49 protein-coding genes and 2 riboswitches are annotated in these 51,805 nt (G+C 68.6%); of the genes, 5 read left to right on the top strand and 44 right to left on the bottom strand.

What is annotated here, in order from left to right; all coding sequences use genetic code 11:
* Positions 1–27: 27 nt before the first annotated feature.
* The 11 genes from MK181_07465 to MK181_07415 all read right to left on the bottom strand — a co-directional run bounded on the left by MK181_07465 (position 28) and on the right by MK181_07415 (position 10,707).
* Positions 28–258 carry a hypothetical protein gene (locus MK181_07465; protein MCH2419638.1) on the bottom strand — a complete coding sequence of 77 codons (231 nt, stop codon included), beginning with the start codon at positions 256–258 and terminating at the stop codon, positions 28–30.
* Positions 259–261: 3 nt separating this feature from the next.
* Positions 262–681 carry a hypothetical protein gene (locus MK181_07460; protein ID MCH2419637.1) on the bottom strand — a complete coding sequence of 140 codons (420 nt, stop codon included), beginning with the start codon at positions 679–681 and terminating at the stop codon, positions 262–264.
* A 41-nt stretch (positions 682–722) separates the two neighbouring features.
* Positions 723–1,502, bottom strand: coding sequence for a hypothetical protein (locus MK181_07455; protein MCH2419636.1), 780 nt, complete (start codon positions 1,500–1,502; stop codon positions 723–725).
* Between the two features lie 21 nt (positions 1,503–1,523).
* Positions 1,524–2,717 (bottom strand): PLP-dependent aspartate aminotransferase family protein, encoded by a 1,194-nt coding sequence (locus MK181_07450; GenBank protein ID MCH2419635.1) that lies wholly within the window; start codon positions 2,715–2,717, stop codon positions 1,524–1,526.
* Complete coding sequence (locus MK181_07445; protein MCH2419634.1) at positions 2,714–3,943, bottom strand: homoserine O-acetyltransferase; 1,230 nt, start codon at positions 3,941–3,943, stop codon at positions 2,714–2,716. Before MK181_07445 ends, MK181_07450 begins: the two co-directional genes overlap by 4 nt.
* Positions 3,944–4,008: 65 nt before the next feature.
* A riboswitch (SAM-I-IV-variant riboswitch) is annotated at positions 4,009–4,126 on the bottom strand.
* Between the two features lie 104 nt (positions 4,127–4,230).
* A complete protein-coding gene (locus MK181_07440; GenBank protein MCH2419633.1) occupies positions 4,231–5,823 on the bottom strand; it encodes an SAM-dependent methyltransferase in 1,593 nt (530 codons plus the stop codon).
* Positions 5,824–5,851: 28 nt separating this feature from the next.
* The gene (locus tag MK181_07435; GenBank protein ID MCH2419632.1) at positions 5,852–7,021 is read right to left on the bottom strand and encodes a DEAD/DEAH box helicase; all 1,170 of its coding nucleotides are present in this window, start codon (positions 7,019–7,021) and stop codon (positions 5,852–5,854) included.
* Positions 7,022–7,215: 194 nt separating this feature from the next.
* A complete protein-coding gene (locus tag MK181_07430) occupies positions 7,216–7,512 on the bottom strand; it encodes an MGMT family protein (protein ID MCH2419631.1) in 297 nt (98 codons plus the stop codon).
* A 7-nt stretch (positions 7,513–7,519) separates the two neighbouring features.
* Positions 7,520–8,053, bottom strand: a complete 534-nt coding sequence (locus MK181_07425; GenBank protein ID MCH2419630.1) for an adenylate/guanylate cyclase domain-containing protein — start codon at positions 8,051–8,053, stop codon at positions 7,520–7,522.
* Entirely contained in the window at positions 8,050–8,877 is an 828-nt protein-coding gene (gene lgt, locus MK181_07420) for a prolipoprotein diacylglyceryl transferase (protein MCH2419629.1), read from the bottom strand. The genes MK181_07425 and lgt overlap by 4 nt, the downstream gene beginning before the upstream one ends.
* A 27-nt stretch (positions 8,878–8,904) precedes the next feature.
* Complete coding sequence (locus MK181_07415) at positions 8,905–10,707, bottom strand: acyl-CoA dehydrogenase C-terminal domain-containing protein (protein ID MCH2419628.1); 1,803 nt, start codon at positions 10,705–10,707, stop codon at positions 8,905–8,907.
* Between the two features lie 63 nt (positions 10,708–10,770).
* Here MK181_07415 and MK181_07410 point away from each other — a divergent pair, with 63 nt between their 5' ends.
* Positions 10,771–11,223: a nuclear transport factor 2 family protein gene (locus MK181_07410; GenBank protein ID MCH2419627.1), complete on the top strand. Its 453-nt coding sequence runs from the start codon at positions 10,771–10,773 to the stop codon at positions 11,221–11,223.
* Here MK181_07410 and MK181_07405 read toward each other — a convergent pair.
* Both MK181_07405 and MK181_07400 read right to left on the bottom strand, forming a co-directional pair.
* A complete protein-coding gene (locus tag MK181_07405) occupies positions 11,191–11,847 on the bottom strand; it encodes a thymidine kinase (protein MCH2419626.1) in 657 nt (218 codons plus the stop codon). The two genes, MK181_07410 and MK181_07405, sit on opposite strands and share 33 nt — an antisense overlap.
* Positions 11,848–11,875: 28 nt before the next feature.
* Positions 11,876–14,659, bottom strand: coding sequence for a vitamin B12-dependent ribonucleotide reductase (locus tag MK181_07400; GenBank protein ID MCH2419625.1), 2,784 nt, complete (start codon positions 14,657–14,659; stop codon positions 11,876–11,878).
* A 346-nt stretch (positions 14,660–15,005) separates the two neighbouring features.
* On the opposite strand from MK181_07400, the gene MK181_07395 reads away from it, so the two are divergent.
* Positions 15,006–15,767, top strand: coding sequence for a dihydrofolate reductase family protein (locus tag MK181_07395; protein MCH2419624.1), 762 nt, complete (start codon positions 15,006–15,008; stop codon positions 15,765–15,767).
* A 31-nt stretch (positions 15,768–15,798) separates the two neighbouring features.
* Here the strand turns inward: MK181_07395 and MK181_07390 are convergent, their stop codons facing one another.
* Entirely contained in the window at positions 15,799–16,299 is a 501-nt protein-coding gene (locus tag MK181_07390; protein ID MCH2419623.1) for a LysM peptidoglycan-binding domain-containing protein, read from the bottom strand.
* 190 nt (positions 16,300–16,489) lie between these two features.
* Between MK181_07390 and lexA the strand changes: the two genes are divergently transcribed.
* The gene (lexA, locus tag MK181_07385) at positions 16,490–17,122 is read left to right on the top strand and encodes a transcriptional repressor LexA (protein MCH2419622.1); all 633 of its coding nucleotides are present in this window, start codon (positions 16,490–16,492) and stop codon (positions 17,120–17,122) included.
* A 33-nt stretch (positions 17,123–17,155) separates the two neighbouring features.
* Here lexA and dapE read toward each other — a convergent pair whose 3' ends face one another.
* The 8 genes from dapE to recA form a co-directional block, all read right to left on the bottom strand.
* Positions 17,156–18,217, bottom strand: coding sequence for a succinyl-diaminopimelate desuccinylase (dapE, locus tag MK181_07380; GenBank protein ID MCH2419621.1), 1,062 nt, complete (start codon positions 18,215–18,217; stop codon positions 17,156–17,158).
* Between the two features lie 16 nt (positions 18,218–18,233).
* Positions 18,234–19,058 carry a 2,3,4,5-tetrahydropyridine-2,6-dicarboxylate N-succinyltransferase gene (locus tag MK181_07375; protein ID MCH2419620.1) on the bottom strand — a complete coding sequence of 275 codons (825 nt, stop codon included), beginning with the start codon at positions 19,056–19,058 and terminating at the stop codon, positions 18,234–18,236.
* A gap of 62 nt (positions 19,059–19,120) precedes the next feature.
* Positions 19,121–20,179, bottom strand: a complete 1,059-nt coding sequence (locus MK181_07370; protein ID MCH2419619.1) for an aminotransferase class I/II-fold pyridoxal phosphate-dependent enzyme — start codon at positions 20,177–20,179, stop codon at positions 19,121–19,123.
* Between the two features lie 71 nt (positions 20,180–20,250).
* Complete coding sequence (gene hflX, locus MK181_07365; protein ID MCH2419618.1) at positions 20,251–21,645, bottom strand: GTPase HflX; 1,395 nt, start codon at positions 21,643–21,645, stop codon at positions 20,251–20,253.
* Positions 21,638–22,450 (bottom strand): diaminopimelate epimerase, encoded by an 813-nt coding sequence (gene dapF / locus MK181_07360; protein MCH2419617.1) that lies wholly within the window; start codon positions 22,448–22,450, stop codon positions 21,638–21,640. Before dapF ends, hflX begins: the two co-directional genes overlap by 8 nt.
* Before the next feature lie 61 nt (positions 22,451–22,511).
* Positions 22,512–23,438: a tRNA (adenosine(37)-N6)-dimethylallyltransferase MiaA gene (gene miaA, locus MK181_07355; GenBank protein ID MCH2419616.1), complete on the bottom strand. Its 927-nt coding sequence runs from the start codon at positions 23,436–23,438 to the stop codon at positions 22,512–22,514.
* A gap of 5 nt (positions 23,439–23,443) precedes the next feature.
* Positions 23,444–24,907: a MiaB/RimO family radical SAM methylthiotransferase gene (locus MK181_07350; GenBank protein MCH2419615.1), complete on the bottom strand. Its 1,464-nt coding sequence runs from the start codon at positions 24,905–24,907 to the stop codon at positions 23,444–23,446.
* A gap of 88 nt (positions 24,908–24,995) precedes the next feature.
* The gene (gene recA, locus MK181_07345; GenBank protein ID MCH2419614.1) at positions 24,996–26,102 is read right to left on the bottom strand and encodes a recombinase RecA; all 1,107 of its coding nucleotides are present in this window, start codon (positions 26,100–26,102) and stop codon (positions 24,996–24,998) included.
* Between the two features lie 224 nt (positions 26,103–26,326).
* Between recA and msrB the strand changes: the two genes are divergently transcribed.
* Positions 26,327–26,758 (top strand): peptide-methionine (R)-S-oxide reductase MsrB, encoded by a 432-nt coding sequence (gene msrB, locus MK181_07340; GenBank protein ID MCH2419613.1) that lies wholly within the window; start codon positions 26,327–26,329, stop codon positions 26,756–26,758.
* A gap of 9 nt (positions 26,759–26,767) precedes the next feature.
* On the opposite strand, the gene thpR is transcribed toward msrB, so the two are convergent.
* The 14 genes from thpR to rpsO form a co-directional block, all read right to left on the bottom strand.
* Complete coding sequence (gene thpR, locus MK181_07335; GenBank protein ID MCH2419612.1) at positions 26,768–27,262, bottom strand: RNA 2',3'-cyclic phosphodiesterase; 495 nt, start codon at positions 27,260–27,262, stop codon at positions 26,768–26,770.
* A 20-nt stretch (positions 27,263–27,282) separates the two neighbouring features.
* Positions 27,283–28,545, bottom strand: a complete 1,263-nt coding sequence (locus MK181_07330; GenBank protein MCH2419611.1) for a competence/damage-inducible protein A — start codon at positions 28,543–28,545, stop codon at positions 27,283–27,285.
* A gap of 23 nt (positions 28,546–28,568) precedes the next feature.
* The gene (locus MK181_07325; GenBank protein ID MCH2419610.1) at positions 28,569–29,141 is read right to left on the bottom strand and encodes a CDP-alcohol phosphatidyltransferase family protein; all 573 of its coding nucleotides are present in this window, start codon (positions 29,139–29,141) and stop codon (positions 28,569–28,571) included.
* Positions 29,138–30,391, bottom strand: a complete 1,254-nt coding sequence (rimO, locus tag MK181_07320; protein ID MCH2419609.1) for a 30S ribosomal protein S12 methylthiotransferase RimO — start codon at positions 30,389–30,391, stop codon at positions 29,138–29,140. Before rimO ends, MK181_07325 begins: the two co-directional genes overlap by 4 nt.
* A 44-nt stretch (positions 30,392–30,435) precedes the next feature.
* Entirely contained in the window at positions 30,436–31,389 is a 954-nt protein-coding gene (locus tag MK181_07315; GenBank protein MCH2419608.1) for a sodium:calcium antiporter, read from the bottom strand.
* Positions 31,390–31,420: 31 nt separating this feature from the next.
* Positions 31,421–33,871, bottom strand: a complete 2,451-nt coding sequence (locus tag MK181_07310) for a DNA translocase FtsK (GenBank protein MCH2419607.1) — start codon at positions 33,869–33,871, stop codon at positions 31,421–31,423.
* An 84-nt stretch (positions 33,872–33,955) separates the two neighbouring features.
* Complete coding sequence (locus tag MK181_07305) at positions 33,956–35,626, bottom strand: ribonuclease J (protein ID MCH2419606.1); 1,671 nt, start codon at positions 35,624–35,626, stop codon at positions 33,956–33,958.
* Positions 35,627–35,648: 22 nt separating this feature from the next.
* Positions 35,649–36,536 carry a 4-hydroxy-tetrahydrodipicolinate synthase gene (gene dapA, locus MK181_07300; GenBank protein ID MCH2419605.1) on the bottom strand — a complete coding sequence of 296 codons (888 nt, stop codon included), beginning with the start codon at positions 36,534–36,536 and terminating at the stop codon, positions 35,649–35,651.
* 36 nt (positions 36,537–36,572) lie between these two features.
* Complete coding sequence (locus tag MK181_07295) at positions 36,573–37,223, bottom strand: hypothetical protein (protein MCH2419604.1); 651 nt, start codon at positions 37,221–37,223, stop codon at positions 36,573–36,575.
* A 5-nt stretch (positions 37,224–37,228) separates the two neighbouring features.
* Positions 37,229–37,948: an SURF1 family protein gene (locus tag MK181_07290; GenBank protein ID MCH2419603.1), complete on the bottom strand. Its 720-nt coding sequence runs from the start codon at positions 37,946–37,948 to the stop codon at positions 37,229–37,231.
* Positions 37,949–37,985: 37 nt separating this feature from the next.
* Positions 37,986–38,762 (bottom strand): 4-hydroxy-tetrahydrodipicolinate reductase, encoded by a 777-nt coding sequence (gene dapB, locus MK181_07285; protein MCH2419602.1) that lies wholly within the window; start codon positions 38,760–38,762, stop codon positions 37,986–37,988.
* A gap of 42 nt (positions 38,763–38,804) precedes the next feature.
* Positions 38,805–39,986, bottom strand: a complete 1,182-nt coding sequence (locus tag MK181_07280) for an insulinase family protein (protein MCH2419601.1) — start codon at positions 39,984–39,986, stop codon at positions 38,805–38,807.
* A gap of 104 nt (positions 39,987–40,090) precedes the next feature.
* Entirely contained in the window at positions 40,091–42,526 is a 2,436-nt protein-coding gene (locus MK181_07275) for a polyribonucleotide nucleotidyltransferase (protein MCH2419600.1), read from the bottom strand.
* A gap of 183 nt (positions 42,527–42,709) precedes the next feature.
* Positions 42,710–42,979, bottom strand: a complete 270-nt coding sequence (rpsO, locus tag MK181_07270; protein MCH2419599.1) for a 30S ribosomal protein S15 — start codon at positions 42,977–42,979, stop codon at positions 42,710–42,712.
* Positions 42,980–43,189: 210 nt separating this feature from the next.
* Between rpsO and MK181_07265 the strand changes: the two genes are divergently transcribed.
* Positions 43,190–43,606: a VOC family protein gene (locus tag MK181_07265; GenBank protein MCH2419598.1), complete on the top strand. Its 417-nt coding sequence runs from the start codon at positions 43,190–43,192 to the stop codon at positions 43,604–43,606.
* A 9-nt stretch (positions 43,607–43,615) separates the two neighbouring features.
* Here MK181_07265 and ribH read toward each other — a convergent pair whose 3' ends face one another.
* From ribH to infB, 8 genes are all read right to left on the bottom strand, one after another.
* Entirely contained in the window at positions 43,616–44,086 is a 471-nt protein-coding gene (ribH, locus tag MK181_07260) for a 6,7-dimethyl-8-ribityllumazine synthase (GenBank protein ID MCH2419597.1), read from the bottom strand.
* Positions 44,083–45,309, bottom strand: coding sequence for a bifunctional 3,4-dihydroxy-2-butanone-4-phosphate synthase/GTP cyclohydrolase II (locus tag MK181_07255; protein MCH2419596.1), 1,227 nt, complete (start codon positions 45,307–45,309; stop codon positions 44,083–44,085). The genes ribH and MK181_07255 overlap by 4 nt, the downstream gene beginning before the upstream one ends.
* Positions 45,309–45,929, bottom strand: a complete 621-nt coding sequence (locus MK181_07250) for a riboflavin synthase (protein MCH2419595.1) — start codon at positions 45,927–45,929, stop codon at positions 45,309–45,311. Before MK181_07250 ends, MK181_07255 begins: the two co-directional genes overlap by 1 nt.
* 125 nt (positions 45,930–46,054) lie before the next feature.
* Positions 46,055–46,211: riboswitch (FMN riboswitch) on the bottom strand.
* A 55-nt stretch (positions 46,212–46,266) separates the two neighbouring features.
* A complete protein-coding gene (locus MK181_07245; protein ID MCH2419594.1) occupies positions 46,267–47,001 on the bottom strand; it encodes a sulfite exporter TauE/SafE family protein in 735 nt (244 codons plus the stop codon).
* 11 nt (positions 47,002–47,012) lie between these two features.
* Positions 47,013–47,978: a bifunctional riboflavin kinase/FAD synthetase gene (locus tag MK181_07240; protein ID MCH2419593.1), complete on the bottom strand. Its 966-nt coding sequence runs from the start codon at positions 47,976–47,978 to the stop codon at positions 47,013–47,015.
* A gap of 42 nt (positions 47,979–48,020) precedes the next feature.
* Positions 48,021–48,914, bottom strand: a complete 894-nt coding sequence (truB, locus tag MK181_07235) for a tRNA pseudouridine(55) synthase TruB (protein MCH2419592.1) — start codon at positions 48,912–48,914, stop codon at positions 48,021–48,023.
* Between the two features lies 1 nt (position 48,915).
* Positions 48,916–49,305 (bottom strand): 30S ribosome-binding factor RbfA, encoded by a 390-nt coding sequence (gene rbfA / locus MK181_07230; GenBank protein MCH2419591.1) that lies wholly within the window; start codon positions 49,303–49,305, stop codon positions 48,916–48,918.
* 9 nt (positions 49,306–49,314) lie between these two features.
* The gene (infB, locus tag MK181_07225) at positions 49,315–51,138 is read right to left on the bottom strand and encodes a translation initiation factor IF-2 (protein ID MCH2419590.1); all 1,824 of its coding nucleotides are present in this window, start codon (positions 51,136–51,138) and stop codon (positions 49,315–49,317) included.
* Positions 51,139–51,805 lie beyond the last annotated feature (667 nt).

Genomic DNA, 51,805 nt, shown 5'->3' with positions numbered 1-51,805 from the left:
CGTTTAGCGTTCACGGGTCGGCGGGGATCAGCCCTCAGATCCCTCGCTGAGGTCGATGCGGAGGGTCAGGATCCCATCGTCCAGGGTGGCCTCAGCGTCACCGATGATGGCGAAGTCTTGGAAGTCGGCCTGGGCCTGGTCAATGAACCGTTGACGCTCCTCGCCGCCCACCGGTGGCAGGGTCCGAGTCCGCACGGCAGCGGCGCGTTCTCGGAACCGCTGCACCATGGCGTCCAGATCTAGTTCCGGCTTAGACACAGCTCAGCCCTCCTCAAGAGACTCGGACGACGCTACGACCGGTCCGACAGCCGGGAGCAGCGTGACCTCCTCGACCTCGTCCGGGGGTTCGATGGTCGGCATCCGGTCCTCGCGGTCCTCGCCCTCTAGTTCCAGGTCGTCAGCGACAGTCAGGGGCTGACGGTTGACAGGCCTGGTCCGCCACCAGTAGGCGGCGGTCCCCACCAGGACGACACCGGCCAGCACCCGCAGCGTGACCACGATCCGATCGATGCGGTCTCCCGCCGTCCGACCGTCCTCGTCGACCTCCGGCGGAACCGTCTCGACGGTCGTGACCTGGGCGAAAGCCGGCCCGGCTAGACCCACCAGCATCCCGCCGGCCAGCACCACGGCGGCCAGGCCGGCACGTGGCGATCTCGTGGTCGTCCAACGCCTCTGCGTCACGGGCTGCCCCCTACTCCGGGACGTGATGGTAGTTGGGAAGCTCAACCCTGGTGGGCCGGACACCACCATGTCGTTCGTCCGCCGACCGTGGCCCGGCGCAGGCCGGTACCGTCACGTGGGCAGACGCCACCCGGCCTCCGGGCGTCGAACAGGTCCCCGGTGTGGGAGCCGCCCCGCCGGTCCATCTGGTCCAGCACCCGTCGAACTACCCGGCGGAGCCGGCGGACCTCGTCGGTGTCCAGTAATCCCGCTGGCCGGTGAGGTGACAGGTCGGCCCGCCACAGGACCTCGTCGACCAGGAGGTTCCCCAGGCCGGCCAGGCGGGCCTGGTCCAGCAACCGTGCCTTCAACGGCCCCCGCCCACCAGCCAGCGCCTGCTCGAACTCCGCTGTCGTGGCCGTCCAGGCGTCAGGGCCGAGACCTCCCACGTCGGGTTCCAACTCCACGCCACCCAGGCGGCGCGGGTCATCAATCCACAGGCGCCCCCCGCCCCGGAACCGCAGGCCGAACCGCACCCACGACGGATCGGACCGTCGACCTCCCCATTGCAGGTATCGGATGGCTGCCTCGCCGTCGACCAGCAGGCGGCCCGTCATACCGAACCGCAGCCCGAGGGTCGGCCCGCCCGAATCCAGGAGCAGCACCTTGCCGTGCCGACGCGACGCCGTGATTCGGCGGTTCACCAACGCGACAGCCACGGCCTCGGGGGTGGCGCCGCCCTTCACGAACCAGGCATCGGGCGCCTCGACAGCCGAGATGGTCCGTCCGACCACCCTCTCGGCCAAGCGACGGTAGGCCTCGACCTCCAGGATCTCCGGCACGGGGCGGTCGGTGGACGCCAGTCAGCCGGTAGTGGCCTCGAGGCCCCGACTGAAGTCGTCCAGCAGGTCGTCGACGTGCTCCAAACCGCACGACACCCGGACCGTCCCCTCGCCGATTCCCGACGCCGCCAACTCCTCCGGGGTCAGGCCGACATGGGTACTGGTGGCCGAGTGGCAAACCAGCGTCTCCGGACCACCAAGGGAGGTGGCCTGACGGGCGATCGCGGTGGCCTCCACGAACCGCTGTCCGGCGTCGATCCCCCCAGCCAGGTCAAAGGTCAGCAGCCCACCCATGGATCGCATCTGGCGGACGGCCAGGTCGTGCTGGGGATGGGAAGCCAGCCCCGGATAGCGCACCTCGGCGACGGCCCCGTGGCTCTCGAGGAAGTCGGCCAAGCGCTGGGCCGTCTCGGCCTGGGCCCGCAACCGGACGTCTAGCGTCCGCACGCCCCGGTGGGCGTTGTAGGCGTCGTAGGGCGAAGCGTTGGCCCCGTGGAGCACCGCGAACCCCCACAGCCAGGCCAGCAGGTCGTCAGAGCCGGCCACTACGCCCAGAGTGGCGTCGTTGTGGCCGACGATTCCCTTGGTGGCCGAGTGGAGGACCAGGTCCACCCCGTGGGCCAGCGGGGTCTGCCCGAGCGGGGTAGCGAACGTGGAGTCGACCACCGTCAAGGCGTTACCGATAGCTCCCAGGGCGTCGAGGTCCACCAGGTCCAACCGCGGGTTGGCTGGCGTCTCGGCGAACACCAGCATCGTCCTACCGGGAACCACGGCGGCGGCGAACGCCTCCGGATCGGTCCCGTCCACGAAGGTCACGTCGATGCCCAGCCGAGGACAGGCCGTCTGGAAGAACAGTTGGGTCCCGGCGTACAGCTGGCGCTGGGTCACGATGTGGTCGCCGGACGAGCAGACGGCCAGCACCACGGTGCTGATTGCTCCCATGCCCGAGGCGAAAGCCCGGGCGGCCTCCCCGCCCTCTAACTCGGCGATGGTGTCTTCGAAGGCGCGGACCGTGGGGTTCCCGTACCGGCTGTAGAACCGTTCCGGGGCCAGCGCCGTGGCCAGGTCGCGGCCCTGCTCCACCGTGTCGAACTCGAAGGTCGACGTGGGGTACAGGACGGGGGCCAGCGACCGGTCGGCGGCGGCCCGTCCGGCCAGGATGGCCGTCGTCTCGGGCCGGACCTCCGGCCCTTCGTCGTGGCGTGGTTCGGTCATGAGCTCTCCACCTCCTGGAGGAAGTCCGCCAGGTACGACCCGACCTCGCGAGTGGCCAGCAGGAAGCCGTCGTGCCCGTCCGGGCTCTTGATCACGTGGTGGTCGCAGCGACCCCCGGCCGCCCGAATGGCGTCCCGGATGGCCTCCTGCTGTGGAAGTGGGTACAGAACGTCGGAGCTGATGCTCAGGGTCAGCGCCGGCAGCCCGGCCATGCGTTGCACCGCTAACTCCATGCTGCCCCGGTCTCGGGCCAGGTCATGCAGGTCCATGGTGCGGTTGAGCACCAGGTAGCTGTTGGCGTCGAATCGACGTACCAGCTTCTCTCCGTGGTAGTCGAGGTAGGACTCGACCTGGAACCGGTCCCACTGGCCGAACAACGCCCGGGGGTCCACGAGATCGCGGGCGAACCGGTCGTCGAACACCTCGGCGCTGCGGTAGGTGATCTGGGCCACCGACCGGGCAATGGCCAGTCCGGCGAACGGGCCGTCACCCGGTTTGGCGTCGTAGTAGTCGCCGCCCCGGAAACGGGGATCGAGGGCCAGAGCGGTGCGCCCCACGGCGCTCCACGCCACCTGCTGGGCGGTGGCCTCCAGGGTGGTGGCGATGGGGGCGATAGTCCGGACTCGGTGGGGAAACATCACGCCCCACTCCAGGACCTGCATGCCACCCATGGACCCCCCGACGACGGCCAGCCACCGGTCGATGCCCAGGTGGTCGGCCACCGCGGCCTGACATCGGACGATGTCACGGGTCGTCACCGTGGGAAAAGACGAACCGTAGGGGACGCCGGTCGCCGGGTTGATCGAGGACGGTCCGGTGGACCCCTGGCATCCACCCAGCGAGTTCACGCAAACCACGAAGTGACGGTCGGTATCGATTCCACAACCGGGTCCGATGATGCCGTTCCACCAGCCCTCGGTCGCGTGGCCGTCACCGACCTCTCCGTAGGCATGGCTGTCGCCGGTCAGGGCATGGCAGACCAGGATGGCGTTGTCGACCGCTGGCGAGAGCTCCCCCCACGTCTCGAACGCCATGGTGACGTCGGACAGGACGCCACCGCCCTCTAGGACGAAGGGGCGACCGGAGCCCACCGGGGTGAACTGTCGGTTCCCCACCGGATCGCCTGGCAGCCAGGCCCCGGTGACCGGCAGGTCCGACGTGTAGGCGCGCGGATGACGGGGCTGGTCGACGGAGGTCCCGTCACCGCTCACCCGTTCGTGCGTCATGAAGTCGGTCTCCTGACCGGGAGGACTCCAGCGCTCTGCGCCGACAGCGGAACCCGGAGGCCCGCCGGCGGACACTTCGTTGCCCTTCCGGGCCACATCCCCACCGTTGCCGGTGAGCGAGCACCTTGGGTGTCCGTCCCAGGTTGCCGGACCCGGCGAACCGGGCCACTCGTGATGTCTGTCAGAACAGTGTAGGCCCTCGCAGCCACCGTCCGGCAGGGCGAATTTCGGTACCTCATCCGACCAGGAGCGCAACCGCCCCAGATCAGGTGTTCAAACGCCTCGGATCAAGCGTCCCGCCGGGCCGGATGGCGGCCCCACCACCACGAAACGAGGCCCTCGTCGTGCACGCCGTATGCCCGACCCATGGCGTCGCCGAAAGCCAACCAGGCCTCCGCCGGGGCGCCGGCCCCGAGATCGTGCAACCTTTCGGCCATCTGGGCTCCGGTGTCCCACGCTCCCCGGTCCGTCGGGAGCGGCAGGGCCGCTACCTGGCCAGCCGACAGCTTGATCCGGCCAGCGGTCCGGGCAGCCCCGACCGAGCGACGTGCCGCGCGGGCGGCAGTAACCGGAGCGCTGAGGGTCGCCGCCAGGTGCCACAGGTCGTCTACCTCGGGCTCGACGACAATCAGCGGCGTGAGCGGCACCAGGTCGCCTACCGGATCGACCACAACTTCCAGGATGGCGGTCTGGGTGGCTACCAGGAGCTTGGGTCGTCGGCGACGATCCAGCCAGGCGGCCACCTCGGGTGAGCGCGCGGCCACCGCCGCCCGGTCGACCACCGGGGCACACCAGCGGCGCCCATCGAAACGGCACGGGGCGGACGCCCAGCGGCACCGAAGCGGATCCACCGCCGACGTGGTGACCAGCGGCGGCCGGTCATCGTCGGGCCCGGTCCGCTCGTGGACCGCCCCGACTAGCCCGTAGTAGTGCTGACGGAAGCCGGCCGTCACCGCCGCCCGGTCGACGACCGTCTCGGGGCCGGCCCGGGGCACGGCGGGAATGCCGAGCAGGCCGGCCACCAGAGGGCCCCAGGGTCGGCCGGCGACCGGTACCGCCACCGTTCCAGCAGGCTCCACCCTCCGGTCGGCCAGTAGCAGCACCTCAGGGTCAGGCCCGCCGGCCCTGATCCGCCGTTCCACGATCGGCGCACAGACCTCGGTCCGACCGGCAAACACCCTCGAGCGATCCAACCACAGCCCGACGAGTCGACCCTCGGCGGCCAACTGGTCGCGTACCGGTCCGGCGTCCCGGGCAGCCAGCACAGACTGCGGCTGGATGAGCACCAGCCGCCCCCCGGGGGCCAGAAGGTCCAGCCCGACCGACAGAAAGAGCCAGGCCGCATCGGTGTAGGCCCCCATCAAGGATCCGAAGCGCTCCCCCAGAAGGGCACGATCCCGGTCGGTTCGGGCAGTGGAGGACCGCAGTTGGCCCAGGAACGGCGGGTTTCCGACCACGCTGTCGAAGCCGTCGGGCGGCCTGTCCGGCCACACCGACGAACCGTCCCGCAACGGATCTCCGACTACCACGCCGACCACCTCGTCGGGATCGACTCCGGCCCACGCAGCCAGGATCCGGCGGGTGGCGACCACGGAAGCCGAATCCACGTCGGCCCCGAAAAGGCACCGCCGCACCAGGGTTCGACGATCGGCGCAACCGTCCTCGTAGAGGCGTCGGGCGGCAGCCAGCAGGAACACCCCGGCCCCGCAGGCCGGATCGACCACCGTTCCCCCCCCGACCACGTGGCCGACGAGGGCCGCCGCCACGTCGGGGGGCGTGAAGAAGGCTCCACGGCGCCGACGGTCGTCGGCACCCTGTAGGACCGCAGCCGCCTCGGCAGCTAGGCGGTCGGCCTCCCGGTCGTTTCGCCGGTCGGTCACCGCCGGCCGGGTCCCGTCATGGTCGGGGTCAGGCGGCCTCGGCGGCCGGGTCCCAGGCCATCAGGTCGTCGAGCCGCTCGTCGTTGGAGAAGACCTCCACGATGGGCTGCTTCATCCCGAGGCGTCGCAGCAGCTTTCGGACCTCCAACTCCTCGTTCCAGAGCACCAGGCTGACAACCATGCCTGATTCGCCGGCCCGGGCCGTCCGTCCAGAACGGTGGACGTACGTCTTGGCATCGGACGGAGGGTCGTAGTGAATGACCACCTCCACGTCGTCTACGTGGATGCCGCGGGCGGCCACGTCGGTGGCCACTAGGCACTCGATCTTCCCGGCAATGAAATCGGCCAACGCCTTCTCCCGCTGGGCCTGTCGCAGGTCACCGTGGATGGCGGCCGCCTTCACGTTCTCGCCGACAAGCTTGCCGGTCAGCTTGTCGGCCCCCCACTTGGTGCGAGAGAAGATGATGGTCCGATTTGAGGCCCCGATGATCCGGGCCGCCACCCGCACCCGATCCATCTCGTGGACGGCCAGGAACCGGTGTTCCATCTCAGCCACCGTGACCTCCCGGGCCGCCACCTGGTAGGTGACTGGGTCGTTCTGGTAGCGGCTGATCAGAGCACCGACCATCCCGTCCAGCGTGGCCGAGAACAACAGCGTCTGGTGATCCTTTTCGGCATGGCGGAGAATCCACTCAACCTGAGGCATGAAGCCCATGTCGGCCATCCGGTCGGCTTCGTCGATGACGACGCCCTCCAAGTCGGTCACCGAGACCTCGCCTTGCTGGATCAGGTCGATCATCCTGCCGGGAGTGGCCACCACGAAGTCCACGCCCTTAGCCAGGGCGGCGGTCTGCTTCTCAATCGGGGCGCCGCCATAGATGGCCTCGACGGTCAGACCCCGGACGGCAGCCAACGGCGCCAGTTCTTTACAGACCTGGACGGCCAACTCCCGGGTCGGCACGAGGGTAAGGCCGGTGGGACACCGGGGTTTGGCCTTCGGCAGGCGTTGGATCAGGGGGAGGCCGAAGGCCAGTGTCTTCCCCGAGCCGGTCTTGGCCTTGCCGCACACATCGCGGCCGGCCAGCCCGTCGGGGATGGCCAGGGCCTGGATCTCAAACGGGGCGGTGATGCCCCGCTCGGCGAGGGCATCAACCAGGTCCTGGTCGATGCCCAAGTCGGCGAACTGGGTCGTCGTCATCGGACTGCCTGTTTTTCCCGGCGGCCGGGCCGCCGTGTCGTCACCCGCTTGTCGGCAGGTCTCGCCACCGCTCTCCGCTGGGTGACGAATCCAACCCGGTGTCGGCATACCAGCGACCGACGGGACCCGGGAGGGCACCACCCAGCCTACCGGCGCCCCGTCATAGCGGGTGGACTGCTCGGCGCGACAGGAACTCAGACGGGTCGGACCCGACCGTCGGCGGTGGCTACGCCCTCGGCGGCTAAGCGCCGGGCCTGCTCCAGTTCATGGCCCGGAACTAGACGGCCGGTGGAGGTCACCACCCGCCACCAGGGGTGGCCGTCGTGGTCGCGTAGGAAACGACCGACGGCCCGATGGGCCCCCGGATGTCCGGCCTCGGCCGCCACTTCTCCGTAGGTCATCACCTCGCCGGGCGTCAGGTCGGTCAGCACAGCGGCCACCGCTGCCTCAAACGGCGTGAGCCCGGTGCCCCGGTGGGGTTGTTCGGACACCGATCGCTCAGGAGTCGCCCACCGGGGTGAGGCGGACCAGGTCAATGGGTTCGACGAAGCCGGGAATCTCGTGGCAACCCAGGGGGGCCGCCTCGGCGTTCACCATCTCCAGGTTCACCGTTCCCACCTGGGCCAGGATCTCGTGGGGTTTCGCTCGATCACAGAGCCGCGAAGCCAGGATCACCGCCCTGCCGACGTGGTCATCGCCGTCGATGAGGAGCACCGGCCCCCGGGCGATGCCGGCTCGCATGGGTCGGGGCGACTGGGTGTAGTCGACCAGACGCTCGATGTCGATGACCGCTTCGACCAGGTCCTCCGAATGGACCCCGACCATCATCGCTCCGTCGCCCAGCCACTTGGCCATGCGTACCCCCCGCTCTGATGCCACCTGCCGGACGACGTTCCTGAAGTTACGGATCACGTCGTAGGCCGCCGCATCGCCCTCCCTGTCTGTGTAGGCGGTGAAGCCGCTGATGTCGAGGAAGGCGAAGGTCCGCTCGACCCGCTTCAGGTCCCTCCTCGGGAGATCGTCGATGGTCATGTCGTGGCCCCGTCGCTCCCGGCACCCGCTGGCGACTTGGCCGTCCGCCCGGTCCACGTCACCACGGCACCCACTCCGATGGCCGCCAGGGCCATCCACGTGTTGACCCGGACCCCGACGATCAGCGAGGCCTGGTCTACCCGGAGTGCCTCCACCCAGAGGCGTCCCAGCCCGTAGCCGAAGACCCAGAGGCCGACCAGGTATCCGGGTCGCAGGACCCCCCGTCGTTCGATCCGCACCAGGAACACGGCCAGGGCCACGTTCCACAGCCCCTCGTAGAGGAAGGTTGGGTGAAAGGTCGCAGCCTCCGAGTAGCCAGAGGGGCGGTGGGCGGCATCGATCTCCAGTGCCCATGGCAGGTCGGTCGGCCTGCCGAACACCTCTTGATTGAACCAGTTCCCCCACCGGCCGATGGCCTGGGCCACCGGGATGGTCGGCACCATCACGTCCATCGCCCCGGCCATGGACAGACCGCGGCGGCGGGCCACCAGGACGCCGACCGTCACGCCGGCCATCAGTCCTCCCGGGATACCCAGGCCACCCTGCCAGAGTGCCGGCACGTCCTCCCACCGCCCCTGGAAGGACCGCCAGTCGGTGGCCACGTGGTACAGCCGTGATCCGACCAGCCCGGCTGGCACGGCCCACAGGGCAATGGTCGACATGTCCTCCGGGTCTCCACCCCGGGCCGCGTGGCGCCGCCGGCTCCAGGCCACGGCGGTCAGGGCACCCAGGGCGATCATCAAGCCGTAGGCCCGTAATTCCAGCGGTCCGATCGAGAGCGAGTTGGCTGACGGGCTGGGGAGGGCTCCGAACAACCCGGCCATCGACGCCACCACCGTGGGTTGTCCCGATTAGGCCGAGAAGCCGTCGGCGGGCACGGCGTACAGGTCCCCGGCGCCGGCGGTGACCGCCCCGAGCTGGGCGCGGACCACGGGCAGCAACTGTTCTGCGTAGAAGCGGGCGACCACCACTTTGGTAGCCAGGTGGTCGGCATCGCCCTCGCCAGCGTCGAGTCGACGGCGGGCACCCAGGGCGAGGCGAGCCAGGAGCCACCCGCCCGCCAGCTGGCCAAACATCCTCAGGTACGGAGTGGCACCGGCCAGAGCGTCGTTCGGGTCGGCCAGCCCGTGGGCCATCAGCCACGAGGTGGCCTCCTCCATGGCCGACCGGGCATCGGCTAGGCCGCTGCGGATGGTCACGAAATCCTCGCCCGCCGCGGCCAGGTCAGAATCGATGGCTGCCATCTCAACGAGGAGGTCGCCCATGACCCCGCCCTCGCGCATGGGCAACTTGCGACCTACGAGGTCCATGGCCTGAATGCCGTTGGTGCCCTCGTAGATGGGCGAGATCCGGGAGTCCCGGAAATGCTGCGCGGCTCCCGTCTCCTCGATGTAGCCATATCCCCCGTGGACCTGGATGCCCAATGAGGTCATTTCGACGCCCACGTCTGTGCACCAGGCCTTGGAGATGGGGGTCAGCAACTCGGCCCTCTCGGAGGCCTTCTGGCGGACTGTCTCGTCCGGGTGGTGGGTGGCCATGTCGAGGGTCGCCGAGTTCAGGTAGAGAAGGCACCGCATGGCGTCAACGTAGGCCCGCATGGTCAACAGCATCCGTCGGACGTCGGCGTGGTCCACGATGACCGCCTGTTCACCGGCGGGACCACCGATGGCCCGTCCCTGGCGTCGCTCCCCGGCGTAGTCGGCAGCCTGCTGCAGGGCCCTCTCGGTGACGGCCAGGCCCTCCACGCCCACCCCAAGGCGGGCGTTGTTCATCATCTTGAACATGTACCGCATGCCCTGGTGTTCCTCGCCCACCAAGTAGCCCACCGCGCCGTCGCCTGCGTCTCCGTACGAAAGCACGCACGTCGGGCTGGCATGTAGGCCCAGCTTGTGCTCGACCGACACGCAGGTGTAGTCGTTGCGTTCCCCCAGACTCCCGTCGTCGCCGACTAGGTACTTGGGGACCACGAAGAGGGAGATACCCCTTGTGCCGGGGGGGCTGTCCGGGGTCCGGGCCAGGACCAGTTGGATGATGTTCTCCGCGAGCTCGTGCTCGCCGAAGGTGATGAAGATCTTGGTCCCAAAGATTCGGTAGGTGCCGTCGTCTCCGGGTACGGCCCGGGTGGTCAGGGCGCCCACATCGGAACCGGCCTGTGGTTCGGTCAGGTTCATGGTGCCCGACCACTCGCCGGTCACCATCCGCGGCAGGTAGGTCTCCTTCATGCCCTCGTCGGCAAAGGTGTGCAGGGCGTCCAGGGCCCCTACGGTCAACATCGGCCCCATCGACCAGGCTCGCGAGGCGGTGGCCAGCATCTCGGTCATCACTGTCTGAACGGTGCCCGGGAAGCCTCCGCCCCCGTAGTCAGGGTCCTGCGAGATGGCCCCCCACCCGGACTCGACGTACATGTCCCACGCTTTGCCGAACGCGTCGGGAACGGTGACCACACCGTCGGTAACCGAGCAACCCTCCTCATCACCGATCCGGTTGACCGGCGCCACGACCTCAGCCACGAACCGCCCCAGCTCGTCCAGTACGCCGTCGACGATCTCCCGGTCTACGTGTTCGAAGTTGGGCAGCTCGCAGATGGCGGCGATGTCGGCGATCTCGTCCAGGACCAGACGAATGTCGGCTAACGGCGGCCGGTAGTCGGTCATGGGCGCACGCTACCGCCCACTCCCCGGCGGTTCGGGATCGGCGTTCGGGGTTAGGTTCCTGCGGTGACCACCGCCGACACGCTGATCGCCAACCTCCTATACAGGTACGCCGAGTTGATGGACGCCGGCCGCCTCGAGGAGTGCGTTGACCTGTTCGCCCACGCCCGGGTGGTCCTGGACGCTGATGCTGAGCCCCCGGTGGTCGTGGACCGCGACGGGCTGCTGGCCCTCTGGACCTCGCTGATCCGGATCCACGCCGACGGAACCCCACGGACCCGCCACCTGGTCGGCACCCCCATCCTGGAGGTCGACGAAGAGGCGGGAACGGCCGCCTGCCGCAGCACTTACACGGTGTTCCAACAGGTCGACGGCGGGCCGTTGCAACCGGTCATAAGCGGCCGTTACCTCGACCGGTTCGAGATGGTGGGCGGGTCCTGGAGGTTCAGCGAGCGGACCTACCGGGCCGACCTGGTCGGGGACCTGTCAAACCACCTGACGAGCCGGCTCGGTCTCTGACCCGGACCGTTCCGGGGCCTCTCCCTGGCCGGCCACTGGACCAGATTGGCCGGACAGCCAGTGGCGCCGGCAACGCAACTCGTAGGTCACCCGTTCGTCATTCGGGTCGTCGATAACGAACAGTTTGCCGTCGTAGACCTGCACGCCGTCCACCAGACGGGCGTTGTGAGTGGCCCGCGACCCGCACCAGCAGCGGGCCTCAACCTGGACCTCGACCCGCTCGTCGGCCAATTCCAGCAGCCGCCTGGTGCCCTCGAATAGCTCACCTTGGAAGGTGGTCAGCAGACCAAAGGCGAACACGTCGGCCCCTAACTCGTCGACGATGCGGGCCAGTTGGCCAATCTGTTCGGGACGGTAGAACTGGGCCTCGTCGCAAACCAGGTAGTCGAGGCTGCCCCGGCGGGATGCCACGGCCAGGGCCATCTCGAACAGGTCCAACTTGGGTCCGACCTCCACAGCGTCGGCCGAGACCCCTAAGGCACTGGAGACCTTGCCACCCGAACGGTCTAGTTGGCTGCAGAGGATCCCTTGCAGGCCGCGCTGCTTCAGGTTGTGGTGGATCTGGAGAGCCAGGGTGCTCTTGCCGGAGCCCATCGTCCCGAAGGAGAACCGCAACACGGCCATCAGCGGACCTCGGGTGCAAGCCGAGCGGTCACGAGCACCCGCTGGTGGCACCGCAGTCGGCGCATACGTAACAGGACCCGGCGCGCTGCATGGACACGCCGCACTGCATGCACATGGGGGCGTCGGCTCCGGAAGCGCCCAGGGACCCGAGGGCCAGGTGAGCGGCAAACTGGGTGGCCGACGGAACGGTGGGGGGGTCTGGCGGTACTTCGGATCCCTGACGGGTCTCGGTGACGGACTCCTCTACGCCGGGCAGGGTGGGCTGGGTGCGTTCGCTAGTGGTCAAGATGTTCAGTTCGGCCCGCTCCTCGGCGGTCAGGTACTCGACGGCCAGGCGTCGGAACAGGTAGTCGATGAGGCTGGTGGAGATTCGGAGGTCGGGATCGTCGGTCATTCCGGCCGGTTCGAACCGCATCCCGGTGAACGCGTCGACGAAGGCCCGAAGCGGAACGCCGTATTGCAGGCCGTGGCTGAGCGAGATGGCGAAGGCGTCCATGATCCCGGCCAGGGTCGAACCCTGCTTGGAGACGCGGACGAACACCTCTCCCGGACGGCCGTCGTCGTACTCACCGACGGTGACGAAGCCCTTGCAGTCCGCTACCCGGAACTCGAGGGTGCGGGACCGGCGGCGCCGCGGCAGTCGGCGGCGGACCGGTTCGGCCAGGGCCGCGGTGACATCCTCGACGGCGGCGGCTGGCTCCGGCGTCGATTCGTGGCCGGTGGACAGGGGCTGAGCCACCTTGCAGTTGTCCCGGTAGATGGCGACCGCCTTCAGGCCGAGCCGCCACGACTCCATGTACAGCTCCTCGACGTCATCGACGGTGACGTCCTCGGGCATGTTGCAGGTCTTGGAGATGGCCCCGGACAGGAACGGTTGGACGGCCCCCATCATCCGGATGTGGCCCATGTGGTGGATGGGGTTGTCGCCCATGGAGGTGGCGAACACGGCCACGTGCTCGGCCCGAACCTCCGGGCAGCCGACCACCGTCTGGTGCTCGTCGATCCAGGCCAGGATGGCAGTCGCCTGTTGGTCGTCGTAGCCCAGCCGGGCCAGTGCACGGGGAACGGTGCGGTTGACGATCGACATAGTGCCGCCCCCGACCAGGCGCTTGTGCTTCACCAGGCTGAGGTCCGGTTCGATGCCCGTGGTGTCGCAGTCCATGAGCAGGCCGATGGTGCCCGTGGGGGCCAGGACCGTGGCCTGGCTGTTTCTCACCCCAACGCGTTGAGCAAGGGCACAGGCCTCGAACCACGCCGTCCGGCCAGCGTCCACCAGCTCGGGTGCCACGTCGTCGTCCAGCATCTCGGCAGCCTCCCGGTGCATGTCCAGGACGCCCAGCATGGGTTCCCGGTTGTGCTCGTAGCCGTCGAAGGGGCCCATCCGGTCGGCCAACCGGGCCGAAGTCCGGTAGGCGTGTCCGGTCATCAGGGAGGTGACAGCGGCGGCCACTGACCGACCCTCGTCGCTGTCGTAGGGCAGGCCGAGGGCCATCAGGAGGGCGCCCAGGTTGGCATAGCCGAGACCCAGTTGGCGGAAGGCCCGCGTGGTCTCCCCGATGGCCACCGTCGGGTAGTCGGCGTTACCGACCAGGATCTCCTGGGCGGTGAGCATCACCTCGACCGCGTGGCAGAAGCCGTCTACGTCGAAACCTCCGATACCCGCCGTCTCGTCGTCGGTGGACCCGAGGAAGGCCAGCAGGTTCAGGCTGGCCAGATTGCAGGCCGAGTCATCGAGGTGGACATACTCGGAGCAAGGGTTGCTGGCCGTGATCCGGCCGGAGTTGGACGCGGTGTGCCAGCGGTTGATGGTGGTATCGAACTGGACGCCGGGATCGGCGCACTCCCATGCCGCCTGGGCCATCTGCCGGAAGAGGCCGCGGGCCCGAACCGTTTCGATTACCGCGCTGTCGGTAACTGCCCGGAGGTCCCAGTCGCCGTCGGACTCGACGGCCTGCATGAACTCGTCGGTGACCCGGACCGAGTTGTTGGCGTTCTGGTACATGATGGAGTGGCTGTCGGCGCCGTCGAAGCCGACGTCGAAGCCGGCCTCGGCCAGTACCCGCACCTTGCGCTCCTCACGGGCCTTGCACCAGATGAAGTCCCCGACGTCGGGATGGTCGGCGTCGAGGATCACCATCTTGGCCGCCCGTCGGGTCTTGCCTCCGCTCTTAATGGTGCCGGCCGACGCGTCGGCACCCCTCATGAAGCTCACCGGCCCGCTGGCATTCCCGCCGCCCCTCAACACCTCCCGGCTTGACCGGATTGCGCTCAGGTTGACGCCAGAACCGGAACCGCCCTTGAAGATGGTCCCCTCCTCGACGTACCAGTTAAGGATGGATGACATCTCGTCGTCCACGGAGAGGATGAAGCAAGCCGAGGCCTGTTGGGGCACGCCGGGAACGCCGATGTTGAACCACACCGGCGAGTTGAAGGCTGCCCGCTGGGTCACGATCAGGTACCGGAGCTCGGCGGCGAAGGCGTCGGCCTCGTCGCCGTCGACGAAGTAGCCGTCACGCAGGCCCCAGTCGGCGATCGCTCCGGCCACTCGGTCTGCGACCTGGCGCAACGAGCCCTCGCGCTCCGGGCTGCCTAGCGGCCCCCGGAAGTACTTCTGGGCGAGGATGTTGGTGGCATTTAACGACCAGGAGGACGGCACTTCGACGTCGTCCTGTTCGAAGGCCACGCTGCCGTCGCGGTGGTCAACCAGGCGAGAGGTCCGGTGTTCCCACGCCACCTGGTCGTAGGGGTCGGTCTCCGGGGTAGTGAAGCGGCGGCGGATCCCCAGGATCCCCCGCTCCGATGCCAGCGACATGTGCCCTTCCGCCCTCCTGCGGTCCTTGTCGATTCTGGGTCTACCCGTACCGATGGTACGGCCCCTCGGTGACACCCTTCCGGTGCCCCGACGACCTCCGAGGTCGTGGCCGACAGCGGCTGGCCCAGGTCGAGGAGACCCGGGCTCCACCCGTCGCGACGGATGGTGCGGACCTCCCAGCGTCACCCCAACGGGTCGGGGTGATGGTTCGTGCCGAGCCGACCGCCACCGACCACGAGGGGGAACCTACGGACACCAGCCTGTGGACCGATAGGGGGATTGGTTGTGGAATTCCCGGTGGACGACCACGGGGTTGTCCACAGCCTGGACCGGATACCGTCGCGCCGTGCGAATCCTCCACCCCAGCGACGGGCCCGAGGTTGACCCGGTCGAGGCTTATCTCGGCGACGACCGGCCGGCTCCCCCGGGTCGTCCGTGGGTGGTCGTCAACATGGTGGCCTCCATGGACGGTGCCACGACGGTGGCCGGTCGGTCGGGCGGCCTCGGCGGAACCGGCGACCGCCACGTCTTTCAGGCGCTCCGTGGGCTGTCCGACATGGTCCTGGTCGGTGCAGGAACCGTGCGAGCTGAGGGCTACCGACCGCCTCAAGACCCCGCCGGTCCGGTGGCTTCCCGACGCGCCGCCGAGGGACGGGCCCCGAGGCCCCGCCTGGTGGTGGTGTCCGGCTCCCTGGACCTTGACCCCACCCTCCCCCTGTTTGCCGAGAACGACCCCGGTGATCCGGCACCCCTGGTGGCTACCGTCTCGAGTTCTCCTGCCGACCGCCGGGCTGCCCTGGAGCCGCTGGCTGAGCTGGTGGTGTGCGGTGAGACGCTGGTGGACTTGACCGGGCTCCTGGCCACCCTCAACGACATCGGAGCGCGGACGGTGCTGTGCGAGGGTGGGCCACACCTCAACCACCAACTGTTCGCTGCAGGCCTGGTAGACGAGCTGTGCGTGTCGATTTCGCCGATGCTGGTCGGTGGCGTGGGCCTCGGGGGCCGGGCCCTGCTGGACGGTCCCAGCCTGGCCGTGCCGATCCGCCTCGGTCTGCACCGGGTGCTGTCTGAGGACGGGTTCCTCTTCTGCCGGTACCTGGTCTCCTAGGCACGGGATCGAATCCGGCGACGACGCTGGTTTAGCTGGAGGGCAGGACGACCCGCTGTCCCGGCTGGAGCATCGCCCCACCGGTGGACGCGGCCAGGCGGTCCACGGTGTGGCGGATGTCGCGGTCGTCCGGGGTGATCCGCTCGGCGATGGACCACAGCGTGTCACCCGGCTGGACCACATAAACCACGGGCTCGCCTGCCGCCTCGACGACGGCCGATCCGGGCGTGCCGGTGACCCGGGCGACCAGCTCGCCGCCTAGGAGGGAGAGAGCGGAGGCTAGGAGGCCGAGGGTCACGGCAACCAGCAGGCGGCGGCGGCGGTAGACGGTCAGGCTGGTAGCCGTCGGGCGGACCGGGGTCGCCTCGCGCCGGGCGGCAACTGCAGCCGGTTCGGCCGATAGGACGTCGGCTACCAGGCGCCGTAGGGCCGACGGGGCCGGAGAGGGCCGGTATGGCGAAGCGGGCCCGGCACCGTCAGAGAAATCGAGCGGAAGCTGGAGGGCTCGGGTGTCGAGGGTCATCGTGTCCATGTGATCCATCCTGACGATCGGGTGTGACAGGCCGGCCCCGAGACCGGCATAGGGTCCTTGACATGGAACGCCTGTTCGGGGAACATGTATTCGGCGTACAGGTGTTCGATCACGGTGATCAGTGTATCGAACATATGTTCGTTGTCAAATCGACCGGCACCCGTCGGTCAATCAGCGGAAAGAACGCACCATGACCGAGACAGGGCTCAGCAAGCGACAGCAGCAGATCCTTGAGTTCATCGACGCCGAGACCCGCCAGCGCGGCTATCCACCGTCGGTCCGCGAGATCGGCACGGCGGTCGGCCTCACCTCCCCGTCGACCGTCCACTCTCACCTGACCACCCTCCAGGACCGCGGCTTCCTCCACCGTGACCCCAGCAAGCCCCGAGCCATCGAGGTGCGGTTCGATCCGGTCAGCGGTGCGCCGGTGGAGCGTGCTCCGATCTGTCACGTTCCTTTGGTCGGCGACGTGGCGGCCGGAGTTGACGTCCTGGCCCACGAGAATGTCGAAGGGTCCCTCCCCCTCCCCGCCGAGTTCACCGGCGATGGGGAGCTGTTCATGCTCCGGGTCCGGGGCGACTCGATGATCGAGGCGGGCATCCTGGATGGCGACCACGTGGTTGTGCGCTCTCAGCCCACCGCCGACCAGGGCGACCTGGTGGTGGCGGGTATCCCGGGCGGCGAAGGCACCGTGAAGCACTTCCGAACCGAGGGCGAGACCGTGGTCCTGGTCCCGGCCAACCCGGCCTTCTCCGAACAGCGCTACCCAGCCGACGAGGTCACGGTCTTCGGAAAGGTCGTGACCGTCCTACGTCGGATCTGAGACCACCGTCGGGGGGTCTGGCACTCCGACGGCTCAGATCCCGTTCTCCATCAGGTCCCTCAGGACGGCGTAGCAGGACTCCAACGACGACCGCTCCACCCGCTCGTCCGCGGTGTGGGCCAGTGTCGACTCTCCCGGACCGAGGTTGACCGCCGGTACTCCCCGCTCGGAAAAGAACGCCACGTCGGTCCAACCCAGCTTGGCCCCTACCTTCAGGCCGTTCCGTTCCACGACGGCCCGTAGGAGGGGATGAGACAGCCCCGGGGCGGCGGCCAGCGAGTGGTCCACCAAATCCACCTCGTCGCCCTCTTCCAGGTGCGGGGCCAGGAACCCCCGCACGTGGGCTTCGGCCTCGTCGCCGGTCCGGTCCGGCGCGTAACGGTGGTTGATCCGCACCATGGCCCGGTCAGGCACTACGTTGCCGGCCACCCCGCCCTCGACGTGCACGGCCTGGAGGGCCTCCCGGTACCGGCAGCCGTCCACTACGGGCTCCCGGTGCTCGTAGCCGTTCAGGGCGTCCAGCAGCCCTCCTAGGCGGTGGACGGCGTTGCGTCCCATCCAAGGCCGGGCCGTGTGGGCCCGGGTGCCGGCCAGGGTCACCTCAAAGCGCATCGTCCCCTGGCAGCCCGCTTCGACGGCTCCACCGGTCGGCTCTCCGAGGATGGCCACATCACCGTCCAGCAGGTCCGGAGCCTCGGCGAACAACTCCCGAAGGCCGTTGTGGGCGATGGCCACTTCCTCGCGGGCGTATAACACCCACGTCACGTCAATCGCCGGTTCCGACATGGTCCGGGCCAACTCCAGCATCACGGCCAGGCCGCCCTTCATGTCGGCGGCCCCCAAACCCCAGAGGGTGTCACCGTCCAGGCGGGACCCCGTGGTGTCGCCGGGAACGGTGTCGGTGTGACCGGCCAGGATGAGGCGGTGGTCACGACCCAGGTCGGTCCGGGCCACCAGGTTGTCGCCGATACGGTCAACGCCGAGCCCTGGTACGGCCCTTAGTTCGGCCTCCAGACGAGCCACGAGGTCGGCCTCGTCGAAACTGACCGACGGAATGTCGACCAGCTCGGCAGTCAGGGCCAGCAGGTCGGTCACGGCAGGGAGACCGATGTCAGGTGGTGACGCCGTGACGACGCAGCACGTCGTTGAGGGTCGACTTGTCGTGGCGCTCGCCGGGGTCCAGGCGCTTGAGCACGAGGACGCACGGCAGTCCGTACTCTCCGCCCTCGAAGACCTTCGGCCGGGTGGCCTGCACGGCCACACACCAGTCGGGTACAACACCTCGGGAGATCTCCTCGCCGGTCTCGGCGTCGATCACTGGGATGGAACCGGTGAGGACCGCCCCGGCCCCCAGCACCGCTCCGTTGCCCACCCGGGCCCCCTCGGCCACGATGCATCGGCTGCCGATCAGGCAGTCGTCGCCGATCACCACCGGCACGGCATTGGGCGGCTCCAGCACGCCGCCGATGCCCACCCCACCCGAGAGATGGACGTTTTGTCCGATCTGGGCGCAGGACCCGACGGTGGCCCATGTGTCGACCATGGTGTTATCGCCCACATAGGCGCCGATGTTCGTGTAGCTGGGCATCATCACGACGCCGGGACCCTGGTAGCTGCCCCATCTGGCTTGAGCGCCGGGCACCACCCGTACCCGGCGCTCCGCCCAGCCCGTCTTGAGGGGGATCTTGTCGGTGAACTCAAAGGGGCCCATCTCGATGGTGGTCATCTGGGACTGGCGGAACAACAGGAGGATGGCCAGCTTCAGCCACTCGTGGACCACCACCCCCCCGGAACCGTCGGGCTCTGCCACCCGAGCCTGCCCGGTGTCCAACAGGTCGATGGCGGCGTGGATGGCCGCGTTGGCCCCGGCGTCGTCGACCGACAGGTCAGCGCTCCCGGCCCACAGCTCTTCGATCTGTGTCTGGAGGTCGGACATGGTGCTGAGGCTACTGCCAGGCCCCGCGTCAATCGGGACCGGTTCCGGTGCGCGCAGGACGGTTAGCCGGAGAGGGAGTCGGCCCGACGGCGCACCACCTCTAGCTCGTCGTCGGTGACCACGGCAGCCACCCGAACCCGACCGGCGCCGTCCGGGCCGAAGACGGTGCCCGGGCTAACTAGCACCCCGAGCTCTGAGGCCAACTGCCGGACAAGGGTCATGTGGTCGCCTCCCGGCGCCTCCGCCCAGAGGTAGAAACCGCCCTCCGGCATCCTGGCTTCGACCCCCACGGCTCCGAGAACCTCGACGAGTACCTCCAGGCGTCGCCGGTAGCGGGCGGCCTGGACCTCCACGTGAGCCTGGTCCCGCAGCGCTGCCGCCCCCGCCGCCTGGGCCGGACCCGGAATCAGGAAACCCTGATGGCGGCGGGTCTCGCGTAGGTACCAGGCCAGGTCGGGGTCGCCGGCATAGAAGCCGACCCGCAAGCCGGCCAGGTTCGACCGCTTGGACAGCGAGTGCACAGCTAGCACCCCTTCGACACCGTGTTGCAGAATCGACCGGGGAGGGCCGCTCCAGGTGAACTCCACATAGCACTCATCGGACAACACCGGAATGCCCCGCTCTCTCCCCCACCGGGCGGCCTCCCCTAGGTCATCCAGCCCGCCCGCCGGGTTACCTGGGGTGTTGACCCACAGGCACAGGGCCCGAGCCGCGTCAGCCTCGTTGACGGCCGAGAGGTCGATCCGCCACTCGGCGTCCAGCGGCACCGGCACGGCCCGACAGCCGGCAAGAACTGCTCCCATGGCGTAGGTGGGATAGGCCACGGCCGGATGAAGGACCGTGTCCCGCTCGGGGTTACGGAGCCTCAGGAGGTGAGGTAGTCCGCTGACCAGCTCCTTGGTGCCTACACAGGCCCCGACTTGTTCAGCCTCGAGGGTCACGTCGATCCTTCGGCTACACCAACCGACTACGGCATCCAGGAGCTCTGGTGTCCCGACCGAGGGCGGGTACGGTCGAGCCGGGCCCGGTTCAGCTAGAGCAGAGGCCACCACCGCAGGGACCGGGTCGCACGGTACGCCGCGGGACAGGTCGATCGCCCCGCCGGGCAGAGCAGCCGCCATCTCTCGCACCTCGGGTGGTACGTCAAACGGGTAGGGCGGTGGGACAAACCCGTTCGGATCGACTGCACCCGTCACCGACCGGCCTCCTCGTCGTTTTCTGTGTTGGTCCGGTACCCGGCCAGGCGGCCCGCTGAGCCATCGTCGACTCGGACCCGGATGGTCCAGCCTTCGGCCTCCTCCTCGACGTCAAGGACCTCGCCCTCCCGGTGAGCCATGGCCAGGATGTCGCCCCGGTCGTAGGGCACCGAGAGTTCAGCCACGACGGTGTGGCGTCGGAGCTGACGGCCCACGGCAGCCAGCAGGTCGTCGAGGCCGTCGCCGGTGGCTGCCGAAACGGCCACCGACCCCGGTTCCCGGTCTACGAGACGGGAGGCCGACTCGGGAGCCAGGTCCGCCTTATTGAAGGCGTACATCTCGGGTACGCGCTCAGCACCGATCTCGTCCAGCACGGACCGGACAGCGGCAATGCAACCCTCGGGGTCAGGATCCGAGGCGTCTACAACGTGGACCAGGAGGTCGGCGTCGACCACCACGTCGAGCGTCGACTTGAAGGCCTCGACCAGTTGGTGAGGCAGCTTGCGTATGAAGCCGACCGTGTCGCTGAGGAACACCGCCTCACCGCCAGGGAGCTGGAGTCGCCTCGTCGTGGCGTCGAGCGTGGCGAACAGCCGGTCCTCGACCAGGATCCCGGCATCGGTCAGGCGGTTCAGGAGCGTGGACTTCCCGGCATTGGTGTAGCCAACGATGGCAACCGCCCGGTTACTAGTCCGGTGACGGGCCTTGGACTGGGTCGACCGGTTCTTGCGGATACGTCCGAGGTCGGACTCCAGACGGGTGACTCGGCGCATGAGCCGACGACGATCCACCTCCAACTGCGTCTCCCCGGGTCCCCGGGTCCCGATGCCGCCGGCTTGCTGGCTGAAAATACGCCCCGAGTGGCGGAGCCGGGGGAGCCGGTACCGAAGTTGAGCCAGCTCGACCTGGGCCTTGCCCTCCGGGCTGCTGGCGTTCTGGGCGAAGATGTCAAGGATCACCGCCGTGCGATCCAACGCCGTTCGCTTCAGGATCGCCTCGAGGTTTCCCTGCTGTGCCGGGGTGAGGTCGTTGTCAAAGACCACGGTGTCGGCGTCCACGGCCTCTGACACCGTCAGGATCTCCTGGGCTTTGCCCCGACCGACGTAGGTGGCCCGGTCGGGAGCCTCACGCCGCTGGAGTACACGGGCCACCGGGTCGGCCCCGGCAGTGTCCACCAGGCGAGCCAGCTCGTCCATGGAGGCGTCGGTGGCCTCAGGATCGGCCCGCTCAAGGGTGACACCGGCCAAGACGATCCGCTCCCGAAAGGCCCGGTCGATGAGGCCCGTGGCCTCGCCGCCGAACTCCCCGAACGCACCCCGGTGGGTCTCTCCGTCGTCCGGGTCGACCACCCCGTTGGGGAACGGGTCGAGGTCGTCGGTGGGATCAGCCATCAGGGGTGACCACTGGGTCGACATCGTGGTCGTCGACGTGGACGGCCGGACCAGTCAGGAGGATCGGGTCGGCCACGGTCACCGTCGCCCGACCACCCGGCATGTGGACGGCCACCACCTCGTCGACCAGGCCCCACGATCGGAGCACGTGGGCCGACGCGCAGGCTCCGGTGCCGCACGCCTCGGTGAGGCCGGCCCCTCGCTCCCAGGTCCGCAGGCGGACCTCCGACCGATCCTGAACGGAGACCAGGTTTACGTTGCAGCCCACCGGGGCGAAGGCCGCCTCGACGACCGGGCCTACTCGGCCCAGGTCCACGGTGTCCGGATCGTCGACCAGGACCACCAGGTGGGGGTTACCCACGTCGGCGCTCTCCATCCTCCGTACCTCTTGGCCACCCAGGTCGACCTCTAGGCCATCAAACGACGGACCCGGCCCGGCCGAACCCATCTCGACCGTGGCTAGGACCTCCTCGTCGGCCGGGGAGCCGTCAACCACGACGCGCCGGGGCCCGGCCGCCGTTCCCACCACCAGGTCAATACCGTCAGTGACCGACTCGCGAAGCAGGGCCTGGCCGAAGCACCGGAGGCCGTTGCCGCTCAACTCGGCCCGACTGCCGTCGCTGTTGAACAGGGTGAAGGAACGGTCGTGAACGTCGTCCGGAGTACCGAAGACCAAGCCGTCAGCGCCGATGCCGTCCGTCCGGTGGCAAAGCCGGCGGGCCAGTTCCGAGGCGCCGTCGGGCACCTCGTCGGCAAAGGTGATCAGGAAGTCGTTGCCGAGGCCATGGTGGCGGGTCAGGTGCACAGGACCAGTCTCGTCCACGACTGACCGGCCGACACGGTCCGTTCCCCGGCGACCCGGGCCGTCACTGCTCGGTTCCGCACCGGTCGAAGGCCTCGAGCACGCTTTCCAGAACGGCCAGCGGCTCCTCAGCTACGTCAAACCACTGGATCCGGGGATCCCGACGGAACCACCGCTCCTGGCGGCGGGCAAACCGGCGGGTAGCTACTACGGCATCGCCCACAGCTTCGTCCAGGGTGCACTCGCCCCGGAGGTGAGCGAGGAGTTCCCGGTAGCCGAGGGCCTGGGCCGCCGACCGGGAGGGGCCTCCCGGGAGGGCGGCTAGGGCACGGACCTCGTCGAGGAACCCTTCGTCCATCTGGCGTTCGTACCGTTCGGCGATGCGGCGGTCCAGCACGTCGCGGTCCACCCGGAGACCCACCTGGGTAAACCGGGTGGGAGGGTAGGCCTCCAGCCCCGGTCCGAATGATGAGAAGGGACGACCGGATCCGAGAGTCACCTCGAGGGCCCGCAGGACCCTCCGCCGGTTGGTCGGCTCCATCCGCTGAGCAGCTACCGGATCCAAGTCGAGTAGCCGGGCGTGGAGGCCCACGGTGTCGTCGTCGGACTCCAGGTCAGCCCGAACCTGGTCGTAACGACCAGGGATCTCCAGGTCGTCCACCACGGCTCGGACGTGTAGGCCGGTTCCTCCCACCATCACGGCCCTCTGTCCCCGGTCCGTGATGTCGTTTAGCGCTCCGGAGGCCGCCTTTTGGAATTCCGAGACCGTGAACTCCTCAGTGGGATCGACTATGTCCAACAGGTGGTGTGGAACCTCGTTGCGTTCGGCCAACGTGGGCGACGCTGTACCGATGTCCATTCCCCGGTAGAGGGCCATGGAGTCCATTGAGATCAGCTCCACGCCGGGGCGCTGCCGTGCCACCTCGAGGGCCAGGGCCGATTTGCCCGACGCCGTGGCCCCGATGACCACCAGGTGCCCGTTAGGGGCCACCGTCCTCAGGCCGACGCGACGGGGATCCGGCGTCGGTGCTGGGGCGGGGCCGTGACTTCCACCAGGTCGGCATGAAGGTAGTGGGTGGCGGCATCGACGATCTGGACGTCGGCGTACGCCCCGGGGCGCAGGCCGTCGGCCGCCGCCAGGTGCACCAGCTTGTTCTGGCGAGTCCGCCCGGTGACCTGGTCGGGTTCCCGCTTGGCAGGACCCTCGATAACCACCTCCTCGACCCGGCCGATACGGGCCCGGTGGGTGAGCATCGCCGACCGCTTCAGGACCTGTTGCAGACGTTCGAAGCGGTCTACGCAGACGTCGTGGTCGACGAAGTCCCCGACCATGGTCGCCGCCTCCGTCCCTGCTCGGGGGGAGAAGACGAAGCAGTACGCCGAGTCGTAACCGGCCTCTGCAACCATTTCCAGAGTGGATTCAAAGTCAACTTCGGTCTCCCCGGGGAACCCCACGATGAGGTCCGTGGTAACGGCAAGGTCTTCAATACCGGCCCGTGCGGCCGCCAGGCGCTCCATGTACCGCTCGGCGGTGTAGCCGCGGTGCATGGCGGCCAGGATGCGGTCGCTCCCCGACTGGAGGGGAAGGTGCAGGTGCTCACACACGGCAGCGGTCTCCGACATGGCCACGATGGTCTCCGGGCGCAGGTCCTTGGGATGCGGGCTGGTGAACCGGACCCGACGGATGCCGTCGACCTCACCCACGGCAACTAGGAGATCGGCAAACAGTGGTTGGGCGCGTCGGGAGGAATCCTCAGCCCAGCGTCGACCGGCTTCGAACCGATCAGCGGGTCCGGCATCCAACGACCGGAGGCGCACGGTCAGGTCCCGTCCGTAGGAGTTGACGTTCTGTCCCAGCAGGGTCACCTCGGTCACCCCGTCCTCAGCTAGATCCCCAACTTCGCCGAGGAGTTCCCCGAACGGCCGGCTGATTTCCGGCCCCCTGACCGACGGCACGATGCAGAAGGCGCAGGAGTTGTCACACCCGATCTGGATGGTCACCCAGGCCTTATGGTCAGCGTCACGCTGGGTAGGAAGCGCTGAAGGGAAGGCCTCGGCATCGTCTCGAGCCGTCTCCTCCAGGATCTCCAAGACCGGCCCGTTGGCCCGGGCCTCGGCCAGCAGCTCAGCGGCCCGGTGCACGTTGTGGGTACCGAATACGACATCGACGTGGCCAGCGCGCCGCTGGATCAGGTCGCGGTCCTTCTGGGCCAAGCAGCCCCCTACCGCCAACTGGACGTCTGGACGGGCGTCCTTGAGCGCCTTCAGGTGGCCCAGGGCGCCGTAGAGCTTGTTGTCGGCGTTCTCTCGGATACAGCACGTGTTGAGGACAATCACGTCGGCCTCATCCTCGGTGGACGCCGGAACTAGGCCGTCAGCTTCGAGCAGGCCGGCGATGCGCTCGCTGTCGTGCTCGTTCATCTGGCACCCGTAGGTGCGCACCGCGTAGGTCCTCTCCACGGTGCAGAGGCTACGGCCCCGGCGCCCCCGTCGGGGCAGGCCGGGGCCGAGCACTGAACCCCGGAGGGGCGGGAGGAGGGAACCCCCGTCAGTCCTCCAGGGAGATCGGAAGGTCGTCGGCCTCGGTGAACTCGTCGGCCACCGCTTGGACCTCGGTCGGCGCCTCCGGCTCGGCCTCCAGCTCCTCGACAGGCTGGACTTCCCGCCAAACCCGGTCGGTGATCTCGACCATGACCTCGGGATTCTCCAGCAAGAACTTCTTGGCGTTCTCCCTGCCCTGGCCGAGCTGTTCGCCTTCGTACGTGTACCAAGCCCCTGACTTCTTGACTACGCCCAGGTCCACCCCGAGGTCCACCACGGAACCCTCACGGCTGATGCCACGCCCGTACATGATGTCGAACTCGGCCTGGCGGAACGGCGGGGCGCACTTGTTCTTGACGACCTTGACCCGGGTGCGGTTCCCCACCACCTCGAGGCCATCCTTGATGGCCTCGATCCGACGGATGTCCAAGCGGACCGAGGAGTAGAACTTCAGGGCTCGACCACCGGGCGTGGTCTCCGGTGATCCGAACATCACGCCGATCTTTTCCCGCAACTGGTTGATGAAGATGAGGATCGTCTGGGACTTGTTGAGGTTGGAGGTGAGTTTGCGTAGAGCCTGGGACATGAGGCGGGCCTGCAGGCCCACGTGTGCATCGCCCATCTCGCCCTCGATCTCGGCACGTGGGGTGAGGGCAGCTACGGAGTCGATTACCACCACGTCGAGAGCCCCGGAGCGTACGAGCATGTCGGCGATCTCGAGGGCCTGCTCTCCGGTGTCGGGCTGGGAGATTAGGAGTTCGTCTACATCGACGCCGATGGCCCGGGCGTAGGTCGGATCCATTGCGTGCTCAGCATCGATGTATGCGCAGATGCCGCCGTTGCGCTGTGCCTCGGCGACAACGTGGGTGGCCAGGGTGGTCTTGCCCGAGCCCTCCGGCCCGAAGATCTCAACGACCCTCCCCCGTGGGATGCCACCGATGCCTAACGCCAGGTCCAGCGCCAGGGCTCCGGTGGGCACCGTCTCGATGGCCATGGAGCCCTTGTCGCCCATCTTCATGACGGCGCCGGTTCCGAACTGCTTCTCGATCTGGCCCAGGGCCATGTCGAGGGCCTTGGTGCGCTCGGCCCCCGCCTCAAGGTCGCCACCGCTCATCGTCCTGCCATGCTTCGCCATGTTGGTTGCTCCGTTCTCTCCGGACCCTCGTGGTCCTGGTCAGGTTTCTGGATGTCTGTCGGAGTTGTCGCCGGCGACTCTAGGAAAGGCCTGTGACAACGGGTCCGGAACGAATGACAACAGCGTAATTGCGAACAGGCGTTCGATGCAAGTATTCTCCTCCGAATCGGTCATGGATGGCACGGGAACTACCGTCAGAGGCCATGGATGACCAGCTCACCCCCGAAGAGAAGCGGACCGCCCACGCCGAACGGAACCCCGACCTCCGTGAACGCCTGGACCCGATGGCCTGGCACTGCACCCAGGAGGCCGGAACCGAACGGGCCTTCACCGGCACCTACTGGGACGAGAAGCGAACCGGAACCTACCGCTGCGCAGCGTGCGACGCCGTGGTGTTCGACAGCGCTGCCAAGTTTGACTCCGGGTGCGGCTGGCCGAGCTTCACGGCTCCGGCCGAGGACGCTCGGATTGACGCCCGGGCCGACACCAGCCTCGGCATGGTTCGGACCGAGACCACCTGCGGCACGTGCGGTGCCCACCTCGGCCACGTGTTCCCTGACGGCCCGGCACCCACCGGTGACCGCTACTGCATCAACTCGGCCTGCATCGTGCTCGAGGAGCAGGCCCCAGCCTGACCGGCGCTGTCAGCCAGTCAGGGCGAATCGCTCTAGCACCTCGTAGGCGGCGCCGTCGTGAAGCAGGTGACTAGCCACCAAGCACACCTCACCCACCGGGAACTCGGCCGCTAGCGGAACCCCGACCGACCCAGGGGGTGCCGGGGCCCCAAGACGGGCCAGGGTGAGGTGCCCCACAAAGGGCCGGTCCTCGGGTTGCTCCCCCACCAGGGCCGTCCGGGTCACCACGGATGCGGCCAGCCCGTCGAGGCCGGACACCGGAACCACCACGGCGTGCCCGCCCAGCACGATCGTCGCCGGCCCCATGGCGGCCACCACCGCCTCGGCGTTCAGTCCGGCTAGGGCGACGCTGACCTCGCCCGGGTCCACCTCGCCCAGAAACCGTAGGGTCACGTGCCACTGGTCATAATGGGTCCAGCGCACCCCCGGGGCCGCCGGTCGGTCCAGTCGGGCCAGGACGTCTAACACCTCGGGCGGTGGGAGGACGGCGACGAAGCACCGCATGACGGGCCTCCGGCTACTGGTCAGTGCCCGGCGCGGTCTAGCAGGCGCAGGCGCAGGGCGTCGAGGACCGAAATAACCGTGAACTGACGGGTCCGCGTCCGGTCGAACGGCCACCGGACCCGGACCGACTCCACGACCCCGTCCACACAGGTGGCCATCCAGACTGTGCCCGGCTCTTGGCCGTCCTGCGGGTCGGGCCCCGCCACCCCGGTTACGGCCACCGACGCATCGGCCCCCAGCAGTCGGCACACCCCGATAGCCATGGCCTCGACGGCGGCTTCTCCGACCACCGGGCCGTCGGGAACGCCCAGGAGCGAGCGCTTGACGTCACCGTCGTAGGCCACCATCGATCCCACGTAGGCCCGACTGGAACCCGGAACCTCGGTGAGGCGGGTCCCGACCATCCCACCGGTCATCGACTCGGCGGTGGCCAGCCGGAGCCCCTGATCGACCAGTAGGTCGAGGACGACCGACTCCATGGTCTGGTCGTCCACTCCGAACACGATGGGCCCCACGATTCTGCGGACACGCGCCTCCTCGTCAGCCAGCAGGGCCTCGGCCTCGGGTCCGCTAGCCGCCTTGGCGGTGATCCGGATCTTCAGGCCCTCCATGCCGCTGGCCAGGAAGGCCAGCGTCGGCCCACCTTCGGTGTCCAGGCGGTCGATCTCGTCGGCCAGGTCCTCGGCCAGCCCTGACTCCGACTGGCCCCACGTGCGTAGCGTCCGCGACCGGATGACGCTGGCGATCCCAGCCCGCCGCTTCAGGTCGGGCAGGACCGTGCCCTCCACCATCTGACGCATCTCCCAGGGCACCCCGGGCACCGCGTAGAGGACCCGGGGGCTGTCGTCGCCCCCCTCGCCCACTGGGCATACCAGGCCCGGCGCTGTGCCTGGCATCTGCTCGATGGCCCGAGCTCCGACCGGCACCTCGGCCTGTCTCAGGTTGTTGGCCGGCATGGCGCGCCCCCGGCCACCGAACACGGCCTCGATCCTCTCCACCAGGGCGTCGTCCCGGACCAGGTCCACGCCCAGCACCTCGGCCAACACATCCCGGGTGATGTCATCCTGGGTGGGTCCCAGGCCCCCGGTCACGATCACGGCGTCGGCCCGGCCCAGGGCGTCGGCTATGGCGTCGCGCATCCGATCCCGGTTGTCACCCACCGCGGTGTGGCGATGGCAGTCGATGCCGGCCAGGGCCAACTGCTCCCCGATCCACGACGAGTTGGTGTCAACGATCTGGCCCAGCAGCAGCTCCGTTCCGACCGCCACCACCTCGCAACGCACGACGTCCTCTCCCTCCGCGGTGGTCAGCCGGACCGCGACCCGGTGGGGCTGGTGGCCCTGCGCCCGTCCCGCAGGTACTGGGCGCCGGTCACCAGGGTGAAGGACACAGCCAGCCACAGGGCGACGTCGACCACCAGGTCGGCGTCCCGCATTGGTGGCATTACGGCGATCAGCAGCGCCGTGCCCTGGACGATGGTCTTCCACTTAGCTGACCGCCGGGCCGGTACGGCCAACCCCTGCCGGGCAAACCACAGGCGGTAAAGGGTGATAGCCAGTTCCCGGACGGCCAGCAGGACGACCGGCAGCCAGGCGTAGCGACCCACCATGGCCAGGCAGACGGCCACACCGATCACCACCACCTTGTCGGCCAACGGGTCTAGGAACGCCCCCCAGCGGCTGATCGTGCCCCGGCGGCGGGCCAGGATGCCGTCGAAGTAGTCGGTGGCGGCCAGCACTGAGCCGAGGGCGAACCCGGCCCATGTCGCGCCGTCACGGTCCTCGGCCCCCAGCACGAGGGCGAATAGGACTGGCGCCAGAACCAGGCGGGCCAGAGTTACCAGGTTGGCTGGAGAGACCACGGTCCGGAAGTGCCTCATGCCGCCACCAGGTCAGGTCCGAGCGCCCCGGTCACCGTGACGTCGGCGAACCGGCCGACCGGCAGGGCGGAGGGAACGATCACTATGCCGTCGATCTCCGGCGCCTCGCGGTGGGTGCGTCCCACTCCTGACTCGTCGACCAGCACGGTCACTGTGCGCCCGATGAGGGCATCCCGCCGGTTAGCCGTAATCCGATCCTGGATCTCGCCCAGCTCGTGGAGACGTTCGGCCATCAGGCCGGGAGCGACCTCGCCGTCCAGGGAGGCGGCGTGGGTCCCCTCCTCGCGGCTAAAGGCGAAGAACCCGCACCAGTCCAGGTTGGCAGCCTCCACGAAGGCCAGCAGGGCGTCGTGGTCCTCCTCGGTCTCGCCCGGGTAGCCGACGATGAAGTTGGAGCGCAGGGCGGCTTCGGGCTCGACGCTGCGGATGTGAGCGATGCGCTCCAGGAAGCGTTCGCTGTCGCCCCACCTCCGCATGCGGCGCATTAGCGGGGGCGATACGTGCTGAAGGGACAGGTCGAAGTACGGGACGCCGGTGGCACAGATGGTGGCCACCAGGCGGTCGGTCAGGTCCGACGGGTACAGGTACAGCAGGCGGACCCGGTCCACCAGGTCGGCCACCGCCTCGACCAGCGGCACGATGGCCCGCTCGCCCTCTCCCTGATCGCGGCCGTAGGAGGCGAGGTCCTGGGCTACCAGCACCACCTCACGGGCGTCCAGGGCGTCCACCTCATCCAGGATGGAGGCCGCCGTCCGGCTGCGTTGCGGACCACGGAAGGTGGGGATGGCGCAGAATCCACACGACCGGTCGCACCCCTCGGCGACCTTCACGTAAGCCCACGGGCGGGCCGCTGCCGGACGGGGCAGGTTCAACAGGTCGAAGGAGGGGAGCTCTGACGTCGGGGCATCGGGACGTCGCCCGAGGGTTACCGGCACCCCGAACCCAGCCACCCGGTCGACCTCAGGCAGGACGGAAGCCAGCTCGTCGCCGTACCGCTCGGCCATGCAGCCGGTGACCACCAGGCGAGCACCGTCCCGCTGCTGGTCGGCCAGGGCCAGCACGGTGTCGACCGACTCCTGGCGGGCATCTTCGATGAATGCGCAGGTGTTGACCACAATCAGGTCGGCGTCGGACGCCTGATCCACCGACGAGTGGCCGTCAGCGACCAGCACACCCTCGAGTTTGTCCGAGTCCACCTGGTTCTTCGGACAGCCCAGCGTGACGAGGTGGTAGGTGCCGGCTCCCATCATCGGTTCAGGCTACGGGCTCGACACCCGGCCGCCCGGCCCGGCGCTCAGGCCACGGCGGAGTTGGTGGCCAACCAGCCGAGGAGGCCGGCATAGGCGACGATCAGAAATGCTGCCTCACGCCGGTCGATCCGCCGGCCGGTCCTCATGAACCAGATGACTCCCCACGACACGGCAACCATGACGAGTAGTGGCTCATCTGGCAGTCCTGACACCTTGTCGTACGGAGTCGCACCGTTGGCGAGGAACACCGCCGCCCCGACCATGAGGCCGTTGAAGAGGTTGGAGCCCAGCAGGTTGCCAAGGATCAGCCCCGACTCGCCCCTTCGGGCGGCGGCTAGCGCCGTGACGAGTTCGGGCAGCGACGTACCCACCGCCACGAGGGCAAATCCCACGAAGCCCCCGGTCCAGCCCAGGTCGTCGGCAATCGAGGTTGCCGACCGGACCACCAGGTAGGCGAAGCCGACGGTCCCGACCAGCCCAACCACTGTCCGGATCCACGGACTCGCTCCCTCGGTGGTATCTGGTGGCGGTACGCCACCGAACCGATCGCCGAGCCAGAGGACGGCCCGCAGGGCAGCCAACGTAAGGATCAGCAGCATCACTCCCCACCAGGCCGACGGCTCCGCGAAGAAGAGCAGGGCGGCAAAGACCGTAACCCCGAATGCGGAGAGCGCCGCCTGGCGCTTGACCCCCGTCTCGATACGCACGCTTCCGAAAACCAGCGCCGGGATGGCCAGAACCAACGTCAAGTTGGCGACGTTCGAACCCACGATGTTGCCCACGGCCAACGCCGTGCCCTCGGCCCCCTCGGTCAGCGCCGCCAGGGTCGAGACGACCAGCTCGGGGGCGCTCGTACCGAACCCGATGATGAGGGCGCCGGTCACCACCGTCGAAACCCGCAACCGGGCGGCCACCTGCGCCGCCCCGACCACGAAGCGATCGGCGGCGATTGTCAGCCCGGCCACGCCGAGCGCAAGCAGCAGGATGTTGAGGACCACGACCCGACGCTACCGGCCGCCGACCGGTGGCCTAGAGGCCCTGTTCGGTGAGGTTCTCGAGCCCGTCGGCCACGATGAGAACCTCGCGGGCCTTGGAACCAGTCGACGGGCCCACCACCCCGGCCTCCTCCAGTAGGTCCATCAGCCGGCCCGCCCGGGCGAAGCCCACCCGCAGCTTGCGCTGCAGCATCGAGGTGGAGCCCAGCTGGCTGGACACCACCAGCCGCCGGGCCTCCTCGAACAGTTCGTCGTCGTCCGAGGTGCCGGCGGTGGCCGGTCGGGTCGAGTCCTCGGTGATGTCGGGCGCCGTCCCGACACTGGCGGTCTTGTCGACCGGACCGGTCGGATCGTGGGCCTCGACCTCGGCCTCATCGGCGTCAGCCGCCGTCCGGGCCTGAGCCGTCCAGAACTCCACGACCTGGCGGACCTCGTGCTCGTCCACCCACGCACCCTGGATGCGCTGGGCCACGCTGGAGCTCGGGCCGAGTAGAAGCATGTCGCCCCATCCCACCAGGCGTTCGGCGCCCTGCTGGTCGAGGATGACCCGGCTGTCGGCCAGGCTGGACACAGCGAAGGCCAGGCGGGCCGGGATGTTGGCCTTGATGACGCCGGTGATGACGTTGACCGACGGACGCTGGGTAGCCACCACCAAGTGGATGCCCACGGCCCTGGCCATCTGGGCCAGGCGGCAGATGGAGTCCTCCACGTCGCGGGCGGCCACCATCATGAGGTCGGAGAGCTCGTCGACCACCACGAGGATGAACGGCAGACGCTGGTACGAGACCGGCTCGCCGTCCTCCTCGGCCATGCCCAGCGGTGCCCGCAGGTCGCCCCGGTCGAACGCCGCGTTGTAACCGCTGATGTCACGGAACCCGCAGGTGGACAGGAGGTCGTAGCGGCGCTCCATCTCCCGGACGGCCCAGTGCAGGGCGTTGGCCGCCTTCTTGGGGTCGGTCACTGGAGCAGTTAGGAGGTGTGGCACACCCTCGTACTGGCCCATCTCGACCCGCTTGGGATCTACGAGGATCATCCGCACCTGGTCGGGTGTTGAGCGCATCAGGATCGAGGTGATGAACGAGTTGATGCACGATGACTTGCCAGCCCCCGTAGCCCCGGCGATCAGGAGATGGGGCATGGTGGCCAGGTTCAGCATCACCGAGCGTCCGCTGATGTCGCGGCCAATGGCCGCCTCTAGCGGATGCCGGGCCTTGGCCGCTTCGGGCGAGGCGAGGATGTCGCCCAGGGCCACCACCTCGCGGTCCTCGTTGGGGACCTCGATGCCGATGGCCTGCTGGCCGGGGATGGGGGCAAGGATCCGGACGTCGGCGGCGGCCAGGGCGTAGGCGATGTCCTTGTTGAGGCTGGTGACCCTGGAGACCTTGACCCCTTCGCCCAACTGGAGGGCGTAGCGGGTAACGGTCGGGCCTACGGTCATCTCGACCAAGCGGGTCTCGACCCCGTGGGCGGCTAACGCCTCCTGGAGGCGATGGCCTCGCTCCTCCACTGCCTTGGCGTCGACGTCGTGGGTCTCCTGGCGGGCCAGGTACTCCAGGGGCGGCAGGCGCCAGGGCGAGTCGGCCACCGCAGCCCCCAGCTCGATGGTGAGCTGTTCGCCGGCCTCCGGTGGCACCACCTTTGTCCGGCGCTTGCGCGACCGAGGCGGTGTCGGCGTGGCGGCCGGAGGCTCGGGGGGCGGCGTCACGGGTGCGGGGGCCGGCTCGGGGGTCGACACAGGGGCGTGGTCGCCTCCCGGTGGGGTGAGGAGGCCCTGGAGCCAGTTGCGCAGGCCCCGTAGGGCAGGCCGTAACCCTCCCGCGGCACCGCGAGCCGCGTGGCGGGCGGTGAAAGCCGCCCCCCGGGCCGCTCCTCGGGCTGCCTGCCGTGCCGTGGTCCGTGTGATCACGGCGGCGGCCACCAACCCGATACCGGACAGGATGAGCACGGCACCCCAGGTAGCCACGCCGGCCTCCAGGCCGCCGCCCACCGCTAGGCCGATCAGGCCTCCGGACTCGCCGAGCCCGTCGGCGCCGTCGTCCAGCCCGGGGCGGCCCCTGGTGATGTGCAGCAGGCCGGTCACACTCAGCACGGCCATTACCAGGCCCACTGGAAGGCGTTTGGAGATCTCGCCCAGCTCGCTGCGTTCCCGGAACATGGCCAGGCCGGTCGCCACCATGGCTACCGGCAGGACCACCCGTGTGGTCCCGACCGACCAGCCCAGGCCGGAGTCCACGACCCGACCGACGACACCGGCACGCTCGAGGTAGACCGAGAGGCCGGTCAGTAGGCCGCCGACGACCAGTAGGAGACCGAGGACCTCGTCTCCCCGACCGCCGAAGGCCGCCCGGGCCATGCGTCGCAGCAACGGGACGGAAGCCTCAACTTCCCGGCCGGCAGTGCTCGTCGAAGTGTCGCGTGACCGGTTTTTTCCCTTGCCATCAGCGGATTTTCCGGTCGGGCCGGGGCGCGCGAAACGGGAAGCCATCGGAATCGACGGTACCACCGGGGGGTGACGCCCCCGGGGCAGCCCAAGCACGGTCCGGGGGCGTGAAACGGCCCGATCCGAGGGTCAGCGGACCTCAACGGTGGGAACGAGGGCTGGACGGCGACCGGTCCGCCTGGAGACCAGGCGACCGGTGGCCCGGCGGGTCAGGCGCTCCAGTTCCCGGGGCTCACGCTGGCCGTCCCCGACGGCCGAGGCGACCGCCTCGGTCACCGCTTCGGCCACGTCGCGGTGCCAGGTGTCCCGGTCGTCTGGCTCCACCCAGCCCCGACTCTCGACCACCGGATTACCCACCAACCGACCCTTGCGACCGTCCACCACTACCCGGACGAACACGAATCCCTCGCCCGACATGGCCCGCCTCTCCTCGACCAGCGTCTCGGACACCTGGCGACCAGACTCGTCGACCATCACGTACTCGTCGGAAACCCGGCCGGCCCGGACCAGCCCCGCGTCGTTCAACGAGACCCGATCGCCGTCCGTGCAGCGCATCACCTGGCCCTCCGGCATCCCCCGCCCGAGGGCCAGGTCGTGGTGGGCGACCAGGTGGGCGTACTCCCCGTGCACCGGGATGAACAGGTCCGGGTCGGCAGCCTCGTGGAGTGCCAACAGCTCGTCGGCCTTGCCGTGCCCGGTGGTGTGCACGCCCAGCTGGCCGCTGTGCACCAGCTGGACACCCCGGCGGGCCAGTGCGTTGTGGAGGCGGGACACGGCGGCCTCGTTACCGGGAATGGGATGCGAGGAGAAGACCACGGTGTCCTGGTCGCCCACGTTAAGGAATCGGTGGCTGCCGTCGGCCATGCGCTTCAGGGCGGCCCGGGGCTCACCCTGTGAGCCGGTGCACACCACGCACGTGGTGGCCGGATCCAGGTCCTCCAACTGCTCATCGGTGGCCAGCATCCGGTCCGAGATCCGCAACAGGCCAAGCTCCCGGGCCAAGGTGACGTTGCGCACCATCGACGGGCCCAACACCACCACCGTCCGCCCCGTTTCTGCCGCCGCGTCAACCACCTGCTGGATCCGGTGGATGTGACTGGAAAAGGCTCCAACGATGATCCGGCGACCCTCGTGGTCGGCGAAAACCTGACGTAGCACCGGACCGATCGTGGCCTCCGAGGTCGAGGAACCGGCAATCCCCGCGTTGGTCGAGTCGGCCAGCAGGAGGCGGATCCCGTCGCCGTCGGCCAGCTCCCTCAGGCGACCCAGGTCGGTCACCCGACCGTCGATGGGGGTCGGGTCCAACTTGAAATCGCTGGAATGGAGGATGCGGCCCTGCGACGTCCCAAAGACGGTCATCAGGCCACTCGGCGTGGAGTGCGTGACGGGCAGGAACTCGCAGTCGAACGGGCCGATGGGCAGGCGGGCATGGTCTCCCAGTTCCACCAGGTCGGGCAGGGGCAGGCCGGCCGACTTCAGCTTGCCCCGCACCATTCCCAGCGTGAACGGCGCGCCATAGATCGGCATCGAGACACCCTCGCCTGCCAAGGACCGCAGCAGGTAGGGAAGTCCTCCGATGTGGTCCTCGTGGGCGTGAGTGACCACACAGCCCTCGATCCGGTCGGCCCGCTCCAGCAGCCAGGTGAAGTCTGGGAGCACCGCGTCGACCCCGGGAAGATCGTCGGGGAACAACTGCCCGCAGTCCAGCAACACGATGCGTCCCTCGGACTCCAGGGCAGCACAGTTACGACCGATCTCGCCCAGCCCGCCGAGAAACGTTAGGTGTACGGGAGGGGCCATGGAAGGTGAGGTCCGGCTGCGGTCAGCCGCGGCCGAGCCCGACAAGGATCCGTCGGGCCAGGTCCTGAAGTTCGTCGGGCTCTGGCCCCATGGGTGCGCGGCAGTCGCCTCCGGGCAGGCCCAGCACCTTCATCATGGCCTTGGTGGGGATCGGGTTGGGATTGAGGTCGCCCGACTCGAACTCCCAGGAGGGGATCAGGCGCTGGTTGGCCGCCGTAGCGCCCGCCACGTCGCCGGAGAAGAAGGCGTCCACCATGGCCACCGTCTCCGGGGTCGCCCAGTGAGACGCCACGCTAACCACGCCGACCGCCCCCACAGCCAGCAGCGACAAGGTCAGGGCGTCCTCTCCGCTGTAGACCTCGAAACCTTCGGGGACGGCGGCCACCAAGCGGGCCGTCTCGCTCACGTCGCCCGCCGCATCCTTCACGGCCACCACATTCTGGACCTCGTCGGCCAGGCGGAGGATGGTGGCCGTGTCGATCTTGCGACCCGACCGGATCGGGATGTCGTAGAGCATCACCGGCAGCGTGGTGGTCTCGGCTACTGCCCGGAAGTGGTGGAACAGCCCGAGCTGCGACGGACGGTTGTAGTACGGGGTGACAGTGAGGATGGCGTCGGCCCCAGCGGCCGTGCACCGCTCGGTCAGCTCTACGGCAGCAGCCGTGTCGTTGCTTCCAGCACCGGCGATGACGTGACAATCCACAGCACCGACCACCGCTTCCACCAGGGCGATCTGCTCGTCGTGGGTCAGGGTCGGCGACTCGCCGGTCGTCCCGGCCAGCACCAGACCGTCGTTGCCCTGCTCCACCAGCCAGCGGGCCAACTCCACCGCCCCGTCCAGATCCAACGACCCGTTGGCGGCAAACGGAGTGATCATGGCGGTGATCACCCGACCGAACCTCGGCTCCATCTCCGCTTCCTCCTCGTCTCGGACGCCCAATCCGGCTCAGCCGGCGGCGTGCTCCCTTGCCCGCTCGATCCCCAGGGTGGCCAGCAGGTTTTCGTGCAACTCGAACCACACCGTGTGGTACGAGTCGATCATCGGCCGGGTGAACCAATCCAGGTCCCCGGACCTCACCCGGTCCAATGCCCTGGCTAGCCGGTCGCCGTAGTCCCCGAAGCGGCCCAGGACCCCGGCCAGCGTCGCACACACCGGCTGCACGGCAGCATCAGTTTCACCCAGACGGTCGATCACCATCCCGTCGTAGACCAGGTCGGTGTGGTCGTTGACCACTGGTTCGGCGCCCGGATCCTCGGGATTGGGACACATCTGCCAGTCGGTGCAGAGGCTCAGGAAGGCCTGGTTGACGTCCAGGAAGCGTCGGTAGGCGGCGTCTACCTCGTCCCGGAGCCCAGTGCCGTCCAACTCGGCGGCCACCAACTCCTCGCCGTGGGTCCGGCCGTCAGAGGTCAGCATCCAGCCCGACACGCGTCCGTCGCGGTAGCGGGCCAGGCCGGCGGCCTCTAGGTCGGCCAGGTGGGCCCCGACGGCGTCAATCTCCAGCCCTGTGGCGACAGCTACGTCCGCTGAGTCAGCGAAGCCCCGGACGCGCAAGTCGTGAACGACGAGGAGCTCGGCCGGGCTGGCGTAGGACATGTTGCTCACGCTACCCCCGGGTCCCGGCGGGCCAGCCGGTAGAGGACCAGGGGATAGCCGCCCAAGCCGATGAGGGTGAATACAAACCACTGGACGGCGTAGGAGAGGTGGGGCCCGTCGCCCAAGTCCTCCGCCGGCGTGGAGGCCGGCCAACCCGCCGACCCGTTGGCGGCAGCCCGGATCCACATCGACGCCACGGGGATTCCCCACCGGTCCGACAAAGCCTCCAGGTCGATGCGGTCCACCTCGGATCCGTGGCCCCGCTCGCCTATCCGGCCGACCTCCAGGCTGCCTACCACCTCGACCTCTCCTCTGGCAGGCGCCCAGGCCGACCGGTCCCCCTTCAGGTAGTGGACCCGGGGGACAAACCCCCGGTCGACGGCCACCCCCACGCTGGGACGGGCGCCCTCGATCCGCAGCAGGGTCACCACGTGGACCCCGGGGACCCCGTCTCGGGAGCGGTTGGCCAGATAGACCTCCGAAGCGACGTCCCACGTGCCGGACACCGTGACCCGCACATGGCGGAGGTCCTCCGGCGGTCTGCCCTCCGTCAGGGCCCCGAACGCCGTGGCCAAGGCCACCACGGGCTCGTCGGCCCGGGCAACCACCCTGGCGTTGTAGTCCTGTCGTGCATCCAGGCGACGGAGTTGCCAGAAGCCCAGGTTGGTGGTGGCCACTAGCAGGGCGGCTACCAGCACGTGCGAGGCGATCCATGCCGGCCTCAAGAAACGCCGGGTACCGGAATCCACGGTAGGAACCGGGTTAGAGGCCGAGCAGCGCGTCGAGGCCCACGGTCACGCCGGGCACCTCGGCGATCCGGCCTATGGCCAGCACCACCCCGGGCATGAACGAACTGCGGTCGGTGGTGTCGTGCCGGATGGTCAGGGTCTGGCCGGTAGTCCCCAGGATGACCTCCTGGTCGGCCACGGCGCCCCTCATGCGCAGCGAATGGATGCGGATGTCCGCCGGTCCTACCCCACCCCGGGCCCCGGCCACCGCCTCCCGGGTGGTCGGATCGGGTGCCCAGTCCGAGGAGGCGGCCGCCATGCGTTCGGCGGTGGCCGTCGCAGTGCCCGACGGGGCGTCGACCTTGCCGTCGTGATGGACCTCCACGATCTCGGCCGTCTCGAACCACGGCGCTGCCATCTCGGCGAAGCGCATCATGAGAACGGCACCGATGGCGAAGTTGGGAGCCACCAGGCAGTTGCTGGACGTGAAGGCAGCCCGAAGGTTGTCCAGGTCGTCGTCACCCAGGCCACTGGTGCCGACGACGACGTGTACCCCGGCCGCGGCCAGGACCGGCAGGTTGGTCCGGCTGGCCTCGGCCACCGTGAAGTCCACGACCACGTCGACACCGGCGTTGAGCAGGTCCCCTACGTCGGCCACCAAGGTCACTCCGGAGACCTCCGACCCGGGAGCCGACGGGTCGGCTGCGGCGGCCAGGACCATCCCCTCGGCGGCCGTGACCGCTCCGGCCACCATACGGCCCATGCGGCCGGCGGCCCCAAGCACACCGACACGGATCGGATCTCCGGACATGGGGTGAGGCTAGCGGTCACCGTCGCGGCGGCCCGGCTGGGTTCAGGCGGTCGGTCCCACCAGGGCCACGACCGCCTCGGGAGACAGCACCTCGTTCAGCACGGCGTTGACATCGTCCAGAGTGACGGCCCGCAGGGTGTCGACGTACTCGTCTAAGGGGACCACGCGGCCTAGGAGGCTCTGGCTGGTGCCCAGCCGGGACATCCGGCTCCCGGAGTCTTCCAGGCCCAGCAGAATTGACCCCTCAAACCCGTCGCGGGCGATGTCCATCTCCTCGGCTGTGATCCCATGGGCGGCCACCTCGGCCACCTGGTCGGCCACTACCCGCTGGAGTTCATCGGCTCGCTCGGGGGCCGTACCGGCGTAAACCGACACCACGCCGGCGTCCTCGTAACCGGCCGGCGAGGCGAAGACGTTGTAGGCCAACCCCTTCTCCTCGCGCACAGTCTGAAAGAGACGGCTGGACAGCCCCCCGCCCAATACGTGGATCCCAAGGGCCAGGGCGTGGCGTCGACGGTCGTCGCGTCGCAGGCCGCGCCATCCCCAGGCCACGTGGGCTGCCTCGGTGGGTCGGGTGATCCGTCGGGCCTCAACCGGTTCCTCCGACGGTCCGGCACGGACAGGCGTCATACCGTCCGTTCGGGAGGCGAAGGCCTCGCCCACCTGCTCCACTAGGGCGTGGTGGTCGACGGCCCCAGCCGCAGCCACCACGAGGTTGGGCGCCCGATACCAGTGGTCGTGGAACTCGACCAGGTCGTGGCGGGCGATGGTGGCCACCGAGTCCTCGGACCCCAGCACCTCGCGGCCCAACGGGTGGCCGGGGAACAGTGCCTCGTAGAGGAGCTCGAACACCACGTCGTCAGGATCGTCGGCCTGGAGGTGGAGTTCCTCCAGGATGACCTGCCGCTCAGTCTCGACGTCGGCGGCCCGCAAGGCAGGCTCGCCGATGACGTCGGCTAGCAGAGCGGTGGCCAACTCCTGGTCACCTGCCGGGACTCGGGCGTAGTACGCCGTGTACTCCTTGGACGTGAAGGCATTCATCTCGCCGCCCGTGGCGTCCACCATCTCGGCGATGGCCCGGGCCGTCCGCCGGTCGGTTCCCTTGAACAACAGGTGCTCAAGGAAGTGCGAGGCGCCGGACACCGCCGGATCCTCGTCCCGACCTCCGACGCCCACCCATACGCCGACCGAGACCGAGCGGGCATCCGGCATCCGTTCGGACACCACGCTCGGTCCTGCAGTCGGCCCGTGTTCGGGCAGGCTCAACTCGACCACCGATTCGGTGGCCGCAGGGGCGCCGTGTCGGCGGCCCCGGTCAGCGGGAGTGCTCAGCGACCCCGCCGACGGCGACCACCGCCACCGCCACCGCCACCGCGACCGCGACCAGCGGGAACGGCCACCCCTAGGTCCCCGTGGACCGCTTCGAGCTCGTTCTTGAAGGCGTCCTCGAAGCTGGCCTCGATGGGACCGTCGTCGATTACGTCGTCATCATCCGAATCGTCGACCACCTCGTCGGCTACGTCGTCGACCTCAGGAACGTCGTCGTCCGGAGCCTCTTCCGCCTTCTTCGGGGCCTTGGCAGCCGGCTTGGATGGTGCATCGCCGGCCGGCTTCAGGGAGATCTTGCCGTTCGGGTCGACGTCTTCGACCACGACCGTCAACGGCTGGCCCAGTTCCAGCACGTCTTCCACCTTGTCGATGCGCTTGCCGCCACCGAGCTTGGAGATGTGGACCAGTCCATCACGGCCGGGAAGGATGCTGACGAAGGCACCGAACTTGGTGATGTTCACCACCCGGCCTTCGTAGACAGCACCCACCTCGGCGGTGGGCGGATCCACAATCAGCATGACCTGGCGCTTGGCCTCGGCGACCTTGTCGCGGTCCGGCGAGGCGATAGACACGATGCCCACCATGCCGTCGTCGTCGACACTGATGTCGGCTCCGGTCTCGGCCTGGATGGTGTTGATCATCTTGCCCTTCGGACCGATGACCTCACCGATCTTCTCCACCGGGATCTCGAACGCCTCGATCTTCGGCGCGTTCTCGCCGACGTCGTCGCGCGGTCCGGGAATCGCCTCAGCCATGACTCCAAGGATCGCCAGTCGGGCTTCCTTGGCCTGGTTCAGGGCGTTGGCCAGGACGTCGGCGGGAATGCCGTCGATCTTGGTATCCAACTGGAGTGCGGTGACGAACTCCGCCGTACCGGCCACCTTGAAGTCCATGTCACCGAAGGCGTCCTCCGCACCGAGGATGTCGGTGAGGGTGACGTACTCGCCGTCCTTGAAGATGAGGCCCATGGCGATGCCGGCCACCGGGGCCTTGATCGGCACACCGGCGTCCATCATCGAAAGGCTGGAGGAGCACACCGAACCCATGGAACTCGAGCCGTTGGACGCAAGGACCTCCGACACCAGGCGCAGGGTGTAGGGGAACTCCTCGAAGCTCGGGATGATCGGGAACAGGGCCCGCTCTGCGAGCGCACCGTGGCCGATCTCACGACGCTTCGGACCCCGCATGAAGCCTGTCTCACCGGTCGAGAAGGGCGGGAAGTTGTAGTGGTGCATGAACCGCTTGCGGTCGACCGGGTCGATGCCGTCGATCATCTGGTCCATGCGCCCAGTACCCAGGGTGGTGAAGTTCAGCACCTGGGTCTCGCCCCTCTGGAAGAGGCCCGAACCGTGCGCCGTGGGGATGACCGCCACCTCCGACGACACAGGCCTGAGGTCGCCCGTGCCACGCCCGTCGATGCGGACGCCCTCGGTGACGATGCGGGATCGCACGGCCTCCTTGGTGACCGCACGGATGGCACCGGCGATGTGGCGATCGGCATTGTCCACGTCAGCAAACTGCGGAAGCAGCTCGTCGAGGAGCTCGGCCTTGAGTGCCGACTCGGCGGCACCACGCTCGGCCTTGTCGGCAATGGTCTGGGTCTCGGCGATGCGCTCGGCGCTGGCAGCCTCGACCGCAGCGAGCACCTCGGGGGTGTAGTCGCTCGTGACCTCGTAGGCCATGATCTCCGGCGCTCCCACGGCGGCCACGAGCTCCTTCTGGAGCTCGATGACCTCGCGGATGAACTGCTTGGAGAACTCCAGGCCGTCGGCCAGAACAGCCTCGTCGACCTTCGGGGCACCGGCCTCGTAGACGTCGCAGGTGGCCTCGGTGCCACCAGCCTCGACCATCATCACCGCGACGTCGCCGTCGTCCAGCAGACGACCGGCCACGACCATCTCGAAGGCCGACTCGCTGCCCTCCTCGTAGGTGGGATGCGGAATCCACTCGCCGGCCGCGGTCCAGGCGATGCGCACCGCACCGACCGGGCCGTCGAACGGGATGCCGGACAGCATCAGGGCCGCCGAGGCGCCGTTCAGGGCCAGCACGTCGTGGGGGTTCTCCATGTCGGCACCAACGACGGTGCCCACGATGTGGACCTCGTTACGAAAGCCGTCCGGGAACATTGGCCGTAGCGGACGATCGATGAGGCGACAGGTCAGGATCGCCGATTCCGGCGCCCTACCTTCACGACGGAAGAACGAGCCGGGGATCTTGCCGGCGGCGTACATCCGCTCCTCGATGTCGACCGTGAGTGGGAAGAAGTCCGCACCCGGTCGGGGGGACTTCGCTCCGGTGGCGGTCACCAGGACCGTGGAACGGCCGATCTGAGCCAGGACGGCTCCGCCGGCGAGACCGGCCATACGACCTGTCTCGAACGACATTGTCTTGTCGGTCCCGCTGAATGTGCAGGAAACCGTGGTTGCTTCAGTCATGCTTCTCTCTTCTCGTAGCCCGCCCGAAACGACTTCGGACGGTTCGACGGCCGCGATCTGCGGCATGTTGGGGATGTGGACGCGTGTCGTCCGTCCCCACTCATCGTTCTGGTTGTCGGTCCCGGTGGTCCGGTCCCCGACGCGACCCGGCCGACCCACAGGTCACCCGGAATCAGATTCGACCTATCGGCGAAGACCCAACTTGGCGATGATCGCCCGGTAACGCTCGACGTCGTTTTTCTTGACGTAGTCGAGTAGCCGCCGGCGGCGACCCACCACCATCAACAACCCGCGCCGACTGTGATGGTCCTTCTTGTGGACCTTCAGGTGGTCGGTGAGGTGGTTGATGCGGTCGCTCAGGAGTGCGATCTGCACCTCGGGAGAACCGGTGTCACTCTCGTGCAGCCGGTTGGACTCGATGGTGTCGCCCTTGGGGGGCAGGTTGGTCGGCATCGGAACCTCGGGTATCGGACCCAGCCTCGTGGTGCGCTGTGCGCCACCGGAAGCCATTCGGAGGGCCGGAGGTCTTCGATTCCGACCCTGAACGACCCGGTCGGGTCGTCCTCGGAGGCAAAGGGTACCAGCGGCGCCGTTACGGACCACCCCGGATGAATGCTGACAACCGGCCGCCCTCCGGGTCCCCAGCCATCGTATTGTCGCCCTATGGCCACCCGCCTCACCCACCTGGCGCTCCCCTGCCGTGACCTGGACGCCACCATTGCCTGGTACGAGGACCACACAGCGATGCGGACCTTCCACCGTCGAGTCGACGTGGACGGCGAGGTGGCGTGGCTAGCCGAGGAGGGGTCCGAGTTCGGCTTGGTGGTGGTGCAATCGTTCGAGGCCCGGGACTTAGGTGAACCCCAGACCATCCTGTCGCCGTTCGCACACCTGGGATTCGACGTGGACGGCCCAGCAGAGGTGGAGGCCATGGCCGAGCGGGGTCGGGCTGAGGGCTGCCTGCACTGGGAGGCCGAGCAACTACCCCCGCCCATCGGTTACCTATGCGCCCTCACCGATCCCGACGGGAACGTGGTGGAGTTCAGCTTCGGCCAGAGCCAGGAGGCCTTCGGCAGTTGAGTCGGCCGGTCAGTCAGCGCGGATGGCAGCCAGCAGGCGGACCATCTCGACCGCGGCATCGGCGCAGTCAGCGCCCTTATCGCCCCGCTCCTCGTCAGCCCGCTCCATGGCCTGCTCCACGGTGTCGGTGGTCAGCACCCCGAACACCACGGGTACGCCGGTGTCATGGCCGGCTCGCATAATCCCGGCCGCTGCCTCGCCGGCCACGTAGTCGAAGTGTGGGGTCTCGCCCCTGATGACCGCTCCCAGGCATACCACGGCGTCGTAGCGGCCCGACTCGGCCATAGCCCGGGCGGCCAACGGCACCTCGAACGCCCCGGCCACCCAAGCCAGGTCCACGTCGTCGTCGGCCACCCCGAGAGCCACCAGGCGATTCCGGGTGCCGGCGACCAAGCTGGACGATACGAAGTCGTTGAACCGGCCGGCCACCAAGCCGATCCGCAGGCCGGCGCCATCCAGGGGAGCGTCCAGTGCCCTCACGACGCTCCCCCCTCGGCTCCCGCCTCGTCAAGGATGTGGCCCATGCGGTCCCGCTTGGTCTCCAGGTACCGGACGTTCTCCGGGTTGGGCGAGGTGTCCAACGGAACCCGGTCAGTGATCTCCAGGCCATAGCCCTCCAGGCCGCCGTACTTGGCCGGGTTGTTGGTCATGAGCCGCATGCGGGTGATGCCGAGGTCGGACAGCATCTGGGCCCCCACGCCATACTCCCGCGAGTCCACCGGAAGCCCCTGCTGGAGGTTGGCGTCCACGGTGTCCAGCCCCTGGTCCTGAAGGCCGTAGGCCCGTAGCTTGTGGCCGATGCCGATACCCCGACCCTCATGCCCTCGTAGGTAGACCACCACACCAGCCCCCTCGACCCCGATCTGGGCCAGGGCGGCATCAAGTTGGGAACCACAGTCGCAGCGCAGGGATCCCAACAGGTCTCCGGTCAGGCACTCGGAGTGGACCCGGACCAGCGGGGCGTCGACCGAGCCCAGGTCGCCCAGCACATAGGCCACGTGCTCGTCCTCGTCCAGCAGGGACACGTAGGCGTGAGCGGTCCACTCGCCGTACTTCGTGGGGATACGGGCCGAACCGAAGTGCTCGACCAACTTCTCATGGCGTCGACGGTGGCGAATCAGGTCGGCGATGGTGATGAGTTGCAGCCCGTGCTCGGTGGCGAAAACCTCCAGGTCGGACAGTCGGGCCATGGTGCCGTCATCGTTGACGATCTCGCACAGCACCCCCACCGGCTGCCGGTCGGCCAAGGCACACAGGTCGACAGCAGCCTCGGTGTGTCCAGCACGCTTGAGCACGCCGCCCGCTCGGGCCCGTAGCGGGAAGATGTGCCCGGGACGGGCGAACTCCGCACGGCGCCGGTCCGGATTGGACAGGCCGACCACGGTGGCCGACCGGTCCGAAGCCGAGATCCCGGTTGAGGTGCCCTCCGCCAGATCCACCGACACCGTGAACGCCGTACGCATCGATTCGGTGTTCTCGACCACCATGAGCGGCAGGTCCAGTTCGTCGGCTCGCTCGTCGGACATGGGGGCGCAGATCACCCCGCTGGTGTGGCGGATCATGAACGCCATCTTCTCCGGCGTCATGGCGTCGGCGGCGATGATGAGGTCACCCTCGTTCTCCCGGTCCTCGTCATCCACCACGACCAGGAACTCGCCCCGGGCGTAGGCCTTGATGGCGTCTTCGATGCTGGATAGCGGCATCAACCGCTCCCTTCATTGGCAGGGATACGCCCGGCAGCCAGCAGGCCGGCCACGTAGTGGGCGAGGACATCGGCCTCGACATTGACCTGGTCGCCGGGAGCCCGGCGGCCGAACGTCGTGACCTGGAGGGTGTGGGGGATGAGGGCCACGTCGAACGTGTCGTTGTCGACGGCAGCCACGGTCAGGCTGGCCCCGTCCAGGGTGACCGAACCCTTCTCGACCACCTTGCCGGCCAACTCGTCGGGTAGGCGGAAGGACAGCCGACGGGAGCCGTCAGACAATTCCCGGACGGCCAACACCTCGGTGACCATGTCGACGTGGCCCTGGACCACGTGGCCGCCCAACCGTCCACCAGCGACCAGCGGCCGCTCCAGGTTGACTGGATCGCCGGGACTCAAGCCACCGACGGTGGTGCAGTTGAGCGTTTCGGGGACGGCGTCGACGGCAAACCAGCCGTCCGCCCACTCCACGACGGTGAGGCAACAGCCGTTCACGGCGATTGACGCGCCGAGGGTCACATCGTCGAGCACGGTGGTCGCCTCGACGACGACACGACGACCGGCGCCGACCTCGTCGACCGACCGGACGGCGCCGAGTTCCTCGACGATTCCCGTGAACATGTGTCCCGTTCTCTCCTGCGTATCCGATCCCCGGGAGGGGTCGCGGGAGCCGACGGGACCCGGCGTCGACCAACACGACCGACGGTGACCCGAAGGGTCAGCGGTCGCGAAGACGACTCCGCTTCCGACGTCCTCTCCCATCCGGACTCTGACCGTCGGCCCAGGACTCGCACCTGATCGGCCCCGGAAGGCGCCTCACGGCGACCTTTCGGGGTTCGCGGGCTGGTCGGATCGCTCCGATTCACCGCCGGTCGGGACTTTCACCCAACCCCGAGGACTGTGTTGTGCAGGTCAGCGTACCGGCGGTCCGGTCCTGGCCACCCAGCCGGGTCCGCCCTCAGTAGACGCCGAGGAGGCGTCCTGACATGGCCAGCACTGCCACCGCTATCACCGGACGGACCGCCCGAGCTCCCCCGACCACGGTAAAGCGGGCCCCGAGACCCCCGCCGGCGGCGAAGCCGGCGGCTAGGACGAGGGCCGGGGCCCAATCGACCAGGTCCCGGGCGACGAACACCGGGAGGGCGGTGACGGTGACCACCAGGATGACCACCACCTTGATGCCGTTGGCAAGCACTAGGTCCAGGCCGGACCGGGACAGGGCCAATACCAAGAGCAGGCCGATACCGGCCTGAAATGCCCCGCCGTAGCAACCCACGCCGAAGAACACGATTCCCGCCGTGGTCGGCGACCAGTGGCGAGTAGCCGCACCGATTCTCGGGGGGCGAAGCGACAGGACTAAGAGCGGGACCATCACCACCCCGAAGACCCGTTCGAAGGTCTCGGCAGCCAACTGGGAGACCAGCAGTGACCCGGTGAGTGACCCAGCGACCACAGGCACCAGCACCGGAAGCGCCCGGGACACGCCGGAGACCCTGAGCCGTCGGAAGGTAGCCATGGCACTTACGTTGGAGGCCAGGATCCCAACCCGGTTGGAGCCGTTGGCCACATCGCCCGGCACGCCGGTCAGCACCAGGAGCGGCACGGTTAGCAGCGACCCACCCCCGGCCATGGTGTTCACGCAACCTGCGAACAGGCCACCGACGACCAGCAGGACGACATCGAGAAGGTCCACGCGAGGTCCGGTCAGGCCAGGGCGACCCGGGTGTCCACCACGTCCCGATGAAGTTGTTCCACGAGCGCCTCGACGCCGTCAAAGGTGCGCTGGTCACGGAGCCGCCGCGTGAACCGAACCCGGGCCTCTTCGTCGTAGAGGTCAGGGCCGCCATCGTCCGGCCCGCCCACGTCGAGCAGGTGGGCCTCCAGAAGCACAGCACCGTCCTCGTAGAAGTGAGGTCGGGTCCCTAGCGATACGGCCGCTGGATGCACCGTGCCGTCGGGCCTCTCGTACCAGCCGGCGTACACGGCGTCCTCGGGAAGCAGAATCGAGGGATCGACACGGACGTTGGCTGTCGGGAACCCCAGTTCCCGGCCCCGACCGTCACCTGCGTCAACCACGCCCCGGACCTCGTAGGGGCGGCCCAGCATGGCATTGGCCCGCTTCAGGTCGCCCCGGGCCAGGGCCCGCCGGATGAAGGTGGACGAGACCTGCTCGTGGTCGCGAGCCGGGCTGCCGGTCAAGCCGATCAGGCCCAGGCCGAGGACCTCGAAGCCCATCCTGGAGCCCATGTCGCGCAGGAGCGCCACGTTGCCCAAGCGCTGGTGACCGAAGTGGAAGTCCTCCCCGACCACCACCAGCCTGGCTCCCAGGCACCCGACCAGTACGTCAGCCACGAACTCCTCGGCGGACTCCATGGCTCGCACCTCATCGAACGGCACCACCAGGGTCAGATCCACTCCCGTGATGGCCAGCTGTTCCAACTTCTGCTCGTTGTCAGTCAGCAAGAGCGGCGCCGACTCGGGCCGGACCACGGTGGCCGGATGCCGGTCGAAGGTGACAACCGCCGAGGCCAACTCCCTCTCTTTGGCCAGGCGGCGGACCTCGGCGACCACCTGTTGGTGGCCGACGTGCACGCCGTCGTAGGCGCCGATGGTCAGAGCGGTCCCCGGCGACGAGGGGTCGTGGGGGCTCAACTCCCGGCGGATCTCCACAACGGCGAGGCTAGCGAGCGGCTGTCGGTCCGTCGGAACCGTTCAGGAAACGGCGGGGGCCAGGACGACAGCCGGCTTGGCCCCACCCCGGTGGGGCTCGTACACGGCCAGCAGCGCCCCATCCGGTCCGTGGACCGGCCACGGGCCCACCTCGGTGGACCCCGGCTCCACGCCCAGGCGGTCGAGGTCCAACGGTCGGCCAAAGGAAACGTCAACGGCCGTGGCCTCGTCGACATGAACGCCACCCAGATCGCGCAGGGCCTCGGTCATGGGCAGCAGGATGGGGGTCTCGACTGGGCGGGCCTCAACCTCGGTGAACGACCCGATCGAGGTCCGACGGAGGTCGCGGAGATGGGCGCCACCGCCGAGGGCCGTCCCGAGATCTGCTGCAAGGGTGCGAATGTAAGTCCCCGAGGAGCAAGCCACCGCTATGTCGTAGGTGCCCTGCTTGTCGCCGGGTGCCACGTCGAAGCGGTGCACGGTCACCGTTCGGGGATTTCGTTCCACCTCACCGCCCTCCCGGGCGATCTCGTGGAGTCGCCGGCCACCGACCCTGACCGCCGACACCATGGGTGGAACCTGCTGGATGACGCCAACGAATGCCCGTGCTGCGGCCACTACCTGGTCCGGATCCACGGCCGACATGTCATGGACGGCGGTTACCTCGCCCGAGGCGTCCAGCGTCGATGTCTCGGTCCCCAGGATGACCCGGCCCGTGTACTCCTTGGGCAGAGCCGTCAGGAAGCGGAGCAGGCGGGTGGCCCGACCCACACCGAGGACCAGAACCCCTGTGGCGTCGGGGTCCAACGTCCCCGAGTGGCCTACCTTGCGGGTGCCTAGCACGCCCCGGGAGCGCGCCACCACGTCGTGACTGGTCCAGCCGGCCTCCTTGTCAATAACTACGACCCCGTCGGGTTCGGCCGGCCGGTCGGCCACCTCACTCCTCCTCGTCGAACGGGGCAAGCCCGCGAAGGATCTCCTCGATGCGGTCGGCCGAGCGGACCGTGTCGTCGACCACGAACGTCAACGGGGGGACGCGTCGAACCCGGGCCTGGGATCCGATGGCCCGTTGGAGCCGCGGCCGGTGCTCGGCTAAGGCCTCCAGAAGCCCGTGGTCGTCGACGTCAGATGTGACGTAGACCCGGGCCATGCTCAGGTCACGGTCGGTCTCCACACCGGCCACGGTGAGGAATCCCAAGCGGTCGTCGTCGATGCGCTCAACCTCGTCGGCCAAGATGCGCACCAGGAGCTCGTTGAGCCGATCGGTCCGGTCGTAGCCGCGGGTGGCCCCACCCGAGCGACGCCCCTGGGGTGCTCCCCGTCCCATGGCCGACCCCTAGGCGCGGGGAATCTCCCGTTCCTCGAATGTTTCGATGACGTCGCCCTGCTTGAGGTCCTGGTAGTCGGAGAGCCCGATACCGCACTCGAAGCCCGACTGGACCTCCCGTACGTCGTCCTTGAACCGGCGGAGCGAGCTGACCTCACCCTTCCAGATGATGGCGCCCTCCCGGAGGAAGCGCACCTTGGAGCCTCTGGTGATGGTGCCGTTGGTGACGTAGCAGCCGGCGATCTTTCCAACGCGGGGGACGGAGAAGATCTCCCGGACCTCGGCGTCGCCCGTCACGATCTCCTCGAACTCCGGGGCCAGCAGACCGAGCATGGCTGACTCAATGTCCTCGATCAGTTTGTAGATGATCTCGTAGGAGCGAATCTCCACGTTCTCGGCGTCGGCCATCTCGCGGGCCTTGCGCTCGGGCCGCACGTTGAAGCCGATGATGGTGGCATTCGACGTGGCAGCAAGCTGGATGTCGTTCTCGGTGATCCGACCCACCGCCCGGTGTACAAAGGCCAACTTCACGTCCTCGCGCTCAAGCTTGCGGAGGCTCTCGGTGACGGCCTCCAGCGAACCGTTCACGTCGGCCTTGACGATCAGGTTCAGGGTGGCCGCCTCGCCCTTCTGGATCTGCTCGAAGATGTCCTCCAGGCGGGCGCCGCCCGACAGGGCGTGGGCGTCCCGGCCGATGTTGGCCTGACGGCGCCAATGGCCCCGCTTGTCGGCCACCCGACCGGCGATCTTCTCGTTGGGGGCGACGACGAAGCCCTCGCCGGCGTCGGCCACGTCGGATAGGCCCAGTACCTGGACCGGCATAGATGGCCCGGCCTGCTTGACCTGATTTCCGTGGTCGTCGACCAGGGCCCGCACCCGCCCCCACGCCGCTCCGGCAACCAGTGGGTCACCGACCTTCAGGGTGCCGCGCTGGACCAGCACGGTGGCCACCGGTCCCCGCCCGACGTCCAGGAAGGACTCCAGGACCACGCCCTGGGACCGCCCCTCCGGGTCGGCCCGGAGGTCCTCGAGCTCCGCTAACACGTTCAGGTTGTCCAAAAGGTCGTCGATCCCAAGGTTCTGGAGGGCAGACACCTCGACGGTGATGATGTCCCCGCCCCAGGACTCCGGAACAAGGTCGTGCTCGGCCAGTTGGCCAAGGACCTTCTGGGGATCAGCGTTCTCCCGGTCGATCTTGTTGACGGCCACGACGATCGGCACTTCCGCCGCCCGAGCATGGTCGAGGGCCTCCACGGTCTGGGGCATCACGCCGTCGTCGGCGGCCACCACCAAGACGACGATGTCGGTGGACTCGGCGCCGCGGGCCCGCATGGCGGTAAACGCCTCGTGGCCCGGGGTGTCGATGAAGGTCAGCAGTCGACCATCGCGTTCGGCCTGGTAGGCGCCGATGTGCTGGGTGATTCCACCGGCCTCGTCGTCGACGACGTTGGCGTTTCGAATCTGGTCGAGCAACTTGGTCTTGCCGTGATCAACGTGTCCCATGACGGTAACGACTGGTGGGCGGACCGGAGCGTCGTCGTCGTCGTCGTCGTCCACGACGTCGAGCAGCTTGAGCAGCTCAACCTCCTGCTCCTCGCCAGGGTCAACCATGCGGATCTCGACACCCAGGTCGGCCGCGAACAGCTCGATCATGTCGTCGGACAGGGACTGGGTGGCCGTGACCATCTCTCCCTGCTGCATGAGGAAGCGGACGACGTCGGCCGCCGTGCGGTTCAGTCTTGGACCGAGGTCCTGAGCGGTACAGGCACGTTCGACCACAACCTCGCCCTCGGGCACGGCGGTGTCATCCGGCGTGTAGGCCGGCAGGTCCATCGGCTGGAGTTCCTCACGGCGACGCCGACGACGTCCTTTTCGGCGTGGTGGACGGCGACCGCCGCCAGGTCCACCGCCGGGGCGACCACCGGGTGGGCCACCGGGACGACCACCGGGTGGGCCACCGGGACCACCACCGGGTCGGCCTCCACCGGGACCACCACCGGGTCGGCCTCCACCGGGGCCTCCGCCGGCGCCGGGAACCGACTCCCGCGGTCCCCCACCCATCGGTGGGCGACGGCCAACTGGGGGCGGACCGGTACGACGACCCGGATGACCACCGGGTGGCGGCCCGCTCGGTCGCGAGACGGTGCCTGGCGGTGGCGGAATCGGCCTGCCGGACGCCGAGACCGGTGGCCCGGGTGGCGGCGGAATCGGCTTGCCGGATGTTGAAAGGGGCGGCGTGGCACCGGGCGGCGGTACACGGGGAGCCCCGTGTACCTTGGCGGCCAGATCGGGAACGGTCGGACCGTCGTCGTGAGCGACGGGGGTCGGCTCTGGGCTCTGGTCAGACGCCGGCTCGGGGATGGTCTCGGTTTCGTGGGCCTTCCTGGGGGGCGCCGACGAGCCGCTGGACGAGATCACCCGACGCAGGGACTCGGGCTCAGGCTCCGGCTCCGGCTCCGGCTCCGGCTCCGGCTCCGGCTCCGGCTCCGGCTCCGGCTCC

The sequence above is a fragment of the Acidimicrobiales bacterium genome, assembly GCA_022452035.1.
Lineage (GTDB): Bacteria > Actinomycetota > Acidimicrobiia > Acidimicrobiales > MedAcidi-G1 > UBA9410.
Note: the sequence above shows the minus strand (reverse complement) of the source record. Positions and strands in the feature narration are given on the sequence as shown.

Bases quoted from the DNA above. Each gene is read 5' to 3' on its own strand.
- rbfA (MCH2419591.1), bottom strand. From the start codon at position 49,305: ATGGGACGGGGAGCACCCCAGGGGCGTCGCTCGGGTGGGGCCACCCGC.
- MK181_07375 (MCH2419620.1), bottom strand. From the start codon at position 19,058: ATGTCCGACCTCCAGACACAGATCGAAGAGCTGTGGGCCGGGAGCGCT.
- dapA (MCH2419605.1), bottom strand. From the start codon at position 36,536: ATGGAGCCGAGGTTCGGTCGGGTGATCACCGCCATGATCACTCCGTTT.
- MK181_07310 (MCH2419607.1), bottom strand. From the start codon at position 33,871: ATGGCTTCCCGTTTCGCGCGCCCCGGCCCGACCGGAAAATCCGCTGAT.
- MK181_07265 (MCH2419598.1), top strand. From the start codon at position 43,190: ATGGCCACCCGCCTCACCCACCTGGCGCTCCCCTGCCGTGACCTGGAC.
- MK181_07295 (MCH2419604.1), bottom strand. From the start codon at position 37,223: ATGTCCTACGCCAGCCCGGCCGAGCTCCTCGTCGTTCACGACTTGCGC.
- MK181_07435 (MCH2419632.1), bottom strand. From the start codon at position 7,021: ATGACGACGACCCAGTTCGCCGACTTGGGCATCGACCAGGACCTGGTT.
- MK181_07255 (MCH2419596.1), bottom strand. From the start codon at position 45,309: ATGCCGCTATCCAGCATCGAAGACGCCATCAAGGCCTACGCCCGGGGC.
- hflX (MCH2419618.1), bottom strand. From the start codon at position 21,645: ATGGCTGATCCCACCGACGACCTCGACCCGTTCCCCAACGGGGTGGTC.
- recA (MCH2419614.1), bottom strand. From the start codon at position 26,102: ATGAGCGGTGGCGACCTTGAGGCGGGGGCCGAGCGCACCAAGGCCCTC.
- lexA (MCH2419622.1), top strand. From the start codon at position 16,490: ATGACCGAGACAGGGCTCAGCAAGCGACAGCAGCAGATCCTTGAGTTC.
- MK181_07275 (MCH2419600.1), bottom strand. From the start codon at position 42,526: ATGACTGAAGCAACCACGGTTTCCTGCACATTCAGCGGGACCGACAAG.
- MK181_07450 (MCH2419635.1), bottom strand. From the start codon at position 2,717: ATGACCGAACCACGCCACGACGAAGGGCCGGAGGTCCGGCCCGAGACG.
- rpsO (MCH2419599.1), bottom strand. From the start codon at position 42,979: ATGCCGACCAACCTGCCCCCCAAGGGCGACACCATCGAGTCCAACCGG.
- rimO (MCH2419609.1), bottom strand. From the start codon at position 30,391: ATGATGGGAGCCGGCACCTACCACCTCGTCACGCTGGGCTGTCCGAAG.
- MK181_07250 (MCH2419595.1), bottom strand. From the start codon at position 45,929: ATGTTCACGGGAATCGTCGAGGAACTCGGCGCCGTCCGGTCGGTCGAC.
- infB (MCH2419590.1), bottom strand. From the start codon at position 51,138: ATGGACCTGCCGGCCTACACGCCGGATGACACCGCCGTGCCCGAGGGC.
- MK181_07390 (MCH2419623.1), bottom strand. From the start codon at position 16,299: ATGGACACGATGACCCTCGACACCCGAGCCCTCCAGCTTCCGCTCGAT.
- MK181_07400 (MCH2419625.1), bottom strand. From the start codon at position 14,659: ATGTCGCTGGCATCGGAGCGGGGGATCCTGGGGATCCGCCGCCGCTTC.
- MK181_07445 (MCH2419634.1), bottom strand. From the start codon at position 3,943: ATGACGCACGAACGGGTGAGCGGTGACGGGACCTCCGTCGACCAGCCC.
- MK181_07415 (MCH2419628.1), bottom strand. From the start codon at position 10,707: ATGACCGACTACCGGCCGCCGTTAGCCGACATTCGTCTGGTCCTGGAC.
- MK181_07305 (MCH2419606.1), bottom strand. From the start codon at position 35,626: ATGGCCCCTCCCGTACACCTAACGTTTCTCGGCGGGCTGGGCGAGATC.
- thpR (MCH2419612.1), bottom strand. From the start codon at position 27,262: ATGCGGTGCTTCGTCGCCGTCCTCCCACCGCCCGAGGTGTTAGACGTC.
- MK181_07325 (MCH2419610.1), bottom strand. From the start codon at position 29,141: ATGAGGCACTTCCGGACCGTGGTCTCTCCAGCCAACCTGGTAACTCTG.
- MK181_07405 (MCH2419626.1), bottom strand. From the start codon at position 11,847: ATGGCCGTGTTGCGGTTCTCCTTCGGGACGATGGGCTCCGGCAAGAGC.
- MK181_07425 (MCH2419630.1), bottom strand. From the start codon at position 8,053: ATGACCATCGACGATCTCCCGAGGAGGGACCTGAAGCGGGTCGAGCGG.
- MK181_07370 (MCH2419619.1), bottom strand. From the start codon at position 20,179: ATGGCGGCTGCTCTGCCCGGCGGGGCGATCGACCTGTCCCGCGGCGTA.
- msrB (MCH2419613.1), top strand. From the start codon at position 26,327: ATGGATGACCAGCTCACCCCCGAAGAGAAGCGGACCGCCCACGCCGAA.
- lgt (MCH2419629.1), bottom strand. From the start codon at position 8,877: ATGGCCGGGTTGTTCGGAGCCCTCCCCAGCCCGTCAGCCAACTCGCTC.
- dapB (MCH2419602.1), bottom strand. From the start codon at position 38,762: ATGTCCGGAGATCCGATCCGTGTCGGTGTGCTTGGGGCCGCCGGCCGC.